The sequence below is a fragment of the Rhizobium sp. 01N447_2 genome (assembly GCF_056399245.1).
In genome coordinates, this window is the sequence record NZ_JBFTQY010000055.1 from 1 (window position 1) to 56617 (window position 56617).

Sequence of the window (56617 nt, forward strand, 5' to 3'; positions counted from 1 at the left end):
GCGCAGGAATATTATTGAACGCACCTTCTGCCGCCTGAAGGATTGGAGGCGCATCGCAACACGATACGACAAGCTTATGATCAACTTCGAGGCAACTTGCTACATCGCTGCTCTTGTCATTTGGTGGGCATGATTGAGTCTGGAGCCTAAAGCGGTCGAAACGCCCTCGATGGGCTAGTAACCGCCCATAGTGCCGCGAACTGGGCCAATCCCCTGCGGTTGTGCGTAGGTTGTGTTGTACGATCCACTGGTTGCGCATCCTGATAGTGTCAGGAACATGATTGCTGCTGCGGCCAAAATGTTTCTGAGAGGCACGGCGTTCTCCGATCATGGCAGGCTGCTTAGACCACAAGGGCCACGTCGAGGACTTTCCGCCAAATCGTCTACGTTGGCAAGCGCCTGATCAACTGGCGGTAAGCAGTGACACAGCCTCTTCAAGCGTCTCCCTGACGGGGTAGTAGCTCGGCGAGGCATCTTTACGCCCGGAGGGCGGCCGAAATTATCGAGGGTTGATCATCGACGCCCATCCGGGACCCGGTCGCCGCCGTCGTGGAAGAGACGACAGAATGGCGGCGCGGGATGAAGACGAGCAGGGCGAGGGGTCACGTCAGAGCGTGTCGATCAGTCCTCCGTCCACACGCATCGAAGCGCCGGTCGTTGCGGATGCCAAAGGTGAGGCCAGATAGGTGACGAGATTGGCGACTTCCTCGACGCTCGCAGCTCGTTGGATGATCGAACCGCTGCGGTGCTTCTTGACGAAGTCCGCCGCGACCTCCTCGATCGGCTTTCCCGTCTTCGCCCGCTCATCGGCGAGCATCGCCTCGACACCTTCGGACAGCGTGGGGCCGGGGAGGACGGAGTTCACCGTGACGCCCGTGCCAGCCATGCGCTTGGCAAGGCCGCGGGCAACCGCGATGTCTGCCGTCTTGCTGACGCCGTAGTGGATCATCTCGACCGGAATGTTGAAGCCGGATTCCGACGCGATGAAGATAACGCGGCCCCAGTCGAGTTTCTGCATGCCGGGAAGATATGCGCGCGAAAGCCTGACGGCGGACATGACGTTCACCTGCCAGTGGCGGTCCCACACTTCGTCGTCCGCCTCGAAGAAGTCGAGGGGCTGAAAGATGCCCGCGTTGTTGATGAGGATGTCTACATGAGGAACTTTGGCGACGAGAGCGTCACATCCTTCAGCGGTTGCGAGATTGGCTGCCACGGCGGCTACGCCTCCCCTGGCACCTTCGCCTTTCAGGCGGTCGGCTGCCTTGGCAGTCTTTTCTTCGGACCGGCCGTTGACTACCACGTCCGCGCCCGCCCTCGCGAGCTGGCGGACGATCGCGTAGCCAATGCCTTCGGTGGATCCGGTAACTAGAGCGGTCTTGCCTGTGAGGTCGATCTGCATCTGCTGCTCCTATTGAGGCTCGATCACGGAACCTATGGACTGGCGAGCGGTCTCGCAACAGGCAAATATCCGAGGCGGTTTGCATCGTCACACCCCGGTGGGTGACCCGCGGCCCGGCCTGCAAGCACCAATGCCCCGACCAAGTGAGGATCTAAGCAAGGATTTTGTTTGTGACTTGGCGGACCGAACAGGGCGCAAGCTGGATTGTCCTGGCTTCTGCTCTGGCCGGATAGCTGTAATCCCCGGGGCGGACGGGTCGGTTTCACATGGACTACACGTTACGCCGCCAATTGCCAGGCGTTGCGCCAACGACACTTGCGAAAACCCTTGTGAAATGACTTTGATCGGCGAAGCCGCAGGCGATGGCGACTTCGGCGAGCGGCGCGTTCGAGGTGCGCAGCAGGGTGCGGGCTCGATCTATTCGTTGGCTGAGAAGCCATTGATAAGGCGTCATGCCCGTCGTCTCGCGAAAGGCGCGAATGAAATAGCCGCGAGACAGATTGCAGGCCTGCGCCACTTGCTCGATCGAGATGTCGCCTTCAAGGTTTTCGAGAAGCAGACCTTTCGCCAGATGCTCGTGCGAGCGCGACAGGCTTCGTGACCTGTTGGGGGTTGCAACGGACCGGCCGCCATAGCGTTGAACCAGGTAGGTCCCGATGGCTGTGGTCATCTGGTCGATGAACAGCGCGCTTGCCTCCTCCGGTTTTTCGAGCGCCGGAATCAGCGCCCGAGCGAGGTTGGCAAGCACGATGTCTTTCGAGGCGGTTTCGGCTGCAAGCGAGGTGATGCCGGAAAGTTCCGCACCATCGGCAATCCTGGTGAGAGCCGCAGGCGAGATTTCGAACAGGAGAAAATCGAAAGAACCGCTGAGATCTGCTTTGTAGGCCTCGGACAGATCGCGAATGTAGATCGAGTTCTCCGCAAAGTCGTGGGTCGTCACATGATGTTGGTGATGGATGCGCCGCGTGTGACCGCCGATCGCAGAGACGCCGACAACGAACCCTCGGTCGCTAGCCGATGTCATGACCTGATCAAGCCGCACGACGCTCGTTCCCTTGCGAAAGACCGCAATATCGGAACCTGCCAGTGCCTGGTTGATCGACAACTGTTTTAGAGGACATCCGAAGGTGTCGGTTGCCGTTGCGCCGAGTGATTTCACGTGACTGTCGGACATAGGAACCAAGACGCCCAGCTTTCGTTTTTGGAAGACCAATCTCGCGGCTCAGCCCTTCAGCGCAGCCCTCTGGAAATTCGCCGAATCTCGTCGACGAGGATGCTTTTGTGCAAGATAGATGCTTCGAAGATGTATAGGAACTCTCAAATCGTTGCATCGCAACGGTCGGGCTATACCGTTCCCAGCCCGGAGGATCGAGACACATTTGAGTGAAGCGTTGGCGGTCAGCGACAGGATTGCAACATGTTTTGGCATCGGTGCAGCGAGGGCCTTGGTCATCAGGCCTCTTCGCGAGGCGAAGCTCTCTGTCGTTCATCTTGACCACGTTTATGGAGATGCGGAGCATCCGGTCTTCCTCCCGGCCGATGATGCCTTCCTGCTCATGCTCTATCTCGTCGATGTCGATCATCGCGACATCCGTCCGGACCAGACCGTCGCACCCTTGAAGACCTATCCCAAAGGTTCTGTCTGTCTCATCAGTCTGATGCACGGCGCCGCAATCTCGATTCGCGGCCATTTCGAAGCACTTGCCTTTCATATCCCGAACTCGCACTTTGCCGAACTCGCCGAGGAGGCAGGCGAACCGCGCGTCGATGACCTTGCGACCTGCCGAGGCATTGACGATCAGGTGATCCGCAATATTGGTGGAGCACTGATGCCGATGTTCGACATGCCGGACGAAGTCAGGGATCAGCTGCTTCCCCATATAGGGCTGGCGTTAAACGCCCATCTCGCGCATCGTTACGGACGCTCACCCGCACAGCGGCTGTCGGCCAGCGGTCGGTTGTCTCCCATGCAGGAAAAGCGCATCAAGACGTACATGGCCGCAAACCTGTCGGCGAACATGACCGTCGATCAGATTGCCGACGCCACCGGTTTTTCAGTGGATGAGCTGCGTTCAGGCTTCTTGAATACAACCGGGCAGTCTGTCGCCGAATGGATGTCGGCGTACCGGATGACCAGGGCCCAAGCACAGCTGAGCAGAACCGGTGATCCTATCGCGCAGGTGGCTGCGACGTGCGGTTTTGCTGATGAGGACACATTCATCGACACCTTCTCGAAGACTGTGGGAGTGGCTCCGGCGGAGTGGCGCTCACGCAATCGGCACTAGGAGAGTTGAAGCTGGAGCGGCGCTGCACCGCGATCTTTTCCCTGATCTCTATTTCAAGGAAAGGCGCCGATAACGCCTTGGTGAAAACAGCTTCAGACGCGTTGTGTGCGGTCCGGATGCGGCACTAAAGCCGCACCCGGACGGACCAATCAGGCTTCGACGAACGCCAAGAGATCGGCGTTCAGGACATCGGCATGGGTGGTCAGCATGCCGTGCGGATAGCCCTTGTAGACTTTCAAAGTGCCATTCTGCACCAGCGTTGCGGACAACCGGCCGGCATTGTCGATCGGCACGACCTGGTCGTCGTCGCCATGCATGACGAGGGTCGGAACGGTGATCGCCTTCAGGTCTTGCGTCTGGTCGGTTTCGGAGAAGGCCTTGATCCCATCGTAATGGGCCTTGGCGCTGCCCATCATGCCCTGCCGCCACCAATTCTGGATGACGCCCGGGTAGACCTTCGCGTCGGACCGGTTGAAGCCATAGAACGGACCGGTGGGGAAGTCGATGAACAGCTGCGCGCGGTTTTCGGCGACGCCCTTGCGGATGCCGTCGAAGACTTCCATCGGCAAGCCGCCCGGATTTGTCTCGGTCTTCAGCATCAGCGGCGGAACGGCGGAAACCAGAACGGCCTTGGCAACGCGCCCGGCTGGCTGGCCGTATTTTGCAACGTAGCGGGCGACTTCTCCCCCGCCGGTCGAATGGCCGATATGGACGGCATTCTTCAGATCGAGCGCTTCGACGACAGCGAAGGCGTCGGCGGCATAGTGGTCCATGTCGTGTCCGTCGGAAACCTGTGCCGAGCGGCCGTGACCACGACGGTCGTGGGCGACGACGCGATAACCCTTCGACAGGAAGAACAGCATCTGTGCGTCCCAATCGTCCGACGAGAGCGGCCAGCCATGGTGGAAGACGATCGGCTGGGCATCCTTGCGCCCCCAATCCTTATAAAAGATCTCGACGCCGTCCTTGGTGGTGATGTAGCCCATTCTCTTGTCTCCTTGATTGAGGTGGGGGTGAAAGTGTTGACCGCAGATCGCGGTTGAGCAGTTATTTTGCGTCGCCTTCCGGTGTCTCGACCTCGGCCATCAGGGCCAGGAGACCGAGCAGCGGCGGGATCGCGAGGCACCAGATGCCAAGCCAAAGGAAGGCCGTGGCGGCTGCACCGCAGCCGATGGCGAATGCGCAGACACTGGTCAGCATCTTGATCATCCGTTTCTTGGCGGTATTTTTCGCTTCCAGGTTTTCGCCGCGAATGACATCGGCCAGATCGATCATGATCTGAGTGGTGTTGCCGGTCATCATCGTCGTCGGTGGTGCCTTCGCGAGATGGATCTTGTGTGCGGCATTCTGGATCGCCATCGCGGCCACGAGCACCATGCCGGTCAAGATTGCCGGCCATCCGTCCCCCTTCGGGAAAGGACCATAGGAAACCGCAAGGGTTGCCGCTACGATCAGCAACAGGAGCTTCACCCTCATCATCGTGCTCAAAACCGGGTATTTGCGCCCGGCGAGCCAGAAGCTCGCCAGTCTGGTTACGAGAATAACGGCGCAGAAGACCGGGAGAGCGAGAAGCTTGGCGATGATCCCGGACGTGCCGAGCACAACGGCTGCGCCGAATGTCACGAAATTTCCTGTCACATGCGCCGTAAACAGCCCCTGAAGCGCCAGAAAGCCTGCTGTGTCGACGTATCCGGCATCGAAGCTCAAAACTGTTGCGAGAGAGATTTTTTTCATGTGTGCTTTTCCTTGCCGTCCCGTTACCAGAAAATTTCAACTCGGCGCCGCGATCGTTGCTATTGTGGCCGCCGGCCCGGCGGATTCGTTTCGCCAAGGTGGTAGTGAACGGCCGCTAGGGCGCCCGTCAGGTTTGCATTGAAGGCGTAGTCCGCGCGCCTCAACAGCCGCAATCGGCCCAGACGTTGAAGGACTGCCTGACATTCGGTTCGTCGCGCGATGAAACGAAGCGCTGCAAGGCGAAGGCAAAGTCCTGGCGCCCGCAAGACGCCTTGCGGCGAGGGGTGTGAGATATTCTGCGTCATCATGGCAGGCTCTCCAAGCGGTGGTCACTCTGAGACAAGTGGTGCGTGGATCTCGGCGATGTATCCGCCGGGGAACTGAACGATGGCTGCCTGACGCTTCTCCGACTTGTAGGGCTGAACCAGCACTGTCGCGCCGGAAGCGGTGGCCTTTGCGACGGTTGCATTGAGATCCTTCACCGCATAACCGGTGGTCTCATAGCCATAAGGGTAAGGAAGGTGGCCATCGGTCACGAGGACCGACATGTTGCCGAAGTCGGAGGTGATACGGACGCGCCGGTAGGTGTCGCTCGGGCGACCGATCTCGACGCCGGGCGCCCTTCTGTCGTCGGAGACGATCTTGCCCTTTGAGAAGGTCAGAAAATCATGAATGAAGGCGCCGACGGAATCCTTTGAAACATATATCCTGTTTTCAGGGACCGTATCGAACTTCGGATAATCCGGCGCCTTGGTGTGCCAGTAGAGCTGCATGTTGACGCCGCCTGGCCATTGGATGACGGCGTCGCGCCCGATCGGATCAGCGAAGGCATCGACGATGACTGAGGCTCCGGCATTTCGAGCATCGCGGATCGCCCGGTCCATGTCCGTCACGAGATATCCTGTCCGTTCCCTGCCGAAGGGATAGGGGATCGGCGTCTTGAAGCCGAACAGCGAGACCGTGCCAGCGGGCGTTTGGATCAGTTGCGAGGTCGTGCTGCTCGGTGTCGGCGTCACCGTGGCGACCATCTGCTTGGTCGATGCACCGCCGAATGTGGCGACGAAACTCGCCGCAAAGGCATCGACGTCGGTCACCGGAACATAGATATGAGTGGTGTCGTATTGCGCGCCAACCGCCATGTTCTTGCCGGCAGCCCCGGCGGCTGTAGCAGAAGAGGCCATGATCGTAGCGACCGCAATGGCGACGGCGAATTTCAATCCAGCTGATGGAAAGGTCATGGATACATCCTCATGGTTACGTCGGGACCGGCAGGCATCTGTCTATGAAGGGATAGTGGCTCAGGCGTCAGCGGTGAACAATTGCAATAATTCTGCCGATTGAATTGCCGGTTTTGCAATAATTGGCGCGCCGAAGTCTGGTCGGACATATGGTTTTGATAGCTGGCTGCCGGCGATTTTGCGCCGCCATTTCCTGAGGTCGAGTTCACGCTCGGTCTGTCGCATGATGGTCTCGTGGATCTCGCCAGCGCTGATTTCTAGATCTTCGCTCGACCGGCTTTGTTGGCAGCAAGGACGGCTCCGAAATGTCGGGATTTGATGTCATCATCCCAGGCGCCGGACGACGCGCTCTATTTTCCGCTCGCGCGTTTGCGCAGGTCGACAAGCGCGACGAAGACGAAGGCACCGCTAAGACCGATGTGCTCGAAGAAGCCGTTCATGGCGGCCGAATGCTCGGGTCCCGCGGGGATCTCCCAGAACCGCAGGGCAAGGTATGTCGCCATCAAGGTGAATATCGCCAATGCAAGAGCCCCCAGCCAGCGCAAGCGCCCCGAAAGGATGAGGGCAGACATGGCGAGTTCAAAGATCGGCACCCCGACTGCAAAGAGTGGCGCCGGAGCCAGCCCGAAATGGTTCATCTCGGCGACGGCCCCCTGAAAGTCGAAAACCTTCGTCAGCGGACCCTGAATGTAGGCGGAGCAGAGCGCGAGCAATGCCAGGAAGTCGGCGCCGAAAGCCTTGCCGGCGGAGCTGCCGGTATCTTGAGTATGTATGGACGTCATTATGAGTATCCTCAAAAGACCTGTGATCAGAGCGGGTGGATCATGTCGCGGGCGTAGGAAAGACCAATGCCGTAACCGCCGGCATGCGCTTCGACGATCGCTCGCGCGTCAATGTAGGTTTCTTTTCTCGTCCAATCGCGCTGAAGCTCGAGCAAGACCTGCAGCCAGGACGTCATCGTCGCACCCGCTGCCTCCATTCTGCGCAACGCAAGGTTATGGCTATCGGATGTCACGCCACCGCATGCGTCGGCGATGACGGAGACCGCATAACCTTCGGCAAGTGCCGAAAGCACGGGGAATGAGACGCAGGCTTCGGTCAGAAGACCCGAAACAAGCAGTGTCTTGCGGCCAGTGCGTGCGACCGCTGCCTTTGCTGCATCGTCTTCCCACAGGTTCATGTTGCGGCGCTCGATGGATGCCACCTCGGGCATGACGCTTTGAATTGCCGGCATCATGGGCCCGCTATAGACCTTCGAGGCCGACGTCGAAGCGATCACCGGGAGCTTGAATGCTTTCGCTGTCTTTGCCAGCGCGACCATGTTGCTGAGAAGGACCTGACGATCCGTCGACCCGACGCCAAAGGCGAGACCGGCTTGCTGATCGACCATCAGCACGGCTGGCTGAGCCGGTTCAAGGAGTGGAATAGCGGACATGGTTTCTCCGGGCTGCGGCCATTTTCAACTGGCCTCATCGTTCGTCGGGAAGCCCCTCTACAGGTTGTGCCGAAGAGGGAGTTCGTATTGATAGACCGCGTTCTCAGACGGCCCAGCAGGAGCAGCCAAGGGCGCCAAAGAAGCCCTTCAGGTCGGCGATAGGCAGCTTCGATGTCCAGGCACCGGCATGATCGTGGCCATGGACACCGCAATCGCTGGCGCAGCCGCAGGAGGCGATCGCCGTACGGCGCAGCGAGTGTCTGCCTGCACCGTCGGGCTCGCCCCAGGCGGCATAACCGCCGAACTTGCGAACCGGTGACCAGTCCGGCATGGCGGGCGGAATATCGCTCTCATCCAGAGTGGCAAAATTGTCGGCAGCGTAGACGATCTTGCCGCCCACCATGGTAAGTTCCGACGTCAGGAACGAGATCTCGTCCTCGGCGCAGGCGAAGAAGTCCTTGTCCGGGACAATCAAATCGGCAAACTGGCCCTTTTCGATGCGTCCCTTCTTGCCCTCCTCGTTGGAGAACCACGTGACCTTTTCGGTCCACATCCGCAGCGCCGTCTCACGGTCGAGACAATTGGCACGCGGGTAGAGCTGCATGCCGCCGACAGTCTTGCCGGTAACCATCCATGACAGCGAGACCCAGGGATTATAGGAGGCAACGCGGGTCGCATCCGTGCCGGCCGAGACGTTGACACCCTTGTCGAGCATGCGCCGGATCGGCGGGGTGGCTTCGGCGACACCATGGCCGTAGCGCTCGACGAAATATTCGCCCTGATAGGCCATGCGATGCTGCGTGGCGATGCCGCCGCCGAGTGCTGCGATGCGATCGATCGAGCGATCGGAAATCGTCTCGGCATGATCGAAGAACCAGTTCAGGCCTTCAAGCGGGATATCCTTGTTGACCTTCTCGAAAACGTCGAGAGAGCGGCTGATCGTTTCGTCATAAGTGGCGTGAAGACGCCAGGGCCAGCGGTTTTCGGCCAGCACCCGAACGACGTCTTCCAGTTCGCCTTCCATTTCCGGCGGCATGTCCGGGCGGGGCTGGCGAAAATCCTCGAAGTCCGCGGCGGAAAACACCAGCATCTCGCCGGCGCCGTTGTGACGGAAATAGTCGTTGCCCTGTTTGTACTTCACAGACTGCGTCCAGTTGAGGAAGTCTTCCTTCTCGCCCTTCGGCTTCTGCGTGAAGAGATTGTAGGCCAGACGTACCGTAAGCTGGTCCTCGTCCGAGAGCTTCTGGATCACAGCATAGTCGTCCGGGTAATTCTGAAATCCGCCGCCGGCATCGATGACTCCGGTGATGCCGAGCCGATTGAGCTCGCGCATGAAGTGACGGGTCGAATTGACCTGATAGTCGAAGGGAAGTTTCGGACCCTTGGCAAGCGTCGAATAGAGGAGACCCGCATTCGGCTTCGCCAGCAGCAGGCCCGTCGGATTGCCGTTGGCGTCGTGCGTGATCTCGCCGCCGGGCGGGTTCGGCGTATCCTTGGTATATCCGACGGCGCGAAGGGCCGCGCCGTTCAGTAAGGCCCGGTCGTAGAGGTGCAGCAGGAAGACTGGCGTGTCGGGTGCAATAGCATTGATCTCGTCGATCGTCGGCAGGCGTTTTTCGGCGAACTGGTGCTCGGTGAAGCCACCGACGACGCGCACCCACTGCGGAGCCGGGGTGATGGCGACCTGTCGTTTCAGCATGTCCATGGCGTCGGCGAGCGAGCGGACGCCGTCCCAGCGGAGCTCCATGTTGAAGTTGAGGCCGCCTCGCACAACGTGGGTGTGGTTGTCGATCAGACCAGGCAGTACACGTTTGCCCTTGAGATCGACGATCTTCGTATCCGGTCCGGCGAGTGCCATGACGTCGCGGTCGGTACCCACGTCGATGAATAGGCCGTCCTTGATGGCCACTGCGGTGGCGTTCGGATTTGCGCGATCAAGCGTCGTGATCAATCCATTGTGAAGAACGATGTCTGCGTGCATGGAAGCGGCTCCGGTCTTGTTGGGATCGGCGGCATTGGCCGGTGAAAACAAGTTTGAAAAGGCGAGGCTCGATGCTGCCCCCAGGAATGTGCGGCGCGTCGTCATCAGCTTTTCCCCGATGTTGAAGCTTCATGGGGTGGGTTCACCGCCACCACGTTTTTCCCGCCCTTTGGGAGGTGACCGAACATGTGCGGCTTCACCTGATGAAGCCAGGAGACGGCGGCGGGCTCGCGAGCCCAAATGCTCTTTGCCAGTGGCACAAGCTGCTCGCCGACAAGGATGCCGAGCAGCCCGATGAGCGCGACGACAGGCGGGGCAGGCGAGCGGACATTGAGCAGGCTGTAGATCACGCCCACCAGCAGGCCGGCACCGAGTGAAAGAAGATAGAGTTTCATGGGGGAACCTCGCGTGGTGAAGGAAAATCACTCCGGCAGGAAGCGGCCGGCCGGAGTGATTGACGGTTTATTTGGCAGGGTTCGGGCCGATGCGCTTGCCGTGCTTGACGCGTTCGGCGCCGCCGTGGACATGCGTAACAGCATAATCGATGCCCATGCCGTACGCGCCGGAATGCTCCTTCACCAGCGACGTGACCGCGTCGTAAGTTTCCTTGCGGGCCCAGTCGCGCTGCCATTCGAGCAGGACCTGTTGCCAGGTGACCGGGACGACTCCGGCCTGGACCATGCGGTCCATCGCATATTTGTGCGCATCGACGGACGTGCCGCCGGAAGCATCCGCAACCATGTAGATTTCGTAGTCGGTATCGTTCATGCAGGAGAGCGCGAAGGTCGTGTTGCAGACCTCCGTCCAGAGGCCGGCGACGACAATCTTCTTGCGGCCATCGGCAGCGTGCTTGGCAAGCGCGTCGCGGACGTTCTGGTCGTCCCAGGAATTCATCGACGTGCGCTCAAGGATATCATTGTCCGGGACGACAGCGAGCAGTTCCGGGAAAGTGTTGCCCGAAAAGCTGTCGGTCTCGACGGTGGTGATGGTGGTCGGGATGTTGAAGATCCTCGCCGCCTTGGCAAGACCGACGACGTTGTTCTTCAAGACCTGGCGGTCGATCGACTGAACACCGAAGGCCATCTGCGGCTGCTGGTCGATGAAGATGATCTGACTGTTCTGCGGGGTGAGGACCTGAAGCTTGCTGGACATCTCGTGTCTTCCTTTGACTAGGTTGAAGGTAGGTAATGGGGCAGGGAAGGCGGCACGTCTTGAAAGTTATGCCGCCTTATTGTTGGAAAGCGACGTCAGGCGGCGAGCGGTGTCAGCCCGGCTTCGATCTGGTCACGATAGGGCTCGTAGCGTGCCGGCAGCTTCAAAACCTCGCCGAGATGTGCCGTATCTTCGTCGCGGTCGAAACCGGGCTCGTTCGTGGCGATTTCGAACAGGACGCCGCCGGGTGTCCGGAAGTAGATGGCCCAGAAGTAGTCACGGTCGATGACAGGTGTTACCTGGTAGCCCGTATCCATCAGCGCCTTGCGGACTTCGAGCTGCTTTGCGCGGTTCTCGACGGCGAAAGCGATGTGATGCACCGAACCTGCGCCCTGCCTTGCGAAAGGCGTTTTCGGAAGGACCTCGAGGTCGATCGTGTCCGCACCATTGCCGCCGGGGATGATGAAGCGGGTGACGTCACCATCCGTCTCAGTACGTTGGTAGCCCATGAAACCGAGCAGTTCGGACGTGGCAGCGGCGTCATGCAGGCGGAACTTGGCACCGGTGAAGCCGCGGATGCCGACGCTTTCGTCGATGCCGGCGCCATTCCAGGCCTTGCGGCCATCGGTTTCCGCTTCGACAAGCGCAAACCCTTCGCCGTCCGGCCCTTTGAACAGGAGGCGCTCAGCACCGAAGGCAGTGTCGGTATGCAGGTTGCCGGCTCCCTTTGCCGACAGGCGATCCTGCCAGAAGGAGAGCGAGCCCTTAGGCACCGCGAACTGTGTTTCGCTGACTTCGCCGACGCCTGGGCGGCCGCGCATCACGTCGGGAAACGGGAAGTAGGTCATGACGGAGCCGGGGGTGCCGGCCTCATCACCGTAGTAGAGGTGGTAGACGTTGGGGTCGTCGAAATTCACGGTCTTCTTCACGCGGCGCAGGCCAAGCGCATCCGTGAAGAACGCGTTGTTCTGGCGGGCATCCGATGCCATCGACGTGATGTGATGCAGTCCCTTGATATCCTTGATCACGATGGTGTCCTTCCGTGGCTGCGTTGGTTTGTCTGGTCTGATTGAAAAGCTACGCCCGTTGATCAGTGGCCGGAATTGCAATAATAATTGTCAGTGAATTGCCATGGATGAAATAATCGATGAACGACTACAAGCTGCTTCGAACCTTTCTGCTGGCCGCCGAGAAGCGGAACTTCGCGCAGGTCGCGCGCGAGCTCGACATGACCCCGGCAGCCGTCACGCGGGCGATCGCGGCGCTGGAAGAAGACCTTGGCGTGCAGCTCTTCGTACGGACGACGCGCCAGGTGTCGCTGACAACCGACGGCGCGATCTTCGCTGCCCAGATCCAGCCGGCGGTGCAGGCGCTCGACAACGCGCGCAAGGATGTGATGAATACCCACAAGGCGGATCACGGCCGTCTGCGGATCAGCGCGCCGACCTGGTTCGGCCAGCAGGCTCTGCCGCCAATCCTGTCTGCATTCAAGGAACGCTATCCGAAGATCAGCTTCGAGATATCGCTCGCGGATGGGCTCGTGAATATTATCGACGATGACTATGATCTGGCGATCCGCATTTCCGCGGCACCGTCGGACAAGTTCACGATCTGGCGCAAGATCAGCGTCGTTCGCCGGATCCTCGTCGCAGCGCCCGGCAGCCGGTTTTGCGACATGGAGCATCCGAATGAACTCATTCCCGACGATTGCCTTGCCTATAGCGGCGAGAGCAAGCGGGAGACCTGGACCCTGTCGGACGGCAGCGGCAGTACCACGATTTCTGCGGGCCGCGCATTTAGCGCCAATAGCGGGGAGGTCCTGGCAAGCATGGCTGCCGATGGAAGGGGGGTCGCCATGCTGCCCAAGTTCCATGTGGCCGAGTATCTGCGCACCGGACGCTTGGTCCACGTCCTCAAAGACTGGTCGCCGCCGGACTTGTGGCTGACCCTGTACTACCCCCCGTACCAGGCACTTCCGCCGCGCATCGCCTCATTCTCGAAGTTCTTCGAACAACAGATTCCGGCGTTTATATCGGCGATCGAATGAACTTCGAAGGAGCGTGGTGCCGCTGCTGTTTAAGAATCTCCGAAAAGGATATGACAGCACCACGGGGCCAACTTTTCGACAGCAAACACATTTTCCTGTTATCGCAGAAAACGCTATCTGCTGGCGGTTCTGCAAGTATTCTGGAACTGGCAGAACGTCGATCCCGCGAACGAAGTAAGCCACCAATTGTCGCTCGGCCAGCGCGTGACCTTTAGTGCAGCACCCGCGGGTCGTCCGTTTGGTTGTCCACCGCGCCAAGTCTCTAGGGGGGTGGTCGGCCAGCGCGGAAAGCCGGTCCCGGCTGATGACCAGCAGGAACCAACTGCTTCAGAAATCTACCCCCTCAAAATGTCTGCGATAGTCGATATCGCAGGAGCAACGACCCGACCGGTCGGCCTCGGTCGTCGCGCGTACCGCCCGTGACGGGGATCGATGCATCCCCGACCAGCACCTCAGATGGTGAGCTTGAGCTTCAATCAGCCAAAGAACGCACGAAGCTGAGCGAAAAACCCGTCTGGTTTGCAACCTGCCATCTTTCGCAAACGGCGAGCGACTGTTGCCGCGCTGACGCGTTCACCAAAATGGCAGAAGCAGACAAGGTCATGCAATTCCTCGTCGCTGAGTTCGAAGAACCGTATGGCTTCTCCGTAGCTATCGCTTTCCATTCCTGCCGCCCGCAGAATGGGATCAGCGAATGCAACAGAGATCGGTGTGCCGTCATCCCTAAGAGCAAGCCGATCTGCAATCGGCCGATATTCGGTTTCGTGAAGCGTCTTGAGATGCGGTCTGGGGCTGCGCTCAAGACATTCGGCCCACCGTTCAAGCCGTTCGCGCCGCGTCATTTCAAGGCGCTTGCAGGTCGTGCTGACCTTGGCGATGGTTTTCAACTGGTCGAGTGCGTACTGTTCCATTTCGGCCTCCTATCTCCGGAAAAATAGATGGTCCGCTCCCAAAAACAGCGTCTCTCAGGTCGCAGCCGATGTCCAATCACGATTGGAAACGGCATCTCGTTGACGTTTCCGTAATCACTGGAGGCGCCTTTGCTTGCCGACGAGCTCTTTTCCCATAGGGTTTCTGCGCCATGTCATACCAAGGCAACCAGACAGGGTTCGGTATGGACGAGATATTCGAACAGCTTCTGAACCTTTCGGCACGCACCCAAACGCTGATTGCGGTCTACGATAGTCATGACCGGCTGCAATACGCCAACAGCGCCTTTCGTTCGGTCTATTTCATCGAACCGGATGAGTCTCCCCTCTGGCCGGATCTCATGCGGCGCAATTTCGAGCTGCGGCGAGGCACGGTTATTCAAACGAGCAATTTCGACGAATGGCTGCGGTCGACACAGTCGCGCCGTGGCAAGATTGGCTATCGTGCTTTCGAGACGGACCTGCACGATGGCCGATGGTTTTGGATGACCGAGGCGGTCCAGACAAACGGTTGGATGTTGTGCATTGCGTGCGAGATCACCAGTTTGCGAGCGCGTGGCAGGATCGTCCGGCAAGATCGCGATCAGGCAATCAAGGCGTCTTACACCGACGAGCTCACGGGTGTCGCCAACCGCCGCTTTGTGATGGCACGGGTCGACGACATGCTGGCGGCCGCCCAGCATGGAAGCAATGGCTGCCTTGTCGTGTTCGACATCGACAATTTCAAACACATCAACGATCGGCTCGGTCATCAGGCCGGAGATGTCGTCCTGCGCGATTTTGCGCATCGCATTCATCAGAATGTTCGCCGCAACGATTGTTTTGGGCGGGTCGGCGGAGAAGAGTTCGTTCTGGTGATGCCGTCAACCGGGCCGGAAGACGCCATTGCCATGGTCGAGTGCATGCTGACGGTGATCCGCTTCTCCCGGCCCCTGCCTGAATCACCCGACTTCAGCTACACCTGTTCTGCCGGCATCGCCGCTCGTGCCCCGTCAGACAGCGCCTCGGACCTTTATCGACGCGCCGATCAAGCACTCTATGCTGCCAAGTTAAGCGGCCGGGACAGGGTGCGCGCAGCCTAGTCGCGCAACAGTCGTGGCGGACGGAAATCTGGACCTGTTCGCTGTGGCAGGAACCAATGTTATTGGGCCAAATTCTTAAATCCCTGACCCGTACAGCTCCTGGTCATCGTCGCCTTCCCAAGGGGAGGGCATCGAGGCGCGATTGAGGTTGGCCGAGGGCATGGGCATCCAACACTTCAATTCTGGCTCGGCATATTCGATGATGTGCCCGGGCGAGGAATCAGAGGCACGCCAGCTTTCTGCACCAAACTGATCGCCATTCGACCAATATGCTAGGTCGACTTCTGCTGGCCCCTGTTCGGATGGGCGTATCGTGACGAGGATCCGGCTACCGTCTCTCGGTGCACTTGCCATGTCGCGCCACCGGTCTGTGTCGTCCATCGTTTTTCCTCCTGCCTCGCTGCAGGTTGCGAGTGTCGCCTCGCCATCGGAAGCGGTCAACTCAAACTTCGCAGAACCACAAAAGAGAGGAAGGACGTGAGGCAATCCTTATCCGGGGAAATCGTCGTTCTCGTCTGGATGGGACTTGCGCGGCAGGCGCGCTTTGGTCTTACGCGACGGACCATCCACCGTCCACCAGCAGGTTCGCGCCAGTGATCAGGCTCGCGGCCGGCGATGCAAGGAAGACTACGGCACCCACCACATCATCGGTTTCACCGATCCGGCCGAGTGGAATGTGACCGAGCGTCGCTTTACGATTGTCGGCATCGGATAGAAACGGTGCTGTACCATCGGTGTGGATGAACGTCGGCGATACGGTGTTTACAGTGACATTATAGCGTGCCCATTCGGCCGCAAGGCAGCGCGTGAGGTGATTAATTGCCGCCTTGCTCATGCAATAGATTGCCTCGCCGCGCAGTGCCACGGTGCCGGCCTGYGAGCTGATGTTGATGATCCGGCCCCCATTGCGYTTGATCATGTGACGCCCGACTGCCTGCGYCATCAGAAAGGTGCCCTTGATGTTGACATCGAGTATCTCGTCAAGGTCTCCTCRACGAGTTCCGCGAGATTGCCYGGAGCCACGCCGACRTTGTTGACGAGGACGTCGATCCGACCGAACGTAGTAAGCGCTGCGTCGACGGCTTGTGCGATATGGGCCTTATTGGGAATGTCCAGTTCAACAGGGAGGACTTTTCGTCCCGCGTCCTCGAGTTCGGCGACCAGACCCGCCGACGCCGCGACATCGCGGACCCCCAAAACAATATCGGAGCCTGCTCTGGCACAGGCAAGTGCGCAAGCTCGACCGATGCCACGGCTCGCTCCCGTCACCAACGTCACCTTGCCCTCAAGGCTGAAGTCCGGCGCATTCTTCTGCATCATGATACCTCCCTCGATGAAGCTCATTTATGGCAGCGTCGGCGTGCGGATGCCAGATGTTCTCAGCATGCTGAGGAGCGTCCCTTTGGGACGCGTGAGGTCTGCTTCGGCTCTGGGCCGGATAGCACCACAAGCAGACATGCCGTTTTGGCGGTGTGCTAGTTGCGGCGCGTCGATGGGTGTAGACTGCCGACACTATTGCATGTTCATGCAAGGCAATGATGATGGGTACCCCCACGCTTGACCGGAAGCTGCCCGCGATCCTAGCGGCGGATATGGTCGGCTACTCGAAGGCGATGGAGGCCGATGAGGCCGGCACCATCAAGCGACTGAAGGCCATCCGCGCCGAACTGATCAATCCCGCCATCTCCCGGCGCCATGGCACCGTTATCAAGCTGATGGGTGACGGCACGCTCGTCGCCTTCGACAGCGTGGTTGATGCGGTTGCCTGCGCCGCGGAGTTTCAGAACGTCGTGGCGGCGCGCAACGCCGACCTACCGGAGCCTGAGCGCATCGTATTTCGCGTCGGGATCAATCTGGGCGATGTGGCCTTGGTGGATGGCGATGTCTATGGAGATGGAGTGAATGTCGCCGCGCGGCTGGAGCATCTGGCCGAGCCGGGCGGCGTGGTGGTGTCGGGCACGGCATACGATCATCTCCAGGGCAAACTCGACTGGCCGCTCGATTTCGCCGGCGAGCAGCAGGTCAAGAACATCAGCCGCCCGGTGCGGATGTATCGGCTGAGACTCGACGGCAAACGGGCGCGTCGGCCCCTTCTCAAAATGATACCGCGCTGGACCAAAACGGCTGCGGCGTCGATCGTGGCGCTTGCTCTGGCGGGCGGYGGGGTCTGGTGGTTCTTGCAGCCCGAACCTTTGAGTGGCAAGCCTTCGGTGGCGGTGCTGCCCTTCAACAATTATGGCGGCGACGAGGCCAGCGGGCGTCTGGCCGATGGCCTGACTGAGGACATCATCACCGACCTCGCGCGGTTTCCCGAATTCGAGGTGGTGGCGCGGAATTCGACGGAAGTTTATAAAGGCAAGCCCGTGGATGCCCGCCAGGTCGCAATCGCGCTCCATATCGGCTTTGTACTGGAAGGCTCGATCCAGCGGCAGAGTGGCCGGGTACGGATCACAGCACAGTTGATCGATGCAAAAACCGGCCACCATCTTTGGTCGGAGAATTGGGACCGGCCCGCTGAGGACGTGTTCGCTGTTCAGACCGAAATCGCAGAACAGGTCGCCAACCGCCTCGGCGGCGGAGTGGGACTGATTCAAGAGGCCGGGCGGGCTGCAGCCAAACGCAAACGGCCTGAAAACCTCAATGCCTATGATTACTATCTTCTCGGGTCCGAGAAGATCGAAAAGCTCACCAAAGCCGATGACGAGGAGGCCATCACGTTTCTCAACCGCGCCGTCGAGCTGGACCCGGGGCTGGCACGGGCCTGGGTAGAGCTTTACCATGCTCATGATCTGATGGGTGTGTTTGGCGTCAATCCCGAGAGCAACCGCAAGGTGGCCGCCGATGTGGCCGAACGCGCGGTGCGGCTTGATCCGAGCGACGCTGAAGCCCATGCGGTGTTTGGTATGAGCCTTGCCAATAGGGGCGATATGGGCCGCGGGAAGGCCGAATTCGACACGGCCCTTCGTCTCGCTCCGGGTTCGTCCGAAATCCTGACTTTTTACAGCGGCTATGCAGCACGATTCGGCGAACCAGAACGCGGTGCTCAAATGGTCGACAAGGTCATGCGGCTCGACCCGAATTATCCGATGTGGGCGTCCAACTTCTTCGCACCTGCCTATTTTATGGCGGGGCGGTATGAAGACGCGGTGACGATGTTGGAGCGCATGACGCCAAACAACTACCAAAGGTGGACTTGGGTGGTCCGTAGCAGCTCGCTTGCGGCACTGGGTCGAACCGATGAGGCGCATGCTTCAGCTATGGAAACTCTCAAGCAGCACCCCGAGGTGACTGTCGAGAGCATGATCAGTGAACCCGGCCTAAGCATAATCGAGCGCAATCGGTTCATAGAGACAATGCCGCTCGCTGGCTTCCCGGCATGCGCCAAGCCCGAGGCGCTGGCGAACCTCGCCAAACCTGTGCGACTGCCGGAATGCGAGGCGGGGAAGGCCGAGCCCCTCGGGCAGCCATAGAGCAGCCCCGTGCAACGCGCGGGCGGCTTCGTGGCGGCACGGCGCTGCAGCGCGAAACACGCGGCCGAGCAGTTGATGTCGGGAACGAGTAGGTCTGCTGATAGAGGCTCCCAGGCGTTTTTGCCCGCTTCCCCTGCTGTCGTAAAAATAGACATCGCGGAGACCGGAACGGAATTGTACGGTGCTGTTGATGGTCGAGCCATCGCCGAAAGCCCGTGATCTCCTTCTTCGACATCTAGTCTAATCAACACTTCATCATCCACGGATGTGCCGCGGGCTGTCCGTTCGCTTCGCAATTCCCAAGCCCAAGCGCGACGCTCCAACCTCGTGATCGCTGGTGGCTAAGAAGTGAGACAATTTGCCCACTTAACTATGACTTAAAAGTAATTCATCCTCCAATTGACTCTTCAGAATCGTGGCTGTAATTGCTGTTCGAGTTTTGAAAATACAAGTTGAGTATATGCATCACCTCGGCGAAGTTGTAATACGACGACAAAAAGAAAAGTTGATTGAAATCGTAAGGAAATTTGTAAGCCGGGGACAGCCTTACGTTATAATGAACTTTCCATCAAATAAAGATCCTGGTCATCATGCGAGTTGGCTTGGACTGTCGATGGTATTGCGAGAAGTAACGGGGCGCCTCCCGGTGCTGACTGGCAGCACCGCTCAAAGTATAGATGAGATAAAAACAACACCAGGCGACGCTCCAATATTCATTTGCGGGGGGATAGACTTTGGAGACGCGCGGACGGGCAGGGATGATGTTCGCTACCGTTTGATGTGGAAATATCCGGATCGAACGATCATTCAGATGCCGCAAACCATTCATTTCGCGAACGAGTCGCTCAAGGAATATGCGAAACGCACGATTGGGAGGCATCGCAATTTTTTTTGCATGACGCGCGATGATCAGAGCTTCGAGTTAGCCAAAGCCAACTTCGATTGTGATGTTGAGGCTGGCCCGGACACGGCATTCGGCATGGAATCGCTTAAACGGTTCGAAGCTGATCCTCTCAGGGTATTATATGTCATGCAGCCTCGTGGAGAGGACGAGGTTGATATAGCGAAAGCGCGAGCGATTGCTGATGGACCTCTTACCAATTGGGTTAACGGTCCAAATAGTTTGTCGCGCATGCGCAAGTCGAGCGTCGTCAAATCAGCGTTGCGGCATGGCTTTAGCCGCACCGAGATGATGGCCCAACATCGTGAGGATGTCGCTGCTCGATATGTCGAGTATGGCGTGAAGATCCTGTCCGGCGCGCAACGGATAATCACCAACCATCTACACGGTCATATTCTCTGTCTTTTGCTGAATAAGCCGCATATCGCGGTTGCGAGGGAGGGAAGCAATCTACACGACGTCATCGACAGCCAGACTGGCGACAGCCCTCTGGTGGAGAAAGCGACAAATGCCAACGAGCTTTTAGCAGCAATGTCTCGCCTGCCGTATGAATTGGGAGGAGCTTGGTACAAGTCAAGTAAACCCATGAATCTAAACCCTACTATTCCCGTCCCAGATCTAATACCTCAACCCTCCATAGTCTGATTCCCGGTAGGAGATCACTTTGTCGGTTTTACAAGACGACGATATTCTATTCAGCCATGTCAGTGAGAACCGATCCGCCGCAGCCGTTACGGGTGCTTTCTGGTCGGCGCTGAGTACGCTTATTCCGACAGTCCTGACCTTCGCCGTCTTTGTGGTGACATCTCGCGTTCTCCAGCCTCAGGATTTCGGTCTTGTCGCACTGGCATTCAGCATTGTGTCGTTTGCGGGCAGCTTTGGACCAACGGCATTTGGCGAAGCGATCATACAAAGAGCCGAAATCAGGCGAAGCCATCTGGACACGATATTCCTGCTTTCGCTCGCTTTTTCATTTTTGATCTACGGCGCTTTGTGCATAGCCGCTTCGCCAATCGCGGCCTATGTGGGGCATGAGCAAATCACACCCCTGATTTACATCATGGGATTGAAGGTTTTCTTCGACTTCACCGCCGTCGTTCCGAATGCAATTGTCAATAGGAAGATGTCGTTTCATCTGGTAGCCGTCCGCACCGTGATTGCTACCATCACTTCTGCCTGCATTTGCCTTGTTTTGGTTCTCGCGGGTTTCGGCTTGTGGGGGCTTGCGATTGCACAGATCGCGGCCACAGCGGCATCATGCGGCGCCGCTTTCTGGGGCGCCGGCTGGCGGCCCGGGCTTCACCTGAAGCGAGCAAGCCTCAACGAGCTCCTTCACTATGGGTTCTTTGCATCCGGCACTCGGTTTTTACAGACGATGAGCTTGGACAACTTGCTCATTGGGGTGCTCTTGAGCCCGGCAGCGCTCGGGATCTATAACTTTTCCAAGCGTTTGTTTGATATGATCAACAACGTCATCGCCGGTGGCTTAACATCTGTCACGCACGTCTTGCTTTCTTCATTGCGGTCCGATCCGAAGAAAGTTCGAGAAGCATTTCTCATGGCAACGTTTGGTTGCGCTCTGGTTTCGTACCCCGTATTCATTGGTCTTGCCGCCGTTGCCGATGATGCGATCACCACAATTTTCGGTGCCCATTGGATCGCGGCCGTTTGGCCGGTTCGGTTCTACTGCGTCATAGGATTGATGGCTGGGATCGGCTACGTGCAGGCATCCTTGATCAAGAGCCAAGGAGAGATGGATTGGTGGTTTTACTACCAGCTGGCACGAAACCTCCTCACACTCCTGACGATCGCAATTCTCTATCCTTATGGCGTCACGACGATTGTTTTCGCCATAATGATCGAAGTTCTGTTGTTTTGGCCGATCACCAGCTGGAAGGTTTCGCAACATATAGAGCTGAGTATCCCGGCATATCTGGCGCAATTCCTGCGGCCTACCATAGCCTCTGCAGGAATGGTTGCAGTCGTTTTCCTCCTCCACGAATTGCTAATGCATTGGTCCCCGTACCCACGTTTGGCCGTGGAAATCCTTGCAGGCGGCATGGTTTACTGCGGCCTGATATTCGTTCTGTGCAGAGCTCGTTTAAATATCTTGATCGGCAGTATAAAGCAGGCACGGCAGCGCAAAAGTAACAGGGGTGCGGTTGCCAACCCTGCATGATTTCCAGGCCCTAGCCGCATAGACCTGTGTTGCGATTTGAAGGATCTGGTGCTCAAGCCGTCATCTGAAATTATGAGAACGTCGCTTCGGTGATGTTCTCATCCACCGCATCCGAACGCCTCTCAGACGCAAACGCGTAATAGGATAATCCATAAGATGACTAGCCTCGACCGCGGTTATTCGCCACCGGCGATGGACGATGTAGGAGTCTCGGTTGCCGACCGCAACCGTTACTATACGCTCGATGCAATGCGCGGATTTGCCGCTATTTGTGTTGTCGCTACACATTTCCGGGAGAGCTATGCGCCTTCAGCCTATCTGGCAGTCGATTTTTTCTTCGTTCTCAGCGGATTTATTATCGCAGATATTTACGGAAAACGGCTCGCTCGCGGTCTGCTGTTCCAGTCGTTTATGGCGGCCCGCATCAAGCGTCTTTATCCGCTCTATTTGATCGGAATTCTGGTCGGCCTCATACAGATCATTCTGTTAACAAGCTGGGGGCTGAGAGATCAAAGTGTTATCGACCTGCTGGCGTCGACGACTGCGAACACGTTCTTTCTGCCCAGCCCAATGTATTTCCTTCAATCGAACCCGATGCAAGGAATGTTTCCAATCAACGGTCCAGCGTGGTCGATGTTCTGGGAACTGTTGGTGAATATAGTCTTCGCCCTGTGGCTTTTTCGGCTCTCTATCCGAGCCCTCTGCGGAGTTGCATTGGTCTCGGCTGCATGTTTGGTTTTTGTCGGTCTTAAATACGGCATGTTGAATATTGGCTGGGAGTGGCCCTCCGCGGTAGGTGGCCTGCCAAGGGTGATGTTTTCATTTACTGCAGGGGTCGTGATAAGCCGGCTATTCGGCGGCATTYCCGCTTGGAGGAAGGGCTGGGCCGCCATTGTGCCATGCCTTCTTCTGATGATTTGCATTGCGGCGCCGGTTCCTGCCGTGCTGCGGCCGTACTACGACTTGATGTTCGCGATGGCCTTGGCGCCGCTCATCGTGACTCTTGGCCTCTTTTTGGAGATGCCTGCAAAAGCAGAGGCTTTGGCGACATGGATTGGGTATATCTCCTACCCAATCTACATCCTACATCGAGGTGCGATCGGTGTGTTCAAGCCGGTTGCGGCGTCGATTGGATTGAATAACCCACTCGCATTCTCAGTGTTTCTCAGCGCGGTCGTATGTTTCGCTTATGTGACCGCTCGTCTCGTTGACAAAACTATGGCTACGCGGACCCGTCGAGCTCGATAACTTTGCGTCGGCTTTCCTGGGGCTGAGAATGGTCGGTCAACCGCTCGTCGTGAAGTTGATATTTTTTACCTGCTTCGGCACATTTGCCGTGAGCTTCGCAGTTGCTTTCTGGGTGATCATCAGGGTGCTCTTTGAGACCGACTGTTTGGTAGATAAGCCGGAAGATCAGGGCCAAAGCTGGCGGGAACGGCAAGCACGCAAGCGCAGCCGCTTCGACAGGTACTATGTCGCCGAGGAGTTTCGTTCATTGCGTAAGGCAGCCGCCATCGCCCAGACAGGTTGCGCTTTATCCTTCGGCTCCCTTCTATTGCTGGGCTAATTGTTTGGCGAGAGAGCGTCTCATTAGGTTCGAACCACTCCTTCCGGTCAAATGCCCATCAAACCGTCGATCAGCGGCGGGCGGGCGGCTTCATGGCGGCGCGGCGCTGCAGCGCGAAACGCGCGGCCGAGCAGTTGATGTCGGGGACGAGATCGTAGGTCTGCTGGTAGAGGCTCCGCGCCAGCGTATTGTTGCCGCGGTTTTCCGAGGCAAGGGCGGCAAGGGCCGTGCGCTTGTAGGCCTCGACAATCGGCTCGGCGGCCTTTGCCAGCGCGGCGTCGTCAGCCGGTTCGGCTGCAAGCGAAAGGGCGGCATAGCTTGCCTCGCCATCCCTGCCGACACGGCCGCCGACAGCCCCGTTGAAACTTTGCTCGGAGACCTGGCGCATGCGCCTGGCATTCTTGATGCATGTCGGAATGCGGCCAGCTTCCGCATTGATGCGCTCTGCCGTCGGGCCACTTTCCGCGCTGCTGCCGCCGGACAGGATCACGTAGCCGATGATGCCGACGATGGCGAGATAGGCGACCCCCATGCCGGCCAGGAAGGCCGGCTGTTTGAGCAGCGACTTCTTCGGCTTGTCGTCACCGACCTTGGAAGCCTCCTTCTTCGGCGCGTCCTTGGCGGCGGCCTTGACGACGAACTGGAATTCGACGTCCTTGCCGAGACGGAAGCTGTCGCCGGCCTTCAGCGAGGCCGTCTGCAACAGCGCTTCGCCGCGCAGCATGATCGGGTTCAGTCCCATGCGGCGAATGATGAAACCACCGTCGCTCTGCCGCTCGATGCGCGCATGGATCGGCGCCAGGAACGGATCATCGACGACGATATCGGCATTAGCCGCCCGGCCGATCGACATTTCCGGCCGGTCGAGCACATGGCTGCGGCTCTGGCCGCCGGGACCGGTCTGCAGAAGGCTTGGTTTGTTTCCGCGAAAGAAGGAAAGAAAGGCCATGATCAGAACATCCCACTCGACATCATCTCGACAATTGCAGGCGCCAGCACCAGAAGCAGGATCGACACGACGATCATCATCGCCGGCATGACGATCTTGGCCTTCAGCTTTTCACTGGCCCTGTCGGCCTTTTCCCAGCGGCGGAAGCGCAGGTCGCGCGCATGTTCGCGGAGCAGCTCGACGCGGTTGCTGCCCTCGACTTCGCCCTGGATCACGGCGCGGATGACGCGGATGACTTCTTCGGCGGTCATGCGACGCTCCAGACGCTGCAGTGCCTCGATCATGCCGGTGCCGAGCGCCACGTCCTTCAGCGTCTGTTCGATTTCCTCGCTCATGACGGTGCCGGGTGCGGCCTCGGCATAAAGCCTCAGGCTTTCCGGCAAGGTCGCTTGCGCCTGCTGCGTCATGACGACGAGATCGAGGAAATAGGGAAATTCGCGCGAAATACGTTCCTTGCGGTCTTGCGCCTTGTCGTCGGCGACGACCCAGAAATAGATGGCGGGGATCAGGCCGAGGATCAGCCCGGCCACCAGCCCGCCGATCACGCTGCCGCTGGCAATGCCGAACAATAAGCCGAGCACGACGAAGCCGAACAGGCTCAGAACGACGAGAAGCGCGATATATTCCCGCCCCGTCACGCCGCCGAAGGGCCGGCCGCCATAGATCAGCTTCTGCTCGAGCTGCGCACCGTAATCGGCCAGGAACGGCTCGAAATGCGTCAGCACAAATTCGACCGGCGTGCGCATGCCGATGCTGTCGACGATATTCGGCGGCGGACCATCGCCGCCTGCGGACCGGCGCACCACCTGAATGCTGCCGAGCATGTCGCCGATCCACCAGACGAACAGCGCAGCGGTGATCCCGGCAAAGACGACGGCGATGAGGCCAAGAGGTATCTGAGACATCAGACCGACACCTTCATCATCGAGCGCATCCAGAAGAAACCGGTGGCGTAAAGTATGGCGCCGACGATCGCGATGACGATGCCGATGGCATTGCCGAACACCTTGTCGATCAGTTCCGGCTGGCCGAAGAAGATCATCAGGATCATGAACAGTGCACCGCCGTTGACGACGCGGAAATTCATTCGCGCCTGCGACGACGAGGTCGTGATCTTCTGATCGAGCTTCCAGATTTCCTTGAAGGATTTCGACATTTCCGTCAGCGGCTCGGAAATGTCGCCGCCCTGGCGGGCAAAGAGACCGAGGGCCGCATCGACCATCTTGAAGTGCAGGCTCGGTACGTTGCGGCCATGGCGGTCAAGCGCCTCGACCAAGCCGATGCCGAGCTTCTGTTCGCGGGCGATGCGCTCGAACTCGCGCGAGGCCGGCATCTGGCCGGTATCGGCCACCGCATTGACGGCGATGGCGAGCGGCTTGCCGGTGCGCACCGCCGAGACGATCTGGTCGACGGCGTAGGGAAGCTGCGATTCGATCTGCAGCCAACGCCGCTGCAGAAAATAACGGATCACGCCTTTGGGCAGGAAGATGGCGACCGGGATGGCGATGACCAAGCCGAAGATCGGCCCGAAAATCAGCGAGACCACCACGAAGACGACGATCGCCGTGATGCCGTAGGCGAGGATCATCGTATAGGGCGGAACGGCATCGCGCCCGAAGACCTGTGCCGCCTCGCTGGCGAGCGCGATGTCACGTTCGGTTGCGCGTAAGAGCGGCGCCGGCCAGCGCACCGGCGCGCCCCAGACGAGCAGTCCGGCCGTCACTGCGCCGAGGGCGACCGTAAAGATCTGCAGAATGCTGATATTCATCGCTTCCCCCTCAGACGAACATGTCCAGTTTTTCGATCTCGCCGTCCTCGCCGAACTCGACGAGCTCGGCGACGAAGCTCGGCAGATAGCCGGTGAAGGCATGCACGGCCTGTCCGCCGGCGCGCCCGACGAGATTGAACACGGGCAGAGAGCTCTGCCCCTGCAGCACCATCACCTCCAGGCGGGTCATCATGTCCTGCGGCGTATTGGCATGTGCCGTCGTCATAGAGCCGGCGTGGCCGGTGTTCATCGCCTGCAGCATGTCGATCGCCTCCGCACCACGGCACTCGCCGACGATGATGCGGTCGGGCCGCATGCGCAGCGCGTTGCGCACGAGGTCGCGGATGGTGACGCTGGTCTCGGACTCCGCCGTCTTCGGCCGCGATTGCAGATAGACGACATGGATCCCGTCGAGCTGCAGTTCGGACGTGTCCTCGACGGCAACGACGCGCTCGCCGATCGGGATGAACTGCGACAGGCTGTTCAAGAGCGTCGTTTTGCCTGAGCCGGTGCCACCTGAGACGACGATGTTCTTGCGCGAGCGGACGGCCGCCTCGAGGAAGGCGCGCATCGGCTCGCTGAGCGCACCGGCGGTCACCAGCTTGCTGATATCGAGCCGCGACTTGCCGCCGAACTTGCGGATGGTGAGGCAGGCGCCCTTGACCGCCAGCGGCGGAATGACGGCGTTGACGCGTGAGCCATCCGGCATGCGGAAGTCGGCCATCGCCTCGCTCTCGTTGATCGAGCGGTTGGAATCGACGGCGATGCGCTCGATCACCTTCATCAGCTGCCGCTCATTGGCGAAGGCGAAAGGATACCGCTCCAGCAGGCCGAATTTTTCGACGTAGATCTCGTCATAGCGCGTCACCATGATTTCCGAGATGACGTCGAGATCCATCAGCTCGGAGATCGTCCCCCAGCGATACATCAGCTCCTCGATATTGGAGCGCAGGTGCATATGGGCGATCTCGTAGCGGTCGCCGGCGTTGAAAAGAGCCTGCCTGGACTGGAAGGCGGCGCTGAAACGGGTATCGAGCTGGGCGAAGTCAGAGCGGGTGGATTCGAAGTTCAGCTTGAGCTGCAGGGCCGAAATCAGCGCCTTGCCGACGTCGAAGAGGCGGCGATTGTCCTGCTCCTCGCGCGCGAGGCTTGCGGCATTCGACGAGGCGTCACGCCGGCCCGTGCGGGCGATGCGTTTTGCCAGCCATCGATAGACGGCGTTCTTGATGACAAGGATGACGAGATCCTGCGGCGCGCTGTCGAGCGCCTCCTTGATGAACATGTCGAGACGCTCGCGGATACGGGTGCGCGTCTCCTCGCGGCCGAAATCGGAGGATTTAACCAGCCGGTCATACTGCGTGTCCTTCAGCAGGCGCTCGTGAATTTCCATCTGCAGGGCGAGCACGCGTTCCTGATCGGGAAACTGCGTGACCGCTACGGGGGCCGCGGCCGGCTCGACGAGCTCGATCGTGACGTTCGGCACCCAGATCGACATGCCGGCCGAAACCGCAACCGGCGTGCCGGCTCGAAGCGGCTGATCGTCGACGCGCGTCGGGTTGCGGCCGTGATGCTGCACCGACCACCCCTGGCCCGATTTCCGCAGCACGAATTGCGGCGACGAGACGTGGCTGCCGCGCAGCCGCACGACGCCCGCGCCGGCGGGGAGCGTCAGCGTGCTGCTTTCGCCAACGAAATAGGTCTCGTTCGCCGAGAGCGGGATCACCTCCCGACCGCTGCCGTCCTCATAGGAAATCTTCAACAGCATGGCTCATTCCCCCGCGACGGTCACATGCGCGTCCAGTTGATGCTTGGCAGGTCCTCGACGGTATTGTCGGCCGGATTGCGCAGCACCAGGTTCAGACTGCCGTTCGACTGGCCCATGGCAAAAATCAGCATCTCAGCTTCCGACGGTGTCACTTCGACGGTCACATTGTTGTAGGTGCTGTTGGCCTTGGTAACTGCACCCTCCGCCGTCGTCGCCGCGCCGACGGCCAGCACTTTGACATTCTGCAGGAAGGTACGAGTGACAACGCGGGTGCGCGAGCTGATGCCGAGTTTATAGTCTTGCGCCTGTTTGCGGTAGGCGTTGACATCGTTCTCGTCGGCGCCTGGATACTGGGTGAGATAGTTCTTCAGCATCTGCTCGACCGGCGACTGCGGCTGGGCTGGAGCCTGCGGCTGTCCGGCTGCGGCCGGCGCCTGGCCCGGGACGGCAGGCTGACCTGGCACGGCAGCGGGCTGGCCAGGGGCTCCCGGCTGGGCTGCTGCGGCCGGCGCCACGGGCTCGACCGGTTCGTCGACCGTGCCGAGGATATCGACATGGCTGCCCGGCTCGACGAAATGGCCGACAGCCGAGGCGGCGTTGACAGGAAGGGTCAGTGCCCGCTTGCCGGGTGCGATCATCGTCGTCAGGCGCCCGCCATCGGTATCGTCGAAATACTGGAAGAGCAGCACCGAGCCGGCCGGAATGTCGCTCGCGGCCGTCCTGTCCTTCAGCCATTCCTGATAGGCGCTGGCCGCGGGAACCGCGAGCTTGGCGAGCGCCCCGAAGCTTTCCGGCAGCATCACCGGTTCGGCGAGCATGTCGGGCGTGATCGCCTGACCTCGCGTCACCTTCCTGTCGGGCTGGAGCCGCATGAAGGCATAGGCCACCTGCTCGTTCTTGACGCTCTCGGTCCAGAAGTAGAGCAGAACGCCGGTGATGAGCCCGACGATGACGGCCGCGATGAGCTTCCAGTTCATGGTGTTATTCCTTCGACGAAGGGTTGCCTGATTTGAATGACTTCGACGGTCCGGCCGTCGGTTTTACTGCGGGTGTACAAGACATTGGCCTCGACGGTGCCGCGGCGGCCATAAAGTGCTATGACCCGGCCGTGCTGCGCTGGCGGTGTCTCGATGGTGAAGCCATCGCGGACAAGCAGATCGGCGCGCTGATCCGACCAGCGCGTGGCCGACAGGGTGCCTTTCGACACGACCGTGCGCGAGGTGTGGCCCTTGTCGCGATCGCCGATATCGCTCAGCACCTCGACACCGGCCGGCGGACGCAGCGACATCGGCAGCTTGCTGACATCGGCCGCAGCCGCGAAGGCCGGAAGCGTCGAAGCAACATCGTCAAAGCGGCTCATCAGCACTTCGGTCATCGGCGCATCGGCGGGACGACGGATCATGATCGAGACGCCGGGAATCGGCGCTCTCGCGGAAGGATTGGTCGGGTCCTGGCGTCTGAGATAGTCGAGGGCTGCCTCGCCGTCGCCGTCGAAGAACCGCACCACCACGGCAAGATCGTCGCGGATGCGGCTGGTCTTTGGCACGATCAGCATGTTGGCGGCAATGACGGTAGTCAGCTCTTGCCTGTCGTTGCTTTTCGGCAGCGCAGGGCGGGTATTGACGGCCAGCACCCGCAGCCATTCGTCGGTGATATCGGAAATGCTGCGATCGCTCTGATAGGGCGTGAATTCAAGCGGTTGGCCGTTGATGACGAGATCGCGCGGCGCCCGTTCCGGCGCGCCGACGATACCGGCCAGCATCGAATTCAGCGTCACTCTCAAGTCCTTGTAGATCTCGGCGCGGCCCGGTGTGGCCATGGCGGCGGCAAGCCCGATGGCGAGCGCCAAACCGGCGAGATGAACAGAGATGCGGGGCCCTTGTCTCATCTTATTTCGCTCCCGGGAAGACGCCGTCGAAGAGATCGCCGGAATCGTCGGCGACATCGCGAATTTCCCGGCGCAGCGTCGGATCGTAGCCGTGGCTCGTGGTGTCATTGTTGTGCGAGGCAAACAGCGTCGAATCATCAACCGTGAACGCATCCTTCCAGCGGAGGCTCCTGATCGTATCGAGATCGTCGGAATCCCTGAACTTGTAGACGCGATCGGCTGTCGCGGTGACGAGCTGCGGCTTCTCATTGGCGAGGTCGCCGACCATGTCGCCGAAGTCGCGGCCGTCGCTCTTCAAGGTATTTTGAACATCGTCCCAGACAAAGGTGCGCTGGGGGTCGCCATCGCCTTCATGCGATGGTGTGCGCGAGCAGTTGATGGCGTCGCCCCCGGGCAGTGCCGGGAGAGCCGGGATCGGGAAGACATTCGAGAAATCCGACGTGCAGTCCAGCCCATTTGCCTCGGCGAAGGCGGCGTTGCGCATCGCAAGCATGGTTCCGACCTTCTTGGTGGAAATCTTGTTCGCGTGGATGACGAAAATCACGATCAGCAAGATAACAGGCGCGGCGAGGACGAATTCGATCGAGGCAAGACCGCGCCTGTCGCGGTGCAGCCGCATCAGCAGCCCGCGGCCTGGAGGACCGCCCATAGGCTCAGTGTGTGTTGACGGCAGCCCAGGCATTGGCTCCTCCTCGGTCGAAGACGCGGGTCAAGCCGGTAAAACTGTCGGCCGCCGGGCTCTGCTTGATGGTGTTGGAAACCTCGCCGATATCGTCGGCAAGCGTGGCGGGCGCAAGCGATGCCAGCCAATCCTGGGTGTAGAGGTCGAAGGCCGTGTAATTGTGGACCCAGCTCTGCGCGAGCGCATAGGCGGAGGGTGTCTTGTCCTTGAAGATGCGGATCTGCAGCCTGGCGCGCGGGGCCCGCGAAACGATCGCCAGCGTCTGGTAGTCGTCGAGCTGCTCGCCGCCGAAGGGCGTGAAGTTAAACGGTATGCGTCCTTTCAGCCAGTAAGGCTTCGGGAAGGAGATGACGGGCAGGGGAGCACCCGCCACGGAAATCGCGCCACCGGCTGGGCCGCAGACCTGGTTCCAGATCATGTCGAACTTGCGGGTGAAATCGTTCTCGTCTTTTGTCTGCTTGTCGGAATAGCGCGGCGGCACGTCGATCGGCAGCTGGAAGGGGTTCACGACGCCGAACTCGATGCCGAAGAATTCCTCGGCGACAAAGAAGCTGCCATCGAGGACCAGTTCCTGCCACCAGCTGAGATCGCCAAATTGCTCGATGATCGCCTTGAACGGAACCTTGCTCAAATAGGCCGGGCCGAAGGCTTCATAAAAGATGTAGAAGTCCACTAAAGCATCGTCGATGCCGCTCTCGTGGTTGACCCAGTCGCGGATATGGCTGCCGTCGACGCCGCCTGCGGTCAACGGACCCTTGCCGTTGGGGAAGCCGCGATTGGCAAACTCGCCGCGCATGAGAAACGGGTCCTGCCCTTGCGTGCCATTGCTCATCGCCAGGCACATTTCAGCATAGGCCGCAGCGGGATTGACGCCGTCACGATCGACCGGCAGGTTACCGCCCGCACCTTCTCCGGCGTCGTCGCAGGATTCGCACGGCGGGTGGAAGACGACATGGTCCGACTTGTTCAGGAGCACCAGATGCAAGGCTTCATTGCCGACCCGCTGCGGAAAGCTCTCGACGAGGTAGTCGTTGAGATCATTCATGGCGTCGATGATGTCGCTGGACTTCACGATGAGGCCCCAGGGATCGTAATCGATCTGTGCTTTTACCGTATATGCAAGCGCCTTGGTGGCTCCTATCGCCCGGACTCCCTGGAACGCCAGGCAAGCACCGTAGATGATGCCGCCGACGATCGGAATCTTCTGCCAGCCCGGGCAATAGGGCATCGGCGGCATCGGCGGCACGAGCGACGCCGGGCCGAAGCCTTCCGTGAAAGAATATTCGGCGAGTTTCGCCAGAATGACGCCCGAGCGCAGGGCGAGTTCGGCCGTCGTCAGCTGGAAGGCGACCGACGTCGCCATGACGACGGTTGCCTGCGACGAGGCAACATTGTTCATCGCCATGATGTTGAGATAGCGCGCTTCCCAGTCGGCATGGACGAGTGCTGCGGCATCGGCCGTATCCTGCGTGCGCTGCTTGTCGTAGATCATCTGTCCCGTATTCAGGATCCAGACGATCATCAGGGCGAGCGCGATCGTCATGTAGAGAATGATCGGCGACAGGAAGCCGCGTTCGTCGCGGTGCAGGCGCTTAATGAGGGTCGGTGTCATAGCAGGTTCACCTCCGCCGTCGAGATCGTGTAGTAGCGGCCGTCCTTCCTCTGGCCGCGGGCAAAGACCCAGCCGGCATATTCGAGCAGCAGGAAGCGGGCTTCCACCTTGGCGGTGACAGGCACATGCGGCGAACGGTTGATGGCGGCATAGATTGCCATCGGCGCGCGATCGACGGTCACGGTAACGTTCTGCGGATCGAACATGTAGCGGGCCTGGTTGCGCATCGCCCGCCAGTTCTTCGAAAGGCCGGAAGCGTCGGCAAGGCTTTTCAGCGCATCTTCCGGCGGCTGGCAGGCGCCGACGCATTTCAGCTGGTCGTAGGGTGCGGCCGGGATCAGCGCCAGGCGGGCGGCAAGATCGGCCTTGCCGGCGGCAGCATCGTCATCGCAGGTCTTCACGTCGATGATGCTTCGCAGCGTGATCGGAAAAGCCGGGCAGAAATAGACGCGGGCGCTGCGGGCCGCCGCATAGGCTGCATAGTGGGTGAAGAGGTGGTTCTTGGCCAGGATCGTGAACTGGAAGACCACGAACATGAAGAAGACGAAGACCGGCGTGACAAGTACGAAATCCATCATCGTCGTGCTGCCGGAGGTATCGCCGTGCAGCTCCGATATCCGGCGCCGGCGGGCGGAAAGCCGCGGCAGCAGCAGCATCGAGGCAAGCAGCATCATGGCGATCGCAAAGGTACCGAGGAGCGCGCCGTGATCCTCAGGGAACCAGAAGGTCCGTGAGTGCAGGATCGAACTCCAGAAGGCACCGTCGAAGATGGGGCGTTCGAGTTCCGCGCGCATTGCCGTTACCTCACGAGTGAAAGAGGGGTGAAATCAGGCATGAAAAGGCACCAGAGAAGTCCGAGAGCAGCGGCAACGCCGAAGCGCACGGTATGATGTGTCTCGCGCGGCTTCAGCACCGAAGCGGCGTCGCGGAAACCGGCGGGCAGGAGAAGCGCAAACAGTCCGACCGTTCGGGCCAGCACGCTCCACCGAACACGCCGCGCCATGGAGAAAACGGCGATCACGCCGCCGACCATGAGCGATGCAAGAGTGACGTCGATGGCGGGCCAGAGGCCAAGAATGGCGCCGAGCGCCGCCATCAGCTTGACGTCGCCGCCGCCGCAGCTCCCGGCTGCGAAGGCGATGAAAAAGATCAGGCCGGCTGCAAGGAGGCCGGCGAAGGCAAGCCCTATTCCTGCGAGACCGCCGCTGACTGCCGCCAACATGAACCCGCTAAGCAGGCAGGGATAGGTGACGGCGTTCGGGATATGACCGTGGCGATGGTCGAGCACCGCCGCGGTCATGGTGCAGGCGACGGCAAGAGCCGCCGCTGCAGGCATCAGGGTCAGATCATAGGTCGTATCCATGATCCCGACCCGCTTATTGACCCGGCTCAGGAATTCTCTCGGCATCCGAGAGCGCCGTGTTCTTTTCGTTGAACCATTCGCCGATCTGCTTGCCGAATGCGAGCAGAAGCAGCATCAGCGGAATGACGATCAGGGCGACGGCCAGGACGATCTGGGCCATGTCGCCGCGCTCGTCCTTGTGAAGTGCAATTGCGAGAGTCTTGAGTTTACCAAACATGTGATTACTCCTCATTCCCAGGTTTGTTTCGGTTCGAAGCCCTGGTGAAGATGAACCAAGCATACGCTATCGATCTGAATGAGCATGTTGCTCGATCCAATGATATTTTCTGCTTCAGCTTATCTTCCCCGGCTGCCAACGTTTGTTGAACAACACCATTAAGACCCAAGAGTGCGCCCAAGGCCAGCCCTCCGTCAAGCAAACGAAACGAAGGGTTCCAATTGTCTTGGAGGCGTCGCCGGCACAATCGCAGTTGACGTCATATTTTTTCAACTAACCTCTTGAACAGACTAAGATTTTAGCTGAATGGCCGAAGTTTTTGTCAACCTGGCAAGGCCTCGTCTACTGCTCCATAATTGGTCAATTCTTTCAACGCGATAGAAGAAACGGCGTGTGGCGATCATAATGACTGCCTGCGCGAGGCCCGGCCATGGYGTTGTTTGGCGATCTGGATTAAGGTTTCGTCAAATGGTGGGTATCGCCCGCCAGTCGATCCGGAGAGAGAACGATGGAAACGATGAGCAGCATCTTGATACTTGGATTGGTCCTTATTCCACTGATGATGTTCTTTCCGACCGCGGTTCAGATGATGGCGACACTGTTCGGCATGAGCACCGTCCTGGTCGGGATGCCGCTCTGATGAAGGCCGTTTCCGACGACGCTGCCGAACAGGCAACCTTCCAGGTCCTGACCCGGGCGCTGGACAAACTGCTCGGGCCGATCCGTTTTCTCCTCGACGATCCGAGCGTGTCCGAAATCCTGATCAACGGGACATCCGACATCTTCGTCGAAAGGCGAGGCAAGCTCGAACGCGCCGATACGCGTTTTGCCAGTCGCGAGGACCTGGAATCGGCCGCGCGCAGCATCGCGCAGTTCTCAGGCAAGCGGCTGACGCCCGAGGAGCCGAGCATCGAGGCCCGTCTGCCGGATGGTTCGCGCGTGCAGATGATCCAGCCGCCGGCCGCCCGCACCGGGCTCTGCATCTCCATTCGCCGCTTCCTGAAAGAACATCGCAGCATCCGCGACCTCGTCACCCAGGGCAGCCTGACGGAGGAATCGCTGTCGCTGCTGCAGGCGGCCGTCGGGCTGCAGAAGAATGTCATCATCTCCGGCGGCACCGGCACCGGCAAGACGACGATGCTGAACGCGCTGTCGGAAGCCTTTGCCGACCACGAGCGCGTCATCGTCATCGAGGACACGTCCGAACTGCAGATCCGCAAGGAACACGTGGTCTATCTCGAAGTGACCAAGCCCGACCGTTTCGGTCGCGGTGGCGCCAGCATCCGCGACCTGTTCCGCTCGTCGCTGCGCATGCGGCCCGACCGGATCATCGTCGGCGAGTGCCGCGGCGGCGAGGCGCTCGATATGATCCAGGCGATGACATCAGGCCACAGCGGCAGCCTTTCGACGGTGCACGCGAACACCCCCTATGACTCCCTGCACCGGCTGGAAACGCTGGCGCTGATGTCTGATATCGACATGCCGCTTCGGCCGCTGCGCGCCCAGATCGCCTCGGCAGTCGACGTCGTCGTGCAGATCGCCCGCTTCAAGCGCACCGGCCGGCGCCGGGTGATCGAGATTTCCGAGATCAAGGGCCTGAACAATGACGGCCAGTATATCGTCGAAAGCATCTACAAGCTCGAGGGCGACGGTCATTCCAATCCCGACGGCGCACTGCTTTGGACCGGTGTCGTGCCGAGCTTTGCCGCCGATGCGGTGGAAGAGCTGCAAGGCGCGGAGCGCCCCGAATGGGTCGGTGCCGCCGCGCTGCATACAGCTTAAAAACGATCGAAACCTGCCTCTAGAACAGGAAGATTTTAGGCCGGGCCGGCCCAAAATCTTCCTGGTCTACATTCTATAGTTAGAGCATGATGTCATCCGAAAACCGCTCACACTTTTCGGCATCATGCTCTGTCAGACGCTATCCTTTTCAGCGCTCGCCGCCATATGGGTGAGATCGTCCCAAAGGCTTTCGGCAAAACTGCGCAGAACCGTAAGCTCGAAGCTGTCATTGCCGGTGCGGACGATCTGCACCGAGAGATGGCCGACCATCGTCATGGCCGAATGGCCGTCCGGAAAGACGGAAGGATCGAGATCGACGGCGGTCCCCCTTGAGAGAAGCGCCCGCGAAGAACGGCCGGAAACGCTGATACGCACGCGCCCGTGGCTCTGGTCCATGACGAAGGCCTTGCCCGCAAGCGCTGCCAAAAGAGCATCGAGGCTGGCGGGAACTAGCGGCTCGTCGCCGGCGACGAACCATTGCCGGAAGCCCGCCTGGCGGATCGAAGTTTTCGCAAAGCCTGCTTTCACCAATTCCGCGGCGAGCGCGGTTGGCTCGATTGCGCCGAGCACATGCAGGAGATGGCCCTCCGGCAAGGCTTCCAGCCGGATGCCTGCCTCTGAGATGCTGTTATATGCCGTGCCGGCCAGAACCGGTTTGTGCTGCGGAAGATCAGGCATGGAGCTTCTCGTTTTCAGGATCGATGAAGACGGGATGGCAGAGCACCGCATCGGTGAATTCGTTGCGCAGGCCGTTCCAGACCGTCACCTTTTCACCGATGCGCTCCGGCCCACGCCTGACGAGCGCCAGGCCGATCGTATGGCCGAGCCCCGGCGAAAAGGCGCTTGATGTCACATAGCCCTGGTCGTTTTCGAGCGTCGCCGCAACGCCGTCGGCAAGAATATGCGAGCCGGTGCGGAAACCGCTTGCCGGATCGAGCGGCTTGACGCCGACGAGGCGCGGCCGCTCGGGATCCTGCAAGCCTTCGCGCGCCAGCATTGCCTTGCCGATGAAATCCGGCTTGGTGGATGAAACCATGCGGCCGAAGCCGAGATCGCCGGGCGTTACCGTGCCGTTGATCTCAGCATGGGTGACATGACCCTTTTCGATGCGCATGACGCCGAGCGCTTCGGCGCCATAGGCGCAGATGCCATGTTTCTCGCCCGCCGCCATGATCGCATCGGCGACACCTTCGCCGTAGCCGGCCGGTACTGCAAGCTCGTAGGCGAGTTCGCCGGAGAAGGAGATCCGGAAGAGCCGGCCTTCGAGGCGGCCGCCGAAGAGGGAGACCTTGCGGGCGCTCATGAAGGGGAAGGCCGCATCCGACAAGTCTTCGTCGACGATCTCCTGAAGAATGGCGCGCGACTTCGGCCCGGCAACGGCCATCTGCGCCCATTGATCGGTCGAGGAGGCAAAGCAGACGTCGAGGTCCGGCCAGAGCGTCTGGGCGCAGAATTCGAGATGGGTGAGCACGCCGGCGGCAAGTGCGGTCGTCGTCGTCATGAAGAAATGCTCGTCACTGAACCGGCTGGTGGTGCCGTCATCATAGATGAAGCCGTCCTCGCGCAGCATGATGCCGTAACGCGCCTTGCCCAGAGCAAGTTTGGCGAAGCCGTTGCAATAGATGCGGTCGAGGAAGGTCGCGGCATCCTTCCCGAAGATCTCGATCTTGCCGAGGGTCGAGACGTCGCAGAGGCCGGCATTTTTCCGGATGTTCAGCACCTCGCGGTCGACGCTTTCGCGCCACGTCGTCTCGCCGGCACGCGGAAACCAGGAGGACCGGTACCAGAGGCCGGTTTCGACGAAGACCGCGCCGTTCTTCTCGGCCCAGCCATGCAGCGGCGATTTGCGCGCCGGCTGGAAATGTTTGCCGCGCGATGTCCCGGTCAAGGCGCCGAAGGAAACCGGCGTGTAGAAGGGCCGAAAGGTCGTCGTTCCCACTTCGGCGGGCGACACGCCGCGCGCCTCGGCAAGGATGCCGATGGCGTTGATGTTGGAAAGCTTGCCCTGGTCGGTCGCCATGCCTGATGTGGTGTAACGCTTGGCGAGCTCGACATGGCCGTAGCCTTCGCGGACGGCGAGGCCCAAATCCTTGAGATGCACGTCGTTCTGGTAATCGACGAAAGCCTTGCCCTTCGAGCCTTTGACCGACCAGAGCGGCTTTGCCTGTGCAGCCGCCTCGGAGGCCATAGTAAAGGCCGGTTCCGCCGCCGCGAAGCCGATCGTCTTCAACGCGGCAGCTGCCTTTGCGGCGCCATCGCCGAGGCAGGTCGCCGTTTGCGCAAGGCCGGCGGCCGAGCCGGCAACGGTCAGACCTTCCTGCTGAGCAGGCGCCAGAAACGCCGATGCCTCGTCCGACCATTGCGGTTTTGCACCGCGATGGCAGGCAAGATGAATGATCGGGCTCCAGCCGCCCGACATGGCAAGCGCATCGGCTTCGATCCGACGGGTGCCGGTTGCTGCCTCGACGCTGACGCCGCGCAGGCGCTTGCCACCAAACGCATCGATAACCCTGGCGCCCTTCAGCACCTCGGCGCGGCCCTGCCAACTCGCGGCCGCATCCCCGCGGCTGTCGACGATCGCCGCGACCGCGAGGCCGGCTGTTTCAAGATCGGCTGCGGTGCGGTATCCGGTGTCGTTAGTGGTGAAGATGACCGTGCTTCTGCCAGGTGCGACCGCCTGCCGGTTGAGATAGCTGCGCATGGCGCCCGCCATCATCACACCGGGAATATCGTTGCCGCCGAAGACGAGTGGCCGCTCCTCGGCGCCGGTCGCAAGGATCGCCTGGCGGGCGACGATGCGCCACAATCGTTCGACCGGGCGTTCCGGATCGGGCATCGCCACATGCTTCTGCACCCGTTCGACCGCGCCGAAGACATTGTCGTCGTACCAGCCGAACACCGTCATGCGCGGCAGACGCCGCACATTCGGAAGACCCTCCAGTTCGGCAAGCAGCTCACCGAGAAGCGCGTCTGCCGGCTTGCCGTCAATAGAACCGCTGTCGGAAAGCAGGCTGCCGCCCAGTTCGGGTCCCTCGTCGGCGAGGATGACGCGCGCACCGGCGCGGCCGGCGGTCAGCGCTGCGGCAAGACCGGCAGGGCCCGCGCCGATCACCAGCAGATCGCAATGCGCCCAGCATTTCTCGTAGCTATCGGGATCGGCCTCGTAGGAGGCCCTGCCGAGGCCTGCCGCCTTGCGGATCACCGGCTCGTAGAGTTTTTCCCAAAGCGCCGCCGGCCACATGAAGGTCTTGTAGTAGAAGCCGGCGCTGAGGAAGGGCGACAGCAGCCCGTTGACCGCGCCGACATCGAAGCCGAGCGAAGGCCAGCGGTTCTGGCTCTTTGCTGTCAGCCCTTGGTAAAGCTCGATCATCGTCGCGCGCGTATTCGGTTCGGTGCGCCCGCCGTTGCCTGTCGTCACCAGCGCGTTCGGTTCGGCGGCCCCCGCCGTCAGGATGCCGCGCGGGCGGTGATATTTGAAGCTGCGGCCGACGAGCTGGACGCCGTTGGCAAGCAGCGCCGAGGCAAGCGTATCGCCCGGATGGCCTTCAAGGGGCCTKCCGTCGAAAGTAAAGCCGAGCGACGTGGTGCGATCGATGCGGCCGCCGGAGGAAAGACGGAAGCTCGTCATGCCGGTTCTCCGCCGAGCTTGGAAAGGGCAGCATCCCTGACGCCGTGGACCGCATGGGTGACGGTATCGCGTTCGACGATCAGCCAGCGGCGGCATCCGGAAGAGTGGTGCCAGTATTCGCTGTGCCGGCCGCGCGGATTGTCACGCAGATAGACATAATCGAACCACGCCTCCGCACCGGCATCCGGCGCCGGTCTGATAAAGCCCGCATCGCCGCGGATCGAAAATTCCTCCTTCGGTCGGGCGCCGCAATGAGGACAGGAAATCAGGCTTGCCATCGTCAAATGTCCTCAGTGCAGATTGGGCTGGGCGCCGACGCCCTTTTCGTCGATCGGGTAGCCGCGCGCGAAGCGGTCGAGCCGGAAGGCGCGGGCGGTCTGATGCGGCGCATTGCGGGCAATCAGATGGGCATAGCAGAAGCCGGAGGCGGGCGTGGCCTTGAAGCCGCCGTAACACCAGCCGGTGTTGAGATAGAGATTGTCGATATGGGTGCGGTCGATGATCGGCGAGCCGTCCATGCTCATATCCATGACGCCACCCCAGGAGCGCAGATAGCGCACGCGCGACAAGGAAGGGATCATCGCCAGCCCGGCTTCGGCGACATGTTCGACCGATGCGAGATTGCCGCGCTGGGCATAGGAATTATAGCCGTCGATATCGCCACCGAAGACCAGGCCGCCCTTGTCCGACTGGGACACGTAGAAATGCCCGGCGCCGAAGGTGACGACCGTGTCGATGAACGGCTTCAGCCCCTCTGAAACAAAGGCCTGCAGCACATGGCTTTCGATCGGCAGGCGAAGGCCGGCCATATCGGCAACGACGGTGGAATTGCCGGCGGCCGCAAGCGCCAGCTTGCCGCAACCGATGAAGCCCTTGCTGGTCTCGACGCCGGTCACCTGGCCATTTTCGCGGCGGATGCCGGTCACCTCGCACTGGGTGATGATGTCGACGCCGCGTTGATCGGCGCCGCGCGCATAACCCCAGGCGACCGCATCGTGACGCACCGTGCCGCCGCGCGGGTGGAACAGGCCGCCCATCACAGGGAAACGGGCATTGTCGAAATCGAGGAAGGGCAATTTCTTGCGCACCGCCTGGCGGTCGAGAAGCTCGGCGTCGACGCCGTGCAGCCGCATGGCGTTGCCGCGGCGCGTATAGGCGTCGCGCTGCGCGTCGGAATGGAAGAGGTTGAGCACGCCGCGCTGCGAGACCATRGCGTTGAAGTTGAAGTCCTGCTCCAACCCTTCCCACAGCTTCATCGACAACTCGTAGAAGGGATTATTGCCCGGCAACAGGTAGTTCGAGCGGATGATCGTCGTGTTCCTGCCGATATTGCCGGAGCCGAGGTAGCCCTTTTCGAGGACGGCGACATTGGTGACGCCGAATTCCTTGGCAAGATAATAAGCGGTGGCAAGACCATGGCCGCCGCCACCGACGATGATGACGTCGTAATGCGGCTTCGGCGCCGGGTCGCGCCAGGCAGGCGACCAGCTTTTGTTACCGCGAAGGCCGTTCAGGAAAATCGAAAGAGCGGAATAGCGCATGGGTCACCCAGAATGAACAGCTGCATGATGCCAGAAAGAAGCGGACAGACTTGCACGATAGGGACATAAATGGCTAAGAAAGAGACATGTCCTCACTTGATAGCAGAAATGCCCAGACGATCGGTTTCATCCTTATCCCGGGATTTGCGCTGATGTCCTATGCCTCGGCGACCGAACCGCTCAGGGCGGCAAATCTCTTGGCGGGACGTGAGATCTATCGGCTGCAGATCTTCTCGCCGGATGGCGCACCGGCGCTTTCCTCCTCGGGCGTCAGCGTCCCGGCCGAACCTCTGCCCGTCAGGGGCGCGGGGCTCGGAACGGCCTTCGTCTGCGCCGGCGGCTTGCCCCGGGACTGGCGGTATCCCGGCGTCCTTTCCTGTTTGAGGCAGCTGTCGCGCGAAGGTGTGAGGATCGGCGGCATCTCGGGCGGTCCGTATCTGATGGCCGCCGCCGGACTGCTTGGCGGCCGCGACTTCACCATCCACTGGGAGCATGCCTCAGCCCTTCTCGAAGCCTTCCCGGACCTCACGCCGCGTCAGGCGCGCTTCATGATCGACGGCAACAGGATTACCTGCGGCGGCGGCATCGCACCGCTCGACATGATGCACGTGCTGATCGCCGAGCGCATGGGGCCGGATTTCGCCCGCCGCGTCAGCGACTGGTATCTTCATACCGAGGTCAACGAACCCGCAGCCCCGCAGCGCGCCTCGCTGGCAGAGCGCTATGGCGTCCATCATCCCGGCCTGCTCAGCGTTCTCGAACGGATGGAGGAGACGATCGAGATGCCGCTCGAGCGTGCCGCCATGGCGCGCATCGCCGGCGTCACCACCCGCCATCTCGACCGGCTCTTTGCTGCCCAGCTCAATACCACCTTCCTCGATCAGTACCGCAGGATCAGGCTGCAGCATGCCCATCGCCTGCTGAAACAGAGCCCGCTTTCCGTCTCGGAAATTGCGGTGGCCACCGGTTTTTCCAGTCTGAGCCATTTTTCCCGGATGTTCCGCGCCGTCTATGGCATCGCTCCGCGCGCGGCGCGGCGGGAATAGTTTTCTTCACGGTTGAGAAATTTTCACTATGACGATAGGGTTGCCTTCAGACAAAAGAGAAGGCGGCAGTGGAAAACCCATGAAATTGAAGCGTGAAGCGGCAGAGCAACCGGAACAGGCCCATGGTGGACGCGCGGCCTTTTCCCAGGATCCGCACGCCGTCCGCGAGCCGAAGGAAAACAACCTCGAAATGGCGATCGGCCATGAGGTGCGCGCCTACCGCAAGAAACTCGGCATCACGGTCACCGATCTGGCGGCCGCGACCGGCATTTCACTCGGCATGCTGTCGAAGATCGAGAACGGCAACATCTCGCCGTCGCTGACGACGCTGCAATCGCTGTCGCGGGCGCTCGGCGTACCGCTGACCGCCTTTTTTCGCCGCTATGAGGAACCGCGCAATGCCGTCTTCGTCAAGGCGGGGCAGGGCATCGAGCTCGAACGGCGCGGCACGCGCGCCGGCCATCAATATAATCTGCTCGGCCATATCGACAACAATACCAGYGGCGTCATCGTCGAGCCCTATCTCATCACATTGACGGCCGATTCCGACACCTTCCCGACCTTTCAGCACGAGGGCATGGAATTTCTCTACATGCTCGAAGGCGTGGTCGTTTATCGCCATGGCGACCAGCTTTTCCAGATGGAGCCGGGCGACAGCCTGTTCTTCGATGCCGACGCGCCGCATGGACCGGAGCAACTGGTGAAACTCCCGAGCAAGTACCTTTCGATCATCACCTATCCCCAGCAGATCTCCAAAGGCTGACTTGCCTTAAAAGAAAAAATCTTTCTTCCGAGTTGAAATCCCAAAACAGACCTGCTAGTCCTTTCTCAACACGAACGGAGGTCTGGTCATGTGCGGAATTGTGGGTCTCTTCCTCAAGGATAAAAGTCTCGAACCGGAGCTCGGCGCGCTGCTGTCCTCCATGCTGGTGACGATGACGGATCGGGGGCCGGACAGCGCCGGTATCGCGATCTATGGCGACGCCAGCGGCAGCAATGCCAAGATCACCATCCAGTCGGCCAATCCGAAGAAGGATTTCGCCGGCCTCGAGGCCGAACTCGGCGAGGCGGTTGGCGCACGKGTCGCCATCCAGGTGAAGAGCACGCATGCCGTCATCACGCTTGCGAGGGACCTGCTCGACGCGGGCAAGGCAGCCGTTGCGGAACTGCGTCCGAACGTTCGCATCATGAGCAGCGGCGACGCCATCGAGATCTATAAGGAAACCGGCCTGCCGAAGGATGTTGTCTCCCGCTTCGCGGTCAATTCAATGGCCGGCACCCACGGCATCGGCCATACCCGCATGGCGACGGAATCGGCCGTCACGACGCTCGGCGCCCATCCTTTTTCCACCGGCTCCGACCAATGCCTGGTGCATAATGGCTCGCTGTCCAACCACAACAATCTGCGCCGCGAGCTGAAGCGCGAAGGCATGACCTTCGAAACGGAAAACGACACCGAGGTTGCCGCCGCCTATCTGACGGCAGAGATGGCCAAGGGCAAGAATCTCGGCCAGGCGCTGGAAGGCGCGGTGGATGACCTCGACGGCTTCTTCACCTTCGTCGTCGGCACGAAGTCCGGCTTCGGCGTCGTGCGCGATGCAATTGCCTGCAAGCCCGCTGTCATGGCCGAAACGGACCAGTATGTCGCCTTCGGTTCGGAATACCGGGCGCTCGTCAATCTGCCCGGCATCGAGAATGCCCGGGTCTGGGAGCCGGAGCCTGCAACTGTCTATTTCTGGGATCACCAGAAGGTCGCTTGACCGGCACCTCATGCGCATTCTCCAAGGGTTATCGAAACATGCCTGTCATTGATCTTGCCACTACGCCGTTGCGTGAACTCAACAGCGCCCTGCACAACATCCAGAACGGTTCGAACGATCTTTCCTTCGAAGTCGTCAACCCGCGCGGCAGCCATTCGGTTGCCGTCGGCATCGATGCGCCCGTCACGGTCGACGTGAAGGGGTCCGTCGGCTATTATTGCGCCGGGATGAATGACGGCGGGACCGTCACCGTTCATGGTTCGGCAGGTCCGGGTGTTGCGGAAAACATGATGTCTGGAACAGTCGTCATCGAGGGCGATGCCAGCCAGTATGCCGGCGCAACCGGCCGCGGTGGCCTCCTTGTCATCAAGGGCAATGCGGCGTCACGCTGCGGCATCTCGATGAAGGGCATCGACATTGTCGTTCATGGCAATATCGGCCACATGTCCGCCTTCATGGGCCAGTCCGGCCACCTTGTGGTGCTCGGTGATGCCGGCGATGCGCTTGGGGATTCGCTCTACGAGGCGAAGCTCTTCGTGCGCGGTTCGGTCAAGAGCCTGGGTGCCGATTGCATCGAAAAGGAGCTGCGTCCCGAGCATCTGACGAAGCTGGCCGAACTTCTCGAAAAGGCGGGTGTGACCGAAGTGAGGCCCGAGGAATTCAAGCGTTACGGCTCCGCCCGCAAGCTTTACAATTTCAATATCGACAACGCTGACGCATATTAAGGCGAGGGACCATCATGAGCTATCACAACCCCTATACCCCGCCGCGCAAGTCCGCGACCTTCGACGATTACACGCTGGCGGAGATCCGCCGTGCTGCCGCGACCGGCATTTACGACATCCGTGGCGCCGGCACCAAACGGAAGGTTCCGCATTTCGATGACCTGCTGTTTCTCGGCGCATCGATCTCGCGCTATCCGCTCGAAGGTTACCGCGAGAAGTGCGACACGTCAGTCGTCCTCGGCGCGCGCTTCGCCAAAAAGCCCATCCACCTGAAGACGCCGATCACCATTGCCGGCATGAGCTTCGGCGCGCTCTCCGGCAATGCCAAGGAAGCGCTCGGACGCGGCGCGACGATTGCCGGAACCTCCACCACGACAGGCGACGGCGGGATGACCGATGAAGAGCGCGGCCATTCACAGACGCTGGTCTACCAGTATCTGCCGTCGCGATACGGCATGAATCCCAAGGACCTGCGTCGCGCCGATGCGATCGAGGTGGTTGTCGGTCAGGGCGCAAAGCCCGGCGGCGGCGGCATGCTGCTCGGCCAGAAGATCTCCGATCGCGTCGCCAACATGCGCAATCTGCCGAAGGGCATCGACCAGCGCTCGGCCTGCCGCCATCCGGATTGGACCGGCCCGGACGACCTCGAAATCAAGATCCTGGAACTGCGCGAGATCACCGACTGGGAAAAGCCGATCTATGTGAAGGTCGGCGGCGCGCGTCCCTATTACGATACAGCGCTTGCCGTGAAGGCCGGTGCCGACGTGGTGGTGCTAGACGGAATGCAGGGCGGAACCGCGGCAACGCAGGATGTCTTCATCGAGAATGTCGGCATGCCGACGCTTGCCTGCATCCGCCCCGCTGTCCAAGCGCTGCAGGATCTCGGCATGCATCGCAAGGTGCAACTGATCATCTCGGGCGGCATCCGTTCGGGCGCCGACGTGGCCAAGGCACTGGCGCTGGGCGCCGATGCCGTTGCCATCGGTACGGCGGCGCTCGTTGCGATCGGCGACAACGATCCGCACTGGGAAGAAGAATACCAAAAGCTCGGCACGACGGCCGGCGCCTATGACGACTGGCACGAAGGGAAGGACCCGGCTGGCATCACGACGCAGGACCCGGAGCTGATGAAGCGGCTTGATCCGATCGCCGCTGGCCGCCGTCTTGCCAACTATCTGAAGGTTATGACGCTGGAAGCCCAGACCATCGCGCGCGCCTGCGGCAAGAACCACCTGCACAACCTGGAACCGGAAGATCTTTGCGCGCTGACGATGGAGGCCGCCGCCATGGCCCAGATCCCGCTCGCCGGCACAAACTGGTATCCCGGCAAGGGAGGCTACTGATTTCTACCGGCCGGGCAAACGTCCCGGCCGTCTCGCATCCATAACCAAAGTGTCTCCAAGAAATCCAAAGGGGAACGAGAATGACACTGGACCTTGCTGCTTTTGCCAGAGACAAAGGCATCAAATATTTCATGATCAGCTATACCGACCTGTTCGGCGGCCAACGCGCCAAGCTGGTCCCCGCAGAAGCCATCGCCGATATGCAGAAAGATGGCGCCGGCTTTGCGGGCTTTGCAACCTGGCTCGATCTGACGCCTGCCCATCCCGACCTGTTTGCGGTTCCCGATGCTTCCTCCGTCATCCAGCTACCCTGGAAGAAAGACGTCGCATGGGTTGCTGCCGACTGCGTCATGGACGATCGGCCTGTCGAACAGGCACCGCGTGTGCTGCTGAAAAGACTGGTCGCTGAAGCTGCGAAAGAAGGGCTCCGGGTAAAAACCGGCGTAGAGCCCGAGTTCTTTCTCATCTCCTCGGACGGCTCGGTGATTTCGGACCAGTTCGATACAGCCGAAAAGCCCTGCTACGATCAGCAGGCCGTGATGCGTCGCTATGATGTCATCGCCGAGATCTGCGACTACATGCTCGAGCTTGGCTGGAAGCCCTATCAGAACGACCACGAGGACGCGAACGGCCAGTTCGAGATGAACTGGGAATATGACGACGCGCTTCAGACAGCCGACAAGCACTCCTTCTTCAAGTTCATGGTCAAGTCGGTCGCCGAAAAGCACGGCCTTCGCGCCACCTTCATGCCGAAGCCCTTCAAAGGCCTGACCGGAAACGGCTGCCATGCCCACATCTCGGTCTGGGACGTCGATGGCAAGGTCAACGCCTTCGCGGACAAGGAAATGCCCTTTGGGCTCTCCGCTCAGGGTAAGACCTTCCTCGGCGGCATCATGAAGCACGCCTCCGCGTTGGCCGCGATCACCAATCCGACGGTCAACTCCTACAAGCGCATCAACGCGCCCCGCACGACATCTGGCGCGACCTGGTCGCCGAACACCGTCACCTGGACGGGCAACAACCGCACCCACATGGTACGTGTGCCGGGACCGGGCCGCTTCGAGCTGCGCCTGCCGGACGGTGCGGTCAACCCGTATCTGCTACAGGCGATCATCATCGCGGCCGGCCTTGACGGCATCCGCAGCCAGTCCGATCCCGGCCGGCACTACGATATCGACATGTATGCCGAGGGGCATCTGGTGAAGGACGCGCCGCGTCTGCCGCTCAACCTGCTCGACGCGCTGCGCGCCTATGATGCCGACGAGGGTTTGAAGCAAGCGATCGGGGCTGAGTTTTCCGCCGCCTATCTCAAGCTCAAACACCAGGAATGGAATGCCTACTGCTCGCATTTCACCCAGTGGGAACGCGACAGTACGCTCGACATCTGAGTGGCTGGAAGCCTCCAATCACTGACGCGCCGGGGCGAACAGGCTCCGGCGTGATCGGGTCCCCTGCACTTGATATGGCGAAGAAAGTGACAGCATGAAGAACTTCGTACTCACCGTATCCTGCAAGTCGACGCGCGGCATCGTGGCGGCGATTTCGAGCTATCTGGCCGACAAGGGCTGCAACATCATCGACAGCTCGCAGTTCGACGATCTCGATACCGGCAAGTTCTTCATGCGCGTCAGCTTCATTTCGGAAGAGGGTCTTTCGGGCGCCTATATCGACACCGGTTTTGCAGCCGTCGCCGCTCCTTTCGAAATGGATTACGATTTTCACGACAGCGAGCAGCGCATGAAGGTGCTGCTGATGGTGTCGCGCTTCGGCCATTGCCTCAACGACCTGCTCTATCGCTGGAAGATCGGCGCGCTGCCGATCGACATCGTTGGCGTCGTCTCCAACCATTTCGATTACCAGAAGGTCGTGGTCAACCATGACATCCCCTTCCACCATATTCCGGTCACCAAGGCCAACAAGGTGCAGGCCGAGGCCCGCATCATGGAAGTGGCCGAGCAGACCGGCACCGAACTGATTGTGCTCGCACGCTACATGCAGATCCTGTCGGACGAGATGTGCCAGAAAATGTCCGGGAAGATCATCAACATCCACCATTCCTTCCTGCCGAGCTTCAAAGGCGCCAACCCTTACAAGCAGGCCTACGGCCGCGGCGTGAAGCTGATCGGGGCAACCGCGCATTACGTCACCGCCGATCTCGACGAAGGCCCGATCATCGAGCAGGACACGGCGCGCATCACCCATGCGCAGTCGCCCGACGACTATGTCTCGATCGGCCGCGACGTCGAAAGCCAGGTGCTGGCCCGTGCCATCCACGCCCATATCCATCACCGTACTTTCATCAACGGCAATCGCACCGTGGTCTTCCCGGCAAGCCCCGGCAGCTACGCCTCCGAACGCATGGGTTAGAGACGGCTTGGGGGACGGCAAAAACGTAGCCGCAGGCGTTGCTCAGATGGTGAAGGTTGCAGCAAGCGCCGTCAAAAGTTTGGGAAATGCATGTCGGGCGGGGTTGCCACGGCGCGAAAGACTTATATAGTCAGGAAATAAATATTCCGTAGAGGAAACAAAAGGGAACGGACAATGGCTTTATCATGGCGTTTCTCCGTCTTGGCGGATCGGCATCGCGCTCTGGGATCGAAGCTCGAGGACTGGAGCGGCATGGGCACCGCCTGGACCTACGACAAGGACATGTCGGAAGAACATGTCGCCGTCCGCACCAAGGCCGGCATCATGGATGTCTCGGGCCTGAAGAAGGTGCACCTGGTCGGCCCGCACGCCATCGCCGTGCTCGACTCCATCACCACCCGCGACCTGACGAAGATCTACCCCGGCCGGTCGGTCTATGCGACCATGCTGAACGAGCGCGGCCACTTCACCGACGACTGCATCGTCTATCGCACCGGCCCGAATTCCTGGATGCTGGTGCATGGCTCGGGCTCCGGCCACGAGGAACTCGTCAAGCAGGCCGCCGGCCGCAATTGCGCCGTGCTCTTCGACGATGACCTGCACGACCTGTCCCTGCAGGGGCCGATCGCGGTCGATTATCTCGCCAAATATGTCCCCGGCATCCGCGACCTCAAATATTTCCATCATATGCAGACGACACTGTTCGGCGCACCGGTGATGATCTCGCGCACCGGCTATACCGGCGAGCGCGGCTACGAGATCTTCGTGCGCGGCCAGGACGCCGTCATGGTCTGGGACCGGATCGTCGAGGAAGGCAAGGAGATGGGCATCATCCCCTGCTGCTTCTCGGTTCTCGACATGCTGCGGGTCGAAAGCTACCTGCTCTTCTACCCCTACGACAATTCGCAGATGTACCCCTTCGCCGATCAGCCGCCCGGCGACAGCCTCTGGGAACTCGGCCTCGACTTCACCGTCAGCCCCGGCAAGACGGGCTTCCGCGGCGCCGAGGAACATGCCCGCCTCAAGGGCAAGGAGCGCTTCAAGATCTTCGGCATGCTGATCGATGCCGACGGACCGGCCGATCTTGGCGACGAAGTCTTTGCCGACGGCAAAAAGGTCGGCGTCATTACCTGCCCGAGCTATTCATCGCTGACGAAGAAATCCATGGCGATTGCCCGTCTGGACGTTGACAAGGCGGTGCATGGGACGAAACTCGAGGTCCGCGGCAAGACCGTGAAGGTAGGCGCCACCGCCCACACGCTTCCTTTCGACGATCCGGAGAAGAAGAAGAGGATTGCCGTAGGTTAAGGAGCACGCAAATGYTCGTTGCAGGCATCAAGAGCCGACCAGTCTACACGGGCCTGACCATCCAGCCGCGCGCCCGGCGGCACATTTTCGCGCTCGAAGGGGAGGGCGCCAAGGCTCTGCTCGATCAGCAGCCGGCGCTTGACGAAACGGCGCTTTCCCGGAGCGAGATCCTCTATGTCGCCCGGGGCTCGCAGGGTACCGGCCTGGACGAGGCGCTGGCCCGCCTCGGCGCCGACATGTTCTTCACGGCGCCGACGATCGCCACGCTGCTCTTCCGATTGAAGGGTTCGCTCGCCACCGCCCATATGGGCACGCGGCTTTATCTGTCGGGCACGGAAGGCTTCATCGGCCAGGCGATGCTGGTGGCGCTCGATTACGGCATGGACCATGCCTCCGTCATCACCGAGCAGCGCGGCTCGCTGGCCCGGCGTGTGCAATGCGTCCATTGCAAGGGCATCACCGACGACGTCACCACCAGCCCTTTCACCTGTAGCCATTGCGGGCTGCCGCTTCTGGTGCGCGACCATTATTCGCGCCGGCTCGCCGCCTTCCAGGGCGTCAATATCGATGCGGAAGAACCGGGTAGCGCGCCTGATCCGGAGGAGTTGTTCCTTTGAGCGGTGGTACTGAAATTCCTGTCCGCGTGACGCGGATCACGCCGATCGCCGAGCGCGTCAAGCGCTTCCGTTTCGAGCGCCTTGACGGCAAGCCGATGCCTTATTTCTCCGGCGGCGCCCACGTCATCGTTTTGATGAACGATGGCGGCCATATGCGCCGCAACGCCTATTCGCTGATGTCGCCGCCGCATGATTGCGCAGCCTATGAGATCAGCGTGCTGCACGTCGAGGATTCGCGCGGCGGCTCCACCTTCATGCATGAGAAGCTCAGCGAAGGCGACGAGTTGAAGGTCAGCTATCCCGTCAACCTGTTCCAGCCGGACTGGCGCGGGCGCAAGCACCTTCTGATCGCCGGCGGCATCGGCATTACCCCCTTCATTGCAATGATGGAGCAGTTTTCCCGCGAGGGCGCCAATTTCGAGCTGCATTATGCCATCCGCACGCGCGACCGCGGTGCCTATTGGCAGCAACTTGTCGAGCGCTATGGCGGACATCGCATCAAGATCTATTGCGATGCCGAAGGCGGCGCCATCCCCCTGACGCGCCTGCTCGGCACCCAGCCGCTCGGCACGCATCTTTATGTCTGCGGCCCATCCGGCATGATCGACGGCGTGCTGAAGGMGGGACTAGACGCCGGCTGGCCGGAGCAGAACCTGCATTCCGAACGGTTCCTGTCGTCTCTACCAGGCAAGCCCTTCGCGATCGAGCTCCTGCGGTCCGGCAAGACCGTGAAGGTCGGCCATCACGAAAGCATGCTGGAGGCGATCGAAGCGGCGGGCGTCGACGCGCCCTTCCTCTGTCGCGGCGGCGCCTGCGGTCAATGCGAGACCGGCGTCGTCACTTGCGACGGCAAGCTGCTGCACCATGACGTCTATTTGACGAGCGAAGAAAAAGCATCCGGCCGCAAGGTGATGATCTGCGTTTCCCGCTTCGAGGGAAACACGCTGCATCTTGATCTCTAGCGGCATCGGAAGCGGAACAAGGAGACCGGACATGGCAATCGTCTTCAAGCAGGAAACCTTCCGGAACGATTTCAGCTATCGGAACAGCCCCGAAAACATCCGGCGTTTCCCGTTTCCCTTCGACCGCGACGAATACATGTATTCGGTCAACATGGAGCCACATGTGCACGGCCGGGCGGGAACCGTCTATGAAAGCCTGATCGACGTCGACGAGCATTATGTCGCCGAGATGCACGACCGGGCGCTGGTCCTGAAGGAAGATCCGCTACGCTATCAGGCGCTGCCGCACATGATGAGCGCGCAATGGGATACGCTCGAACTTTTGATGGAAGAGCAGGCGGCGGGTTACCCAGACCATTTCACCCTGATCCGCAACGGCGACCAGTGGCGCTGGATCAACCGCCCGCTGGGCATCGACGACAGCTTCACCTTTGGCGATGCCTCGACGCTGCCCTATGAGCCCTTCGAATATATCACCCGCCAGGCCCAGGGCGACTTCTGCATCGTCGACCAACGCGACGGCAATCTCTGGATGGATGCCGGCATGGTGACCACTCAGGCCGACTGGTCGCTCGATTTCGATATCGGCATGAACTTCATGGAATGGCACGGGCCGGTGCCGCTCGCCCACCAGATCGGCGTCTTCGACCGGGCGCTGAAATTCCTGTTGAACCTGCAGCAGGGCAAGCCGACACGGCGCTTCAACTGGACGATGACGATCAATCCGCGGCTCGACACCAGCCCGGAGAATTATCACAAATGGGGTCCTGACCGCACCACGGTGACACCTGATAATGTCGGCGAGAAGGTGCATCTGCGCGTCGAGCTGCAGAGCCTCTGGCGCCTGCCACGCTCGAACGCCATCCTTTTCGTCATCCGCTGCTACCTGATGAACATGGAAGAGCTCGCCACCGTGCCGAAATGGGCGCGACGCTTTCCGCGCGTGCTGAAGACACTGCCGCCGGAGCTCATCGACTACAAAGGCCTCACCCGCTTCCGCGAGACGACGATCGACTGGTTTTCCAAGTATGACGACGGGGCGCCGACCAGCCCCGGCATCTATCCGGACTGAGGCGCAGCGATGCGTCAGGCAATGCGATATAATCAAGAGGGGAATGCTTCATGACTAGAGTAGCCGTCATCGGTGCCGGTCCTTCCGGACTGGCGCAGCTGCGCGCCTTTCAATCGGCCGCCCAGAAGGGCGCCGAGATCCCGGAGATCGTCTGCTTCGAAAAGCAGTCGGACTGGGGTGGGCTCTGGAACTATACCTGGCGCACCGGGCTCGACGAATATGGCGAGCCGGTCCACGGCAGCATGTATCGTTACCTCTGGTCGAACGGCCCGAAGGAATGCCTCGAATTCGCCGACTATTCCTTCGAGGAGCATTTCGGCAAGCCGATCGCCTCCTATCCGCCGCGCGCCGTGCTCTGGGATTATATCAAGGGCCGCGTCGAGAAGGCGAATGTCCGCCACTGGGTGCGCTTCAGTACGCCGGTGCGCATGGTCCGCTTCGACGATCAGACGAAGAAATTCACGGTGACGGCGCATAACCGCATCGAGGACCGGATGTATGACGAGGAGTTCGACTATGTCGTCGTGGCATCAGGTCACTTCTCGACCCCGAACGTGCCCTATTTCGAGGGTGTGAAGACCTTCAACGGCCGCGTGCTGCATGCCCACGACTTCCGCGACGCGCTTGAGTTCAAGGGCAAGGACATCCTGCTCGTCGGCCGCAGCTATTCGGCCGAGGACATCGGCTCACAATGCTGGAAATACGGCGCGAAATCGGTGACCACGAGCTACCGATCGAAGCCGATGGGCTTCAAATGGCCGGAGAATTTCGAGGAGCGGCCGCTGCTGACCAAGCTCGAAAACCGGACGGCGCATTTCCTCGACGGCTCGACCAAGGAGGTCGATGCCGTGATCCTCTGCACCGGATACCAGCACCATTTCCCCTTCCTGCCCGACGATCTCCGGCTGAAGACGGCCAACCGCCTCTGGGCTGACTGCCTCTACAAGGGGGTGATCTTCGACAAAAACCCGCAGCTTTTCTATATCGGCATGCAGGACCAGTTCTACACCTTCAACATGTTCGATGTGCAGGCCTGGTGGGCGCGCGACGTGATGATGGGCCGCATCACCCTGCCGCCTGAAGAGGAGCTGAAGGCCAATTTCGACATGTGGCGCGCCCGCGAGGAGACGCTCGAAGATGCCGAGCAGATGATCTGGTATCAGGGCGACTATGTGAAGGAACTGCTCGCCGAAACCGATTATCCGAGCTTTGACATCGAGGGGACCAACCAGACCTTCATGGAGTGGGAGCATCACAAGGCCCATAACATCATGGGCTTCCGCGACCATGCCTACCGGTCGCTGATGACCGGCAACATGTCGCCGACGCACCACACGCCCTGGGTCGAGGCGCTCGACGATTCCATGGAGGAATATCTGCGCAACTGATGAGGCGGACCTGCATTGCCGGAGGAGGGTGTTCATGCTCTCTTCCGGCATTGTGTCGTGCGCCTTTTTAAATGAGACGACATAAATCCATCTGCAACTCTTCTCTTCGGATGTGGCCTTCATGGATTTTCAAACGAGCATTCTCGGGCGCATGAGCGGTTTTCTCTATCGCTGCCGTGCCGACGAAAACTACACGATGCTTGAGATGACCAACGGCATCGAGCGCATCTTCGGTTATCCGGCCGACGAAATCATCGGCAACCGCACGCGGACCTTTACCTCGATCATGTACGAGGAAGACGTGCCTCTGATGGACAAGATCGTCGGACGGGCGCTGGAGAAGCGCACGGACTGGACGATGGAGTACCGCATCCGCCATGCCATGGGTCATCTCATCTGGGTGACCGAGACGGGCGGCGGCATCTGGGACGAGAAGGGTGAGCTTCTCTATCTCGAAGGCAGCATCATCAACATCGAATCGCTCTATCAGCGAATCGATGACCAGACCGCCGATATGCGCATCACCGCCTCGAAGACCAATGAAATCCTGCAATCGCTGCGCTACCTGAAGCTGCTGGCCGTCAATGCCGGCATCGAGGCCGCCCGCGCCGGCACGGCCGGATCGGGCTTTGCGGTGCTTGCCGCCGAGATGCGCACGCTCGCCAACTCGTCTGAAGAGGCCGCACGCGCCATTTCCAACGCGCAACGCAAGGCGGAAGGCTGAGCGCTGCCCAAGCAGCGGCAGATTTGCGGCTCACGTTCGAAGCCGCATTATTAACCGTTCCGTTCTTCCGGAAATTGCACGGCCTTTCCAATGGCTTGCGGCAATCCTGTGTCTGAAGAATCTCCTGTGATTGTGGGTAATATTAGGGCCGCGTTAACTTTTTGTTAACCATAGCAGCGGTAGACATGGTCAACGATTTCTTCACATAGATGACCAAAGTGCTAACAGACGCTCGCTCTATCCGCATCAAGGGCCGCTCTTTCCTCGCGGTCATGCTGTCTCCAGATCTTCCGATCGATGATTGGTTGATCAGGCTGGACGATCTGGCTGCGCGTTCGGCCGGCTTCTTCCTCGGACGGCCTGTCGTGCTCGACCTGACGGACCTGCAAATCGACCGCTCGCAGTTGAAGGACCTGATTGCCGAACTTGCCAAGCGCAATGTCAGCATCATGGGCATCGAGGGCGCTCGGCCTTCGATCCTCGGGTCCGGCATGCCGCCCGCCCTCAAAGGCGGTCGGTCGGTTTCCGATATCGAGGTTCAGGCAAAGGAGCCTGCCGATCCGCCCGGCAAACCGGCAGTGGCGGAGACCCGCCCGCCAATGCAATCGATCGTCATCCGGGAGCCGGTGCGCTCGGGGCAATCGGTGATCTTTCCGGAAGGCGACGTCACCGTCATCGGTTCGGTCGCCTCGGGTGCCGAGGTCATCGCCGGCGGGTCCGTCCATATCTATGGCGCCTTGCGTGGCCGAGCCATGGCGGGGTCCATCGGAAACGCATCGGCGCGGATCTTTTGCCGCAAGCTCGAGGCCGAACTGGTTGCAATCGACGGCATCTACAAAATGGCGGAAGACATGGCGCCCAATCTTCGCGGACAGGCTGTTCAGCTCTGGCTCGAAGACGACGCGATCATGGCAGAGAAACTGATCTGACGACAGCGCCGCGCGCCTCATCGGGAGCCGCAAAGGACGCTTTAACACCTTGAATTACTGGGGCCACGGCAAAGGAGAGACAATGATGGGGAAAGTGATCGTCGTCACGTCAGGCAAGGGCGGGGTTGGCAAGACGACCTCGACCGCCGCGTTGGGAGCGGCGCTGGCGCAACGCAATGAAAAAGTCGTCGTCGTCGATTTCGACGTGGGCTTACGCAATCTCGACCTCGTGATGGGCGCCGAACGCAGGGTCGTCTACGACCTGATCAATGTCATCCAGGGCGACGCCAAGCTTACCCAGGCGCTGATCCGCGACAAGCGGCTGGAGACGCTGTTCCTGCTGCCGGCTTCGCAGACGCGCGACAAGGACAACCTGACGGCCGAGGGCGTCGAGCGCGTCATCAACGACCTGAAGCGTTATTTCGACTGGATCATCTGCGACAGCCCCGCCGGGATCGAGCGTGGGGCAACGCTTGCCATGCGCCACGCCGATGTTGCCGTGGTCGTCACCAATCCCGAGGTCTCGTCGGTGCGCGATTCAGATCGCATCATCGGCCTGCTGGATGCCAAGACCGCCAAGGCCGAACGTGGCGAGCGGATGGAAAAGCACCTGCTGCTCACCCGCTACGACGCCAACCGCGCCGAACGCGGCGACATGCTCAAGGTCGACGACGTCCTGGAGATCCTTTCCATCCCGCTTCTCGGTATCATACCCGAAAGCATGGATGTTCTGCGGGCATCCAACATCGGTGCGCCGGTCACGCTGGCAGACAGCCGCAGCGCGGCTGCTATGGCCTATTTCGATGCCGCTCGCCGGCTTGCGGGCGAGACGGTGCCGATCGCGATCCCAGAGGAAAAGAGGAATATTTTCGGCAAGATCTTCGGACGGAGGGCGGCATGAATATTTTCCGTCTTTTCAACAAGCAGAGAACCGCACCAGCCGCCCGCGAACGGCTGCAGGTCCTTCTCGCCCATGAACGTTCCTCGGCGGGGTCGGACCTGGTCTCCCTGCTGCGCGAGGAAATCCTTGCGGTGATCGCCAAGCACGTGCAGCTCGACCACGACAAGGTGCAGGTGACGATCGATCGCAACGAGTACGTCTCGACGCTCGAGATCGACGTCGAAATTCCGCTGAATGCAGCCGTGCAGGCCGCGTGAACGACAACGCGCTGCCTGTTGCGACAACAGGCAGCGCTGACGATCAGGACTTTCTGGCTTTGCGATTGGCGTAACGCAGGTCGCGTTCGGCCTTTCGGGCGGCTTCATCGGCAATCACGCGAGCGATCCGGTCTTTGTCAGCCGCTTCGCGCGCGTCGGCATCGGCGCGTGCTGCGGCCTCGGCGGCAGCCTGGCGTTCGGCTTCTGCAGCCTGAGCCCGCTCCAGTTCCTCGAGCTTGACCCGTTCTCGCTGAGCGCGACGTTCTTCCCTGGCCGCGGCAATGGCTTGACGCTCCGCCTGCTTTGCCAGCCTTGTGGGTTCGGCTGAATCCTTGGCGTTACGATACGCATTGAGGAGAGCCGCCTTGGCTTCGGCAGCGGCGCTGCGGCGATCGGAAAGCTCGTTGTTTCTGGCGTTTTTCAAATCTGTTTCCTGACTGTTTGACTTCGACTCTAGAGCATGATGCCGAAAACTGTGCGCAGTTTTCGGACGACATCATGCTCCAACTCTTTAATTTAGAACAGGACTCAGAGATTAGGCCGATCCGGCCTAAAATCATCCTGTTCTATGGCGCCGCACGTCATCGGACGCGCAAAGGGCGCTGTAATACTTTGAACTGCTGC

Annotated in this window: 57 protein-coding genes and 2 pseudogenes; 27 read left to right on the top strand and 32 right to left on the bottom strand. The window is 60.4% G+C overall.

Features of this window, described 5'->3' with window-relative positions:
• A partial coding sequence (locus AC1ECN_RS27710; RefSeq protein WP_477953723.1) for a transposase occupies positions 1-133 on the top strand: 133 nt, incomplete at its 5' end.
• 474 nt (positions 134-607) lie between these two features.
• Here the strand turns inward: AC1ECN_RS27710 and AC1ECN_RS27715 are convergent.
• Together AC1ECN_RS27715 and AC1ECN_RS27720 are read right to left on the bottom strand one after the other, a co-directional pair.
• Positions 608-1399 carry an SDR family NAD(P)-dependent oxidoreductase gene (locus AC1ECN_RS27715; RefSeq protein ID WP_130655413.1) on the bottom strand — a complete coding sequence of 264 codons (792 nt, stop codon included), beginning with the start codon at positions 1397-1399 and terminating at the stop codon, positions 608-610.
• Positions 1400-1670: 271 nt separating this feature from the next.
• Positions 1671-2504: a helix-turn-helix domain-containing protein gene (locus tag AC1ECN_RS27720; RefSeq protein ID WP_130656918.1), complete on the bottom strand. Its 834-nt coding sequence runs from the start codon at positions 2502-2504 to the stop codon at positions 1671-1673.
• Positions 2505-2790: 286 nt separating this feature from the next.
• Between AC1ECN_RS27720 and AC1ECN_RS27725 the strand changes: the two genes are divergently transcribed.
• Complete coding sequence (locus AC1ECN_RS27725) at positions 2791-3684, top strand: helix-turn-helix transcriptional regulator (RefSeq protein ID WP_130656919.1); 894 nt, start codon at positions 2791-2793, stop codon at positions 3682-3684.
• A gap of 149 nt (positions 3685-3833) precedes the next feature.
• Here the strand turns inward: AC1ECN_RS27725 and AC1ECN_RS27730 are convergent, their stop codons facing one another.
• From AC1ECN_RS27730 to AC1ECN_RS27780, 11 genes and pseudogenes are all read right to left on the bottom strand, one after another.
• On the bottom strand, positions 3834-4670 hold the full coding sequence (locus AC1ECN_RS27730; protein WP_130655414.1) for an alpha/beta fold hydrolase: 837 nt from the start codon (positions 4668-4670) through the stop codon (positions 3834-3836).
• Positions 4671-4731: 61 nt separating this feature from the next.
• On the bottom strand, positions 4732-5418 hold the full coding sequence (locus AC1ECN_RS27735; RefSeq protein WP_130655415.1) for a YoaK family protein: 687 nt from the start codon (positions 5416-5418) through the stop codon (positions 4732-4734).
• Positions 5419-5590: 172 nt separating this feature from the next.
• A pseudogene (locus AC1ECN_RS27740) lies at positions 5591-5692 on the bottom strand (alginate export family protein); the annotation flags it as partial.
• A gap of 55 nt (positions 5693-5747) precedes the next feature.
• Positions 5748-6656 (bottom strand): glyoxalase, encoded by a 909-nt coding sequence (locus tag AC1ECN_RS27745; RefSeq protein WP_130655416.1) that lies wholly within the window; start codon positions 6654-6656, stop codon positions 5748-5750.
• Positions 6657-6716: 60 nt separating this feature from the next.
• Entirely contained in the window at positions 6717-6881 is a 165-nt protein-coding gene (locus AC1ECN_RS27750) for a hypothetical protein (protein WP_165406690.1), read from the bottom strand.
• 125 nt (positions 6882-7006) lie between these two features.
• A complete protein-coding gene (locus AC1ECN_RS27755) occupies positions 7007-7438 on the bottom strand; it encodes a DoxX family protein (RefSeq protein WP_027689901.1) in 432 nt (143 codons plus the stop codon).
• 26 nt (positions 7439-7464) lie between these two features.
• Entirely contained in the window at positions 7465-8091 is a 627-nt protein-coding gene (locus AC1ECN_RS27760; RefSeq protein WP_130655417.1) for a hydrolase, read from the bottom strand.
• A 103-nt stretch (positions 8092-8194) separates the two neighbouring features.
• Entirely contained in the window at positions 8195-10177 is a 1983-nt protein-coding gene (locus AC1ECN_RS27765) for an amidohydrolase (protein WP_130674077.1), read from the bottom strand.
• On the bottom strand, positions 10177-10467 hold the full coding sequence (locus AC1ECN_RS27770; protein WP_130655419.1) for a XapX domain-containing protein: 291 nt from the start codon (positions 10465-10467) through the stop codon (positions 10177-10179). Before AC1ECN_RS27770 ends, AC1ECN_RS27765 begins: the two co-directional genes overlap by 1 nt.
• Positions 10468-10534: 67 nt before the next feature.
• Complete coding sequence (locus AC1ECN_RS27775; protein WP_018069930.1) at positions 10535-11224, bottom strand: hydrolase; 690 nt, start codon at positions 11222-11224, stop codon at positions 10535-10537.
• Positions 11225-11319: 95 nt separating this feature from the next.
• Positions 11320-12252, bottom strand: a complete 933-nt coding sequence (locus AC1ECN_RS27780; RefSeq protein WP_027689898.1) for a VOC family protein — start codon at positions 12250-12252, stop codon at positions 11320-11322.
• 119 nt (positions 12253-12371) lie between these two features.
• On the opposite strand from AC1ECN_RS27780, the gene AC1ECN_RS27785 reads away from it, so the two are divergent.
• Positions 12372-13271: a LysR family transcriptional regulator gene (locus tag AC1ECN_RS27785; protein WP_130674076.1), complete on the top strand. Its 900-nt coding sequence runs from the start codon at positions 12372-12374 to the stop codon at positions 13269-13271.
• 476 nt (positions 13272-13747) lie between these two features.
• Here AC1ECN_RS27785 and AC1ECN_RS27790 read toward each other — a convergent pair whose 3' ends face one another.
• Positions 13748-14182 (bottom strand): hypothetical protein, encoded by a 435-nt coding sequence (locus tag AC1ECN_RS27790; RefSeq protein ID WP_130674075.1) that lies wholly within the window; start codon positions 14180-14182, stop codon positions 13748-13750.
• Between the two features lie 203 nt (positions 14183-14385).
• On the opposite strand from AC1ECN_RS27790, the gene AC1ECN_RS27795 reads away from it, so the two are divergent.
• Positions 14386-15282 carry a GGDEF domain-containing protein gene (locus AC1ECN_RS27795; RefSeq protein ID WP_477954766.1) on the top strand — a complete coding sequence of 299 codons (897 nt, stop codon included), beginning with the start codon at positions 14386-14388 and terminating at the stop codon, positions 15280-15282.
• A gap of 75 nt (positions 15283-15357) precedes the next feature.
• Here AC1ECN_RS27795 and AC1ECN_RS27800 read toward each other — a convergent pair whose 3' ends face one another.
• Both AC1ECN_RS27800 and AC1ECN_RS27805 read right to left on the bottom strand, forming a co-directional pair.
• Positions 15358-15663 (bottom strand): hypothetical protein, encoded by a 306-nt coding sequence (locus AC1ECN_RS27800; RefSeq protein ID WP_018069935.1) that lies wholly within the window; start codon positions 15661-15663, stop codon positions 15358-15360.
• Positions 15664-15832: 169 nt separating this feature from the next.
• A pseudogene (locus tag AC1ECN_RS27805) lies at positions 15833-16599 on the bottom strand (SDR family NAD(P)-dependent oxidoreductase).
• Positions 16600-16823: 224 nt separating this feature from the next.
• Between AC1ECN_RS27805 and AC1ECN_RS27810 the strand changes: the two are divergent.
• The 5 genes from AC1ECN_RS27810 (at position 16824) to AC1ECN_RS27830 (ending at position 23399) form a co-directional block, all read left to right on the top strand.
• On the top strand, positions 16824-18752 hold the full coding sequence (locus tag AC1ECN_RS27810; RefSeq protein ID WP_130673920.1) for an adenylate/guanylate cyclase domain-containing protein: 1929 nt from the start codon (positions 16824-16826) through the stop codon (positions 18750-18752).
• Between the two features lie 460 nt (positions 18753-19212).
• On the top strand, positions 19213-20298 hold the full coding sequence (locus AC1ECN_RS27815; protein ID WP_130673922.1) for a polysaccharide pyruvyl transferase family protein: 1086 nt from the start codon (positions 19213-19215) through the stop codon (positions 20296-20298).
• 19 nt (positions 20299-20317) lie between these two features.
• Positions 20318-21832: a lipopolysaccharide biosynthesis protein gene (locus AC1ECN_RS27820; RefSeq protein WP_130673923.1), complete on the top strand. Its 1515-nt coding sequence runs from the start codon at positions 20318-20320 to the stop codon at positions 21830-21832.
• A gap of 156 nt (positions 21833-21988) precedes the next feature.
• On the top strand, positions 21989-23080 hold the full coding sequence (locus AC1ECN_RS27825; RefSeq protein ID WP_477954769.1) for an acyltransferase family protein: 1092 nt from the start codon (positions 21989-21991) through the stop codon (positions 23078-23080).
• Positions 23081-23108: 28 nt separating this feature from the next.
• The gene (locus tag AC1ECN_RS27830) at positions 23109-23399 is read left to right on the top strand and encodes a hypothetical protein (RefSeq protein WP_130673925.1); all 291 of its coding nucleotides are present in this window, start codon (positions 23109-23111) and stop codon (positions 23397-23399) included.
• Positions 23400-23469: 70 nt separating this feature from the next.
• On the opposite strand, the gene AC1ECN_RS27835 is transcribed toward AC1ECN_RS27830, so the two are convergent.
• From AC1ECN_RS27835 to AC1ECN_RS27885, 11 genes are read right to left on the bottom strand one after another with little or no spacing between them, the layout of a single operon-like run.
• Positions 23470-24348 carry an FHA domain-containing protein gene (locus tag AC1ECN_RS27835; RefSeq protein ID WP_130673926.1) on the bottom strand — a complete coding sequence of 293 codons (879 nt, stop codon included), beginning with the start codon at positions 24346-24348 and terminating at the stop codon, positions 23470-23472.
• 2 nt (positions 24349-24350) lie between these two features.
• Positions 24351-25253, bottom strand: a complete 903-nt coding sequence (locus AC1ECN_RS27840; protein ID WP_018071647.1) for a type II secretion system F family protein — start codon at positions 25251-25253, stop codon at positions 24351-24353.
• Complete coding sequence (locus AC1ECN_RS27845; protein WP_130673927.1) at positions 25253-26116, bottom strand: type II secretion system F family protein; 864 nt, start codon at positions 26114-26116, stop codon at positions 25253-25255. The genes AC1ECN_RS27840 and AC1ECN_RS27845 overlap by 1 nt, the downstream gene beginning before the upstream one ends.
• 10 nt (positions 26117-26126) lie before the next feature.
• Positions 26127-27881, bottom strand: a complete 1755-nt coding sequence (locus AC1ECN_RS27850; protein WP_477954772.1) for an ATPase, T2SS/T4P/T4SS family — start codon at positions 27879-27881, stop codon at positions 26127-26129.
• Between the two features lie 20 nt (positions 27882-27901).
• Positions 27902-28858 carry a Flp pilus assembly protein CpaB gene (cpaB, locus tag AC1ECN_RS27855; RefSeq protein WP_130673928.1) on the bottom strand — a complete coding sequence of 319 codons (957 nt, stop codon included), beginning with the start codon at positions 28856-28858 and terminating at the stop codon, positions 27902-27904.
• A complete protein-coding gene (locus AC1ECN_RS27860) occupies positions 28855-29769 on the bottom strand; it encodes a hypothetical protein (RefSeq protein WP_477954774.1) in 915 nt (304 codons plus the stop codon). Before AC1ECN_RS27860 ends, cpaB begins: the two co-directional genes overlap by 4 nt.
• A gap of 1 nt (position 29770) precedes the next feature.
• Positions 29771-30451, bottom strand: a complete 681-nt coding sequence (locus AC1ECN_RS27865) for a TadE/TadG family type IV pilus assembly protein (protein WP_018071652.1) — start codon at positions 30449-30451, stop codon at positions 29771-29773.
• A complete protein-coding gene (locus tag AC1ECN_RS27870) occupies positions 30423-32063 on the bottom strand; it encodes a TadE/TadG family type IV pilus assembly protein (RefSeq protein WP_130673930.1) in 1641 nt (546 codons plus the stop codon). Before AC1ECN_RS27870 ends, AC1ECN_RS27865 begins: the two co-directional genes overlap by 29 nt.
• Positions 32060-32857, bottom strand: a complete 798-nt coding sequence (locus tag AC1ECN_RS27875; RefSeq protein WP_018071654.1) for a TadE/TadG family type IV pilus assembly protein — start codon at positions 32855-32857, stop codon at positions 32060-32062. The genes AC1ECN_RS27870 and AC1ECN_RS27875 overlap by 4 nt, the downstream gene beginning before the upstream one ends.
• A 5-nt stretch (positions 32858-32862) precedes the next feature.
• Positions 32863-33426: an A24 family peptidase gene (locus AC1ECN_RS27880; RefSeq protein WP_130673931.1), complete on the bottom strand. Its 564-nt coding sequence runs from the start codon at positions 33424-33426 to the stop codon at positions 32863-32865.
• A 13-nt stretch (positions 33427-33439) separates the two neighbouring features.
• Positions 33440-33643 carry a hypothetical protein gene (locus tag AC1ECN_RS27885; protein ID WP_018246152.1) on the bottom strand — a complete coding sequence of 68 codons (204 nt, stop codon included), beginning with the start codon at positions 33641-33643 and terminating at the stop codon, positions 33440-33442.
• 517 nt (positions 33644-34160) lie between these two features.
• On the opposite strand from AC1ECN_RS27885, the gene AC1ECN_RS27890 reads away from it, so the two are divergent.
• On the top strand, positions 34161-34283 hold the full coding sequence (locus tag AC1ECN_RS27890) for a hypothetical protein (RefSeq protein ID WP_260060310.1): 123 nt from the start codon (positions 34161-34163) through the stop codon (positions 34281-34283).
• Positions 34283-35425, top strand: a complete 1143-nt coding sequence (locus AC1ECN_RS27895) for a TadA family conjugal transfer-associated ATPase (protein WP_032982691.1) — start codon at positions 34283-34285, stop codon at positions 35423-35425. Before AC1ECN_RS27890 ends, AC1ECN_RS27895 begins: the two co-directional genes overlap by 1 nt.
• Before the next feature lie 132 nt (positions 35426-35557).
• Here AC1ECN_RS27895 and AC1ECN_RS27900 read toward each other — a convergent pair whose 3' ends face one another.
• From AC1ECN_RS27900 to AC1ECN_RS27915, 4 genes are read right to left on the bottom strand one after another with little or no spacing between them, the layout of a single operon-like run.
• The gene (locus AC1ECN_RS27900) at positions 35558-36103 is read right to left on the bottom strand and encodes a sarcosine oxidase subunit gamma (RefSeq protein WP_130673933.1); all 546 of its coding nucleotides are present in this window, start codon (positions 36101-36103) and stop codon (positions 35558-35560) included.
• Positions 36096-39053, bottom strand: a complete 2958-nt coding sequence (locus AC1ECN_RS27905) for a sarcosine oxidase subunit alpha family protein (RefSeq protein WP_477954778.1) — start codon at positions 39051-39053, stop codon at positions 36096-36098. The genes AC1ECN_RS27900 and AC1ECN_RS27905 overlap by 8 nt, the downstream gene beginning before the upstream one ends.
• Positions 39050-39331, bottom strand: coding sequence for a sarcosine oxidase subunit delta (locus AC1ECN_RS27910; protein ID WP_024321763.1), 282 nt, complete (start codon positions 39329-39331; stop codon positions 39050-39052). Before AC1ECN_RS27910 ends, AC1ECN_RS27905 begins: the two co-directional genes overlap by 4 nt.
• A 12-nt stretch (positions 39332-39343) precedes the next feature.
• Complete coding sequence (locus AC1ECN_RS27915) at positions 39344-40594, bottom strand: sarcosine oxidase subunit beta family protein (protein ID WP_130673935.1); 1251 nt, start codon at positions 40592-40594, stop codon at positions 39344-39346.
• 86 nt (positions 40595-40680) lie between these two features.
• Here AC1ECN_RS27915 and AC1ECN_RS27920 point away from each other — a divergent pair, with 86 nt between their 5' ends.
• From AC1ECN_RS27920 to minE, 16 genes are all read left to right on the top strand, one after another.
• Positions 40681-41640, top strand: coding sequence for a GlxA family transcriptional regulator (locus AC1ECN_RS27920; RefSeq protein ID WP_075224579.1), 960 nt, complete (start codon positions 40681-40683; stop codon positions 41638-41640).
• 79 nt (positions 41641-41719) lie between these two features.
• The gene (locus tag AC1ECN_RS27925) at positions 41720-42403 is read left to right on the top strand and encodes a helix-turn-helix domain-containing protein (protein ID WP_477954780.1); all 684 of its coding nucleotides are present in this window, start codon (positions 41720-41722) and stop codon (positions 42401-42403) included.
• 88 nt (positions 42404-42491) lie between these two features.
• Positions 42492-43400: a class II glutamine amidotransferase gene (locus tag AC1ECN_RS27930; protein WP_018071663.1), complete on the top strand. Its 909-nt coding sequence runs from the start codon at positions 42492-42494 to the stop codon at positions 43398-43400.
• A gap of 38 nt (positions 43401-43438) precedes the next feature.
• A complete protein-coding gene (locus AC1ECN_RS27935) occupies positions 43439-44125 on the top strand; it encodes a GltB/FmdC/FwdC-like GXGXG domain-containing protein (protein ID WP_003548139.1) in 687 nt (228 codons plus the stop codon).
• A 14-nt stretch (positions 44126-44139) separates the two neighbouring features.
• Positions 44140-45468 carry an FMN-binding glutamate synthase family protein gene (locus AC1ECN_RS27940; RefSeq protein WP_003548137.1) on the top strand — a complete coding sequence of 443 codons (1329 nt, stop codon included), beginning with the start codon at positions 44140-44142 and terminating at the stop codon, positions 45466-45468.
• 80 nt (positions 45469-45548) lie between these two features.
• Entirely contained in the window at positions 45549-46856 is a 1308-nt protein-coding gene (gene glnT, locus AC1ECN_RS27945; protein ID WP_130673937.1) for a type III glutamate--ammonia ligase, read from the top strand.
• Positions 46857-46950: 94 nt separating this feature from the next.
• A complete protein-coding gene (gene purU, locus AC1ECN_RS27950; protein WP_130673938.1) occupies positions 46951-47835 on the top strand; it encodes a formyltetrahydrofolate deformylase in 885 nt (294 codons plus the stop codon).
• A 174-nt stretch (positions 47836-48009) separates the two neighbouring features.
• Entirely contained in the window at positions 48010-49143 is a 1134-nt protein-coding gene (locus AC1ECN_RS27955; protein ID WP_130673939.1) for an aminomethyl transferase family protein, read from the top strand.
• Positions 49144-49154: 11 nt separating this feature from the next.
• Positions 49155-49760 carry a dimethylamine monooxygenase subunit DmmA family protein gene (locus tag AC1ECN_RS27960; protein ID WP_477954783.1) on the top strand — a complete coding sequence of 202 codons (606 nt, stop codon included), beginning with the start codon at positions 49155-49157 and terminating at the stop codon, positions 49758-49760.
• Complete coding sequence (locus AC1ECN_RS27965; protein ID WP_477954784.1) at positions 49757-50722, top strand: PDR/VanB family oxidoreductase; 966 nt, start codon at positions 49757-49759, stop codon at positions 50720-50722. Before AC1ECN_RS27960 ends, AC1ECN_RS27965 begins: the two co-directional genes overlap by 4 nt.
• A gap of 31 nt (positions 50723-50753) precedes the next feature.
• Positions 50754-51794, top strand: a complete 1041-nt coding sequence (locus AC1ECN_RS27970) for a heme-dependent oxidative N-demethylase family protein (protein WP_130673942.1) — start codon at positions 50754-50756, stop codon at positions 51792-51794.
• 50 nt (positions 51795-51844) lie between these two features.
• Positions 51845-53182, top strand: a complete 1338-nt coding sequence (locus tag AC1ECN_RS27975) for an NAD(P)-binding domain-containing protein (RefSeq protein ID WP_130673943.1) — start codon at positions 51845-51847, stop codon at positions 53180-53182.
• Positions 53183-53303: 121 nt separating this feature from the next.
• Complete coding sequence (locus tag AC1ECN_RS27980) at positions 53304-53906, top strand: methyl-accepting chemotaxis protein (protein WP_130673944.1); 603 nt, start codon at positions 53304-53306, stop codon at positions 53904-53906.
• 209 nt (positions 53907-54115) lie between these two features.
• Positions 54116-54835 (top strand): septum site-determining protein MinC, encoded by a 720-nt coding sequence (minC, locus tag AC1ECN_RS27985; protein ID WP_018071671.1) that lies wholly within the window; start codon positions 54116-54118, stop codon positions 54833-54835.
• 85 nt (positions 54836-54920) lie between these two features.
• A complete protein-coding gene (gene minD / locus AC1ECN_RS27990) occupies positions 54921-55736 on the top strand; it encodes a septum site-determining protein MinD (RefSeq protein WP_018448670.1) in 816 nt (271 codons plus the stop codon).
• Positions 55733-55993 (top strand): cell division topological specificity factor MinE, encoded by a 261-nt coding sequence (gene minE, locus AC1ECN_RS27995; protein ID WP_003574994.1) that lies wholly within the window; start codon positions 55733-55735, stop codon positions 55991-55993. The genes minD and minE overlap by 4 nt, the downstream gene beginning before the upstream one ends.
• A gap of 43 nt (positions 55994-56036) precedes the next feature.
• Here the strand turns inward: minE and AC1ECN_RS28000 are convergent, their stop codons facing one another.
• Positions 56037-56417, bottom strand: coding sequence for a DUF6481 family protein (locus AC1ECN_RS28000; protein WP_018071673.1), 381 nt, complete (start codon positions 56415-56417; stop codon positions 56037-56039).
• Between the last annotated feature and the right edge of the window lie 200 nt (positions 56418-56617).

Bases quoted from the DNA above. Each gene is read 5' to 3' on its own strand.
- AC1ECN_RS27980 (WP_130673944.1), top strand. From the start codon at position 53,304: ATGGATTTTCAAACGAGCATTCTCGGGCGCATGAGCGGTTTTCTCTAT.
- AC1ECN_RS27830 (WP_130673925.1), top strand. From the start codon at position 23,109: ATGGTCGGTCAACCGCTCGTCGTGAAGTTGATATTTTTTACCTGCTTC.
- AC1ECN_RS27795 (WP_477954766.1), top strand. From the start codon at position 14,386: ATGGACGAGATATTCGAACAGCTTCTGAACCTTTCGGCACGCACCCAA.
- AC1ECN_RS27860 (WP_477954774.1), bottom strand. From the start codon at position 29,769: ATGAGACAAGGGCCCCGCATCTCTGTTCATCTCGCCGGTTTGGCGCTC.
- AC1ECN_RS27730 (WP_130655414.1), bottom strand. From the start codon at position 4,670: ATGGGCTACATCACCACCAAGGACGGCGTCGAGATCTTTTATAAGGAT.
- cpaB (WP_130673928.1), bottom strand. From the start codon at position 28,858: ATGAACTGGAAGCTCATCGCGGCCGTCATCGTCGGGCTCATCACCGGC.
- AC1ECN_RS27885 (WP_018246152.1), bottom strand. From the start codon at position 33,643: ATGTTTGGTAAACTCAAGACTCTCGCAATTGCACTTCACAAGGACGAG.
- AC1ECN_RS27755 (WP_027689901.1), bottom strand. From the start codon at position 7,438: ATGACGTCCATACATACTCAAGATACCGGCAGCTCCGCCGGCAAGGCT.
- AC1ECN_RS27760 (WP_130655417.1), bottom strand. From the start codon at position 8,091: ATGTCCGCTATTCCACTCCTTGAACCGGCTCAGCCAGCCGTGCTGATG.
- AC1ECN_RS27890 (WP_260060310.1), top strand. From the start codon at position 34,161: ATGAGCAGCATCTTGATACTTGGATTGGTCCTTATTCCACTGATGATG.
- AC1ECN_RS27750 (WP_165406690.1), bottom strand. From the start codon at position 6,881: ATGCGACAGACCGAGCGTGAACTCGACCTCAGGAAATGGCGGCGCAAA.
- AC1ECN_RS27895 (WP_032982691.1), top strand. From the start codon at position 34,283: ATGAAGGCCGTTTCCGACGACGCTGCCGAACAGGCAACCTTCCAGGTC.
- AC1ECN_RS27910 (WP_024321763.1), bottom strand. From the start codon at position 39,331: ATGGCAAGCCTGATTTCCTGTCCTCATTGCGGCGCCCGACCGAAGGAG.
- AC1ECN_RS27790 (WP_130674075.1), bottom strand. From the start codon at position 14,182: ATGGAACAGTACGCACTCGACCAGTTGAAAACCATCGCCAAGGTCAGC.
- AC1ECN_RS27715 (WP_130655413.1), bottom strand. From the start codon at position 1,399: ATGCAGATCGACCTCACAGGCAAGACCGCTCTAGTTACCGGATCCACC.
- AC1ECN_RS27940 (WP_003548137.1), top strand. From the start codon at position 44,140: ATGAGCTATCACAACCCCTATACCCCGCCGCGCAAGTCCGCGACCTTC.
- minD (WP_018448670.1), top strand. From the start codon at position 54,921: ATGGGGAAAGTGATCGTCGTCACGTCAGGCAAGGGCGGGGTTGGCAAG.
- AC1ECN_RS27875 (WP_018071654.1), bottom strand. From the start codon at position 32,857: ATGCGCGCGGAACTCGAACGCCCCATCTTCGACGGTGCCTTCTGGAGT.
- AC1ECN_RS27770 (WP_130655419.1), bottom strand. From the start codon at position 10,467: ATGAAACTCTATCTTCTTTCACTCGGTGCCGGCCTGCTGGTGGGCGTG.
- AC1ECN_RS27845 (WP_130673927.1), bottom strand. From the start codon at position 26,116: ATGAATATCAGCATTCTGCAGATCTTTACGGTCGCCCTCGGCGCAGTG.
- AC1ECN_RS27735 (WP_130655415.1), bottom strand. From the start codon at position 5,418: ATGAAAAAAATCTCTCTCGCAACAGTTTTGAGCTTCGATGCCGGATAC.
- AC1ECN_RS27970 (WP_130673942.1), top strand. From the start codon at position 50,754: ATGGCAATCGTCTTCAAGCAGGAAACCTTCCGGAACGATTTCAGCTAT.
- AC1ECN_RS27955 (WP_130673939.1), top strand. From the start codon at position 48,010: ATGGCTTTATCATGGCGTTTCTCCGTCTTGGCGGATCGGCATCGCGCT.
- AC1ECN_RS27840 (WP_018071647.1), bottom strand. From the start codon at position 25,253: ATGTCTCAGATACCTCTTGGCCTCATCGCCGTCGTCTTTGCCGGGATC.
- AC1ECN_RS27800 (WP_018069935.1), bottom strand. From the start codon at position 15,663: ATGGACGACACAGACCGGTGGCGCGACATGGCAAGTGCACCGAGAGAC.
- AC1ECN_RS27745 (WP_130655416.1), bottom strand. From the start codon at position 6,656: ATGACCTTTCCATCAGCTGGATTGAAATTCGCCGTCGCCATTGCGGTC.
- AC1ECN_RS27850 (WP_477954772.1), bottom strand. From the start codon at position 27,881: ATGCTGTTGAAGATTTCCTATGAGGACGGCAGCGGTCGGGAGGTGATC.
- AC1ECN_RS27775 (WP_018069930.1), bottom strand. From the start codon at position 11,224: ATGTCCAGCAAGCTTCAGGTCCTCACCCCGCAGAACAGTCAGATCATC.
- AC1ECN_RS27975 (WP_130673943.1), top strand. From the start codon at position 51,845: ATGACTAGAGTAGCCGTCATCGGTGCCGGTCCTTCCGGACTGGCGCAG.
- glnT (WP_130673937.1), top strand. From the start codon at position 45,549: ATGACACTGGACCTTGCTGCTTTTGCCAGAGACAAAGGCATCAAATAT.
- AC1ECN_RS27900 (WP_130673933.1), bottom strand. From the start codon at position 36,103: ATGCCTGATCTTCCGCAGCACAAACCGGTTCTGGCCGGCACGGCATAT.
- AC1ECN_RS27880 (WP_130673931.1), bottom strand. From the start codon at position 33,426: ATGGATACGACCTATGATCTGACCCTGATGCCTGCAGCGGCGGCTCTT.
- AC1ECN_RS27785 (WP_130674076.1), top strand. From the start codon at position 12,372: ATGAACGACTACAAGCTGCTTCGAACCTTTCTGCTGGCCGCCGAGAAG.
- purU (WP_130673938.1), top strand. From the start codon at position 46,951: ATGAAGAACTTCGTACTCACCGTATCCTGCAAGTCGACGCGCGGCATC.
- AC1ECN_RS27870 (WP_130673930.1), bottom strand. From the start codon at position 32,063: ATGACACCGACCCTCATTAAGCGCCTGCACCGCGACGAACGCGGCTTC.
- minC (WP_018071671.1), top strand. From the start codon at position 54,116: ATGACCAAAGTGCTAACAGACGCTCGCTCTATCCGCATCAAGGGCCGC.
- AC1ECN_RS27835 (WP_130673926.1), bottom strand. From the start codon at position 24,348: ATGGCCTTTCTTTCCTTCTTTCGCGGAAACAAACCAAGCCTTCTGCAG.
- AC1ECN_RS27920 (WP_075224579.1), top strand. From the start codon at position 40,681: ATGTCCTCACTTGATAGCAGAAATGCCCAGACGATCGGTTTCATCCTT.
- AC1ECN_RS27815 (WP_130673922.1), top strand. From the start codon at position 19,213: ATGCATCACCTCGGCGAAGTTGTAATACGACGACAAAAAGAAAAGTTG.
- AC1ECN_RS27935 (WP_003548139.1), top strand. From the start codon at position 43,439: ATGCCTGTCATTGATCTTGCCACTACGCCGTTGCGTGAACTCAACAGC.
- AC1ECN_RS27865 (WP_018071652.1), bottom strand. From the start codon at position 30,451: ATGCCTGGGCTGCCGTCAACACACACTGAGCCTATGGGCGGTCCTCCA.
- AC1ECN_RS27765 (WP_130674077.1), bottom strand. From the start codon at position 10,177: ATGACGACGCGCCGCACATTCCTGGGGGCAGCATCGAGCCTCGCCTTT.
- minE (WP_003574994.1), top strand. From the start codon at position 55,733: ATGAATATTTTCCGTCTTTTCAACAAGCAGAGAACCGCACCAGCCGCC.